The organism is Mesorhizobium sp. M1342 (assembly GCF_040317955.1).
GTDB lineage: Bacteria > Pseudomonadota > Alphaproteobacteria > Rhizobiales > Rhizobiaceae > Mesorhizobium.
Genome location: NZ_JAMYLI010000016.1, coordinates 57,672 through 114,614 on the forward strand (window position 1 = coordinate 57,672; position 56,943 = coordinate 114,614).

Sequence of the window (56,943 nt, forward strand, 5' to 3'; positions counted from 1 at the left end):
GATATCGAGCCGCTCGCGGTCGGAGCGTTCGCGTTCGTCGCGGTCGCGCACGTCCTTGTAGGCGCGCTCGACCATGTTGGTGCGGGCGGTCGCCGCGGCGATGAGGTTGGCTTCCTGCCTGGCGCTCGCCAGGTTCGCCTCCTGGCGCACCACCGCCTGGGCAATGCGGCGATGGTAGAGATCGGGAAACAGGGCGGAGAGCGAATCGGCCTGGTCGAAATGGCCGACCAGTTCCTTGGCCTCGGCCTCGGCGGTACTGGCCGCCGCAAGGAAGGTGGCGTGGCGGGTTTCGTGCAGCGCCTTCAGCTGTTCCTGCACCTTGACCAGCTTCTTGAGGCGGTCCTTGCGCGTGCTCATTTCTACCTCGCCAATGTCAGGTCGACGAAGCCGTCGACGAACAGCGACAGCATGGTGCCGACGGCGAAATAGAAGATGATCATGCCGCCGGCGATGATGAAGGGCTGGGAGATGAAATAGATGGGGATCTGCGGGGTCAGCTTGTTGACGAAGCCGATCGTCAGATTGACGAGAATGGCATAGGCGACGAACGGGCTGCCGAGGCGGATGACCAGGAAGAAGGTGTCCGACACCGTGTCGGTGACATCGACAAGGGCTGCCTGCGGGTTGAAGAAGATGTTGACCGGCGCGACCGTGTAGGAGGAAACCAGCGCGCGTATTATTTCGTGGTCGAAATCGAAGACGAACAGCATCAAAAGCGCCGAGAACGAGATGATGGCGGCAAGGGCTGCCTGGGGTTCGGGCTCCTCGATCGCCGGTCCGCCGCTGCCGCCATAGCCCACCAGCATGGCGATGGCCGAGCCCATGAAGCGCAGGGCTTCCATGTAGAGCCTGGTCATGGCGCCGATCAGGCCGCCGACCAGAAGTTCCGAGATGATCATCGGCACCAGGATCTGGGGGCGCGGGTCGACGAAAGGAAAGATCTTGTCCCACAGGAAGGCGAGCAGGCCGCCGGTGGCGGCGACCGCCACGAACAGCCTGACCTGGACCGGGACGCGGGCGCTGGAGAGGCCCGGCATCAGCATGAAACAGGCGCCGATGCGGCAGAAAGCCAGGAACGCCGCGATGACGACGCCTTGCGACAGCACGCTCACGATATGGTTCCGAGCACCTTGATCTCGACGCCCTTGGCGATTTCAACATGGCTGAGCACCGGCAGCGTGGTGAACAGGCGCTCGATGATCATGCGCACATAGGGGCGGGCGTCGGGCGCGGTGACGAGGACGAAACGCTCGCCGGCTTCCAGATATTTCTTGATCGCCTTGGTCGCGTCCTGGCCGAACTCCTCGAGCTGGCGCGGGTCGATGTCGAATTCGCGCACCTCGCCCTTGGCGTCGCGCTTGAGGCTCTGGTGGAAGGCGAGGTCCCAGCGGTTGCCGAGGCGCAGCACCTTCAGCACGCCGCCCTCGGACAGGTCGCCGCAGATCTGCTGGGCCATGCGGATGCGGACATGCTCGACGATCTGCTCGGTGCGGCGCACATGCGGCGCGATCTCGGCGATCGCCTCGATGATCAGGTGCAGATTGCGGATCGAGACGCGTTCGGCCAGCAGCAGCTTCAGCACCGCCTGCAGGCCGGGATAGGAGATGTGCGTGGTGCAGATCTCGTCGGCGAGCTTGCGGTACTCCTGGTCCTGGCGTTCGAGCAGCGCCTTCATGTCCTTGTAGGACAGAAGCTGCGGCAGGTTGTTGCGGATGACCTCGGAGAGATGGGTGAGCAGCACCGACATGTTGTCGGCGAAGGTGTAGTTCTCGCGCTTCAGATCCTCGGCGAAGGCTTCGACCACGGAATAGGCGCGCATGCCGAAGGCCGGCTCGCGGATTTCCTCGCCCGGTATCTCGGGTATGTCGCGGTTGCCGAGCAGCACCATGATCTCGCCGACGCGCATCTGATACTCGGCCACCACGGTGCCGTGCACCTTGATCTGGTAGCTCTTCGGCGGGATGGCGAAATCGTCGGCGACGCGCACCTCCGGCACCACGAAGCCATATTGGGTGGCGAATTTCTTGCGCATCTTGCCCATGCGGAAAACCAGTTCCTGATGCGACGTCAGCAGCCTTGTCGACAGCTGCTTGCCTATCAAAAGCTCGATCTCGGCGGTGGCGAGCGAGGCCTTGACCGAGTTCTTCTCCTCCTCGACCTTAGTCGCCTTTTCCTGGTCCTTGATCGCCTCGGCTTCGGCGACGGCGCGGTTGGCGCGCATCGGGATGACGTAGCCGAGGCCGGCCATGCCGGCGGCCAGCGCAAAGAACGGGAACAGCGGCAGGCCGGGCATCAGGCCGAGCAGCACCAGCAGCGATGCCGCGACATAGAGGGCGCGCGGGTGGGCGCCGAGCTGGCCGAACACCGCCTGGTTGGTCGAGCCGCGCGTGCCGCCCTTGGAGACGAGCAGGCCGGCGGCGAGCGACACGATCAGGGCCGGGATCTGGGTGACGAGGCCGTCGCCGACCGACAGCTTGATGAACACGTCGGCGGCTTCGCCCATGCCCATACCGTGCCTGATGTAGCCGATGGCGATGCCGCCGACGATGTTGATGGCGGTGATGATGAGGCCGGCGATGGCATCGCCGCGCACGAACTTCGAGGCGCCGTCCATCGAGCCGAAGAAAGAAGATTCTTCTTCCAGTTCACGGCGGCGCAGCTGCGCTGTCTTGTCGTCGATCATGCCGGCCGACAGGTCGGCGTCGATCGACATCTGCTTGCCTGGGATGGCGTCGAGGGTGAAGCGGGCGCCGACTTCGGCGATACGGGTGGCGCCCTTGGTGATGACTATGAAGTTCACCACGATCAGGATCATGAAGACGATCAGGCCGATGACGAAGTCGCTGGCCATCACCAGCTTGGAGAAGCCGGCGATGACATAGCCGGCGGCATGCGTGCCCTCATTGCCATGCGACAGGATCATGCGCGTGGTGGCGATGTTGAGCGACAGCCGCAGCATGGTGGCGATGAGCAGCACGGTCGGGAACGACGAGAAATCGAGCGGCCGCTGGATCCACAGCGCCACCATCAGGATCAGCACCGAAAGCGCGATCGAGAAGGCGAGGCCGATGTCGATGAGAAAGGCCGGAATCGGCAGAAACAGGACGGCCAGGATGATGACGATGCCGATGGCGAAGAAGACGTCGCGGCCGTTCTTGGCCACCGCGCCGGGCTGAATGCTTTCGCTGATCGCCATATCGTCCTCAAACCCCGTAGACTGCCGAGCGCACGACAGCCCTGTGAGGGTAGTCCGCCAAGCTTGCGCGAGGGTGGGAGACTGGCTACTGCGCCTTGGTCCGCGTCTTCGAAAGGAAATCGCATGCTGCTGATCATTGGCACAATCCGCCTGCCGCCCGATAAGCTTGAGGAGGCAAAGCCTGCCATGCAGCGCATGGTTTCCGGCAGCCGCGCGGAACCCGGCTGCCTCGAATATTGTTACGCGCAGGATGTTTTCGATGCCGGGCTCATCCGGGTCACGGAAGTCTGGAGCGACAGGGCGGCGCTCGACGCGCATTTCGCCTCGCCGCACATTGCGGACTGGCGTGCGAGCTGGCCGGCGCTTGGCATAGGCGAGCGCAACCTCGTGCTCTATGAAGCCGGCGAGCCCATGCCGACCTGAACGGTCCATCGGCCGATCGATATCGCGCCCGCTGTGTGATGTCTGTCGGCATTGTGGTTGCCATGCCGTGCCGCCGGGCGTATCAGGCTGGCTTTCCACTGCCTTTCGATATCGGCGAGCCGCCCGGGTGCTTTCCAGAAACCACAGCGAAGTCTACGCCCGCCGGTTGCGCGCGGTGCTGGTCAGGTCGTTGCCTCTGCTCGAGGCACGCGGCATCGTGGTGGTCATCCTCGCAGGTGTCGTAGGCGTGATGGCTGGCATATTGGTCACGGCGATGAGCCAGATCGTGCAGGACCTGCACGGGCTGCTGTTCGGCGTTCAGCCAGGCGGCCGGCTTTCCGGCATGTTCTCGCTCGCCAATCCGATGCAGGCGCTGATACCGGCGATCGGCGGCATGCTGCTGGGGCTGACGGTGGTCTGGCTCAGGATACGGAAATTCCGCACGCCGATCGACCCGATCGAAGCCAATGCGCTCTATGGCGGGCGCATGTCGCTGACCGACACCTTCATCATCGCCGGCCAGACGATGATCTCCAGCGGTTTTGGCGCCTCGGTCGGGCTGGAAGCCGGCTATACGCAGGTTGGCTCCGGGCTGGCATCGCGGCTGGCGGGCATCTTCAGGCTGCGCCGCAACGATGTCCGCATCCTGGTCGGCTGTGGTGCGGCCGGCGCCATCGCCGCCGCCTTCGATGCACCGCTGACCGGCGCCTTCTACGGCTTCGAATTGGTCATCGGCATCTACTCTGTCGCCAATGTCGCACCGGTCTTGACAGCCGCGATCTGCGCCTCGCTGACCGCCGAAATGTTCGGCGGCGTGCCGTTTCCGCTCGAGCTTTCGGGCCTGCCTGCGCTCACCGCCAGCCAGTATGTGCCGTTCCTGCTGCTCGGCCTGCTCGGCGGTGCCGCCTCGATCGCCATCATGCATCTGGTGACGTTGATCGAACGTGGTTTTGCCAGACTGTCGATCGATGCGGCGCTGCGCCCCGTCATCGGTGGCGTCATCGTCGGGCTGCTGGGTCTTATCACCCCGCAAGTGCTGTCAAGCGGCCATGGCGCGCTGCATCGCGAATTCTCGATGAATTACGGGCTGGCCGTGGTGGCCAGCGTCTTCGTGCTCAAGCTGACGGCGTCGGCGGTGTCGCTGGGGTCGGGTTTTCGCGGCGGATTGTTCTTCGCCTCGCTGTTCCTCGGCGCGCTGCTCGGCAAGGCATTCGCGGATGTGATGATTGTCGTCTCGCCGGCAACCGGCATCGACCCTGCCGTTGCCGCCGTCGTCGGCATGACGTCGCTCGCAGTCGGTGTCGTCGGCGGTCCGCTGACGATGACCTTCCTGGCGCTGGAATCGACCCGCGACCTGACGCTGACCGGCGTTGTGCTGGCCGCCTCGATCATGTCGGCGATCCTGGTGCGCGAAACCTTCGGTTACTCGTTCTCGACATGGCGCTTCCATCTGCGCGGCGAGACCATCCGCAGCGCCCACGATGTCGGCTGGATGCGCAGCCTCACAGTCGGTTCGATGATGCGCAAGGACATCAAGACCATCTATGCCTCGACGACGCTGGCAGCCTTCCGCAAGCAAGTGCCGCTCGGCTCTGCCCAGCGCGTCATCGCCGTCGACGCGGGCGACCACTATGTCGGCGTGCTTATCGTAGCCGAACTGCACAGCGATCCTTCCGGCGGCGAGGTCCCGGTGCGCGATCTTGCCAAATACAAGGACGCGGTGCTGGTGCCGAGCATGAACGTGCAGGCCGCCGCGGAAACATTCCAGCGGGCGGGCGCCGAAGAACTCGCTGTCGTCGAGGATTTCACCGACCACATCGTGCTGGGGCTGTTGACCGAAGGCCATTTGATGCGGCGCTATGCCGAGGAGCTCGACAAGGCGCGCCGGGACCTGTCGGGCGAGGGGTGACGGGAGGGCCAAGCGGGGTGCCTGCGACAGGGGGCGCGGTTGCGGAGCCCTAATGCTCGATCGGTCCCTTGGCCATCACCAGGGCCGTGCCGGCGGTGGTCGGGCGCTCGATCATGCGTCGCACCCGCGGCGGTTCGTCGCCGCTGTGCAGGGCCCGCACGCGTTCGCCGATGACAGCGTCGGCATGGGTGATGCGTCCATTGTGCCTGATATATTCGATCCAGGTCGGCGTGTGATAATGCTCGATCCATACGGTGGGATTCTCGAGATCGCGCGCCAGCGTCCAGTTGCGGGCGCCGTCACGACGGCGGATGCGGCCGCGTTCGGCCATGATGGCGAGGAACTCCGGTTCGTCCTCGTGCCGGATCACATACTCGATCATGATGGCGATGGGACCACTGCGCGGCTTCAGGTCAAGCGCAAGGTGCGGTTCCTTGAAGCGATTGAGCGGGTCGAGGTTGAGCACCTGCTGTTGCGGCAGCGGGAGCAAAAGACCGATGGCGCCGCCGGCCAGCATGGCGACGCTGGCTGCGATCAGCGCGGTTTCGGCGCCGTGCGCATCGGCGACGACACCCCAGATCCAGCTGCCGAGCGCGATGCCGCCGAAAGTCGCGGTCTGGTAGACCGACAGCACCCGGCCGACCACCCAGCGCGGCGTCGCCATCTGCACCGTGACGTTGAAATGCGAAAGCGCGATCACCCAGCAGGCGCCGCCGACAAGCAGGCCGAGCGACGTCTGCCAGGCATGCTGGCTGACGGCGGCATTGAATGCGCAGACAGCGAAGCCGGCAAAAGCACAGCGCACCATCGTCTCGCTGGACAGCAACTGCCGCAGCCTGACGCTGATCAAGGCGCCGCCGACCGCGCCGATGCCGAAGGCGCCGAGCATGATGCCATAGGTCAGCGCATCGCCCTTGACGACATCGCGCGCCACCAGGGGCAGCAACGCAAGCACAGCGCCTGCACTGAAGCCGAACGCAGCACCTCTGACCAGCACCTTGCCGATGTTAGGCGACATGGCGACATAGCGCAGGCCGGCGCCCATGGCGGCCCCCAGCGACTCGCGCGGCAAGGTCGACATGGGCACGTCCGGCTTCCAGCGCGCCAGCACGACGATCAGGCCGATATAGCTCACCGCGTTCGCCGCGAAGGCGGCCGCCGCACCGGCCGCGGCGACAATGATGCCGCCGATCGCCGGACCGACGCTGCGCGTCAGGTTAAAGCCCATCGAATTGAGGGCGACGGCCGCCGGCACCTTGTTGCGGGGTACGATATCGCCGACGGAGGCTTGCCATGACGGGCTGTTGAGCGCGGTGCCGCTGTCGATCAGGAAGGTGAAGGCAAGCAGCGTCCATGGAGTGATCAGGCCGGAATAAGTGAACACGGTCAGGAGCACCGACACCACCAGCATGAAGGTCTGGGCGACCAGCATCACCTTGCGCCGGTCGAAACTGTCGGCGATGGCGCCGGCTACGAGTGCAAACAGCATGATCGGCAAGGTGGTCGAAGCCTGGACCAGGGCCACCTGATAGGGCGACGTGGCGATCGTGGTCATCATCCAGGCGGCGCCGACACCCTGGATCAAGCCACCGAAATTCGAGACGAGACTTGCGCCCCATACGGCGCGGAAAATGCCGTGACGGAAGGGCGCCAGCGCCGAGACGCTCTCGCTGTCCGGCTTTTCGTCAATCATTTGGGGTTCCTGCCATGTCGTGCCTGCTCGTCAGACAATCCGTTTGCGCAGACCGTTTGCCGAAAGTAGGGCAGGGCGCCGAAAAGGGCAAAAAAGCTCATGGTCCAACAATGGGATAGAGGCGGTCCAGGCCTTGTCTGCAGTGGGTCCGGAGGTGCCGCTGGGATCAGTGGCGTCTGTCTTCAGACAAGGGCGAACGGCATGGCGCGCGGGCACACCTTCCTGGAACAGGTTCAGAACCCGTTCTGGATGCGCTCGAAGATGACGTTGGTGAAGGCCGATATCTGGCTGCCGATGAAGGGGCCGGTCAGCGCCACCACCAGCATGATGGCGACGATTTTCGGCACGAAGGTCAAGGTGATCTCCTGCACCTGCGTCAGCGCCTGGATGAGGGCGATGCCGATGCCGACCACCATGGCGACCAGCACCACCGGAGCCGACGCGACGAGCACCGTCCACACCGCATACTGGACGATGTCGAGAGCGTCGGCCTCATTCATGGGACTGGCTCTCTGCCGAAAGCGTCAGCTTGCTGCCTTGACCGAAACTCCCGGACCGACCGCGACTTCGGTGCCGTTCTGCAGCACGGCGATGAGACCGTTGCTGGCGAGGCGCACCGAAGCCACGGTGCCCGTCGTCAGGCCGTCGGCGGAGGTTATCGAGCGCCCGATCAGTGCGTCGGCCTGCGACAGCGCCGAGGACTGCATGATCTGATTGAGCTTGGTGTTGGTCTGCACCGATTGCTCGACCTGAGAGAAGGTGGCGAGCTGGGCGACATATTGCGTCGAATCCATCGGCTTGGTTGGATCCTGGTTCTTCATCTCGGCGATCAGAAGCTTCAGGAACGACTGGTAGTCGACCGCTGTCTTCGAGGTCGACGCCGTGGCCTGATTGGCGCCGGTCGGAATCGTCGTCGTCATGTCCACGTTCATCAGTATCGTGCTCCCACAGCCAACGGGCGCTCGGCACCCGAAACATCGTCATTACCACCCAGCGCGCGGCGTTCGAGCGGATAAAGCGCGCGGATCGCCTTCAGCGCCTCGTAGATATGATCCTCGCCGACCATGCGGTCGATCTGTTTCAGCGCGCTGCAGATCTGGGTGTCCTCGAAGCTTGCCAGAAGCAGCGGCAGCGAACGGCGGAACATGTCGCGTGCGGCGGCGGCGCCGGCCGGGTTCATCAGCATGACCTGCAGGATGAAATAAAGCTGCTTGAGCGGCGTCGAGGCATCGTCGGCCTGAATCACGTGGCTTTCGAGCAGGAACTGGACGTCGTTCATCAATTCGACGGTGACCTTGCGGTCGACCCGGATGACGGCGCCGTTGATGTAGATCTTTTCGTTCGGCTTCAGCGATATCTTCAGCGTGTTGGTCATTGAATGCCGTCCCTGATGATCTGGGACACCTCGATCAACCCTTCGAAATTGTTGGTGCGGCCCTGACGGATGTCCTCCGCCTCGCGCAGCAGCCACAAGCCGATGGAAATGAGGTTGGCGCGCAGTTCCTTGGGCAGGGCGTTGTCGCTGGAGCCAAGATCCTCGACGAAGGCGGTCCAGACGCGGTTGGTGAAGTGAAGCGCCTCGATCGCCTCCATCGAATCGTGGCCGGCCGCTGCTGCCGCCGCCAGCATGTCGATCGAGCGGGTCAGAAGCTCCCGCTCGCGGTCCTTCGCGTCGGCAACGGAGTTGCTCTGGATGTCGGCGTAGGAGAATTGGTACATCGTTGGGGCTCTACCGTTCCGTTAAGCGTTGTCAGGTCAGGTAATTCAACAGGCTGAGCTGCTGCAGGCGTGCGGTCAACGCGAAAGACGTTTCGATGTGCTGTGTCAGGTCCGCGACCCGTGTCGCGGCTGCCGCCGGATCGACGGCTTCCAGATCGAGAATGTGCCGTTCGAAAAGGTCGACCTGCGTTTTCATCCGATCGTTGGCATCGGAAACCCGCTTCTGGACGATGCCGGTCTCGGATTGAAGCTGGCCAATGCCGCTCAGCGCTTCGCCAACCAATGTGGTCGAGCGGCTGACAACCGTATTCTTCGCCGCCTGGCTGATGTTGCTGGACATCAGGCTGCTGACCATGGCTGCCGCCATGGCGAGTTTCTGAATGCCATCGCTGTTGGCGCTGGTCGAAGTCGGTGTGGTTTCGTTGAGTGCGATGCGGCTGACGATCTGCTGGTCGGTGGCGTTCGACCAGTTGCCTTGCCAACCCGCGCCCGTGAACTGCGGCACGACATCATTGGTGATGAAATCGTCCATCTGGGCAGCCGTGATGTTGGCCGCTGCCGGGTCGTCCTGGGTGAAACCGAAATTGGTGAGGAAAGCGGTATCGAATGCAGCCTTGGCAGGAGAGCCGGCAGCGGTGAAATCGTTGATCGGCTTGACGTCTGTGTTGGTGCCGGCAAACAGATATTCACCATTGACGCTGGTGTTGAGGATCGAGGTCAGCTGCTGGATGGTCGCCTTGCCGGAGTCCCGGGTGAGGCTGTTGGACGAGTCGCTCGAGGAAGCGGTGGTCAGGGCGGACAGAAAGGTCTGCGCGGCGGTGGAGAGCTGTCCAAGCGAGGTCTGCGTCGAGGAAAGCCGGGCGCCGACAAGGCCGTTGGAATCGATGATGACGTTGAGCCGGTCAAGATCGCGCTGGAAGGTGACGGCCTGGGTGGTGCGCCCACCGAGAGCCAGGCCGACGTCGGCGACCCGGCCCGTCGAGGATTCTTTGGTGGCTTTGACGAGTTCGGCCTGCATGCGCATCTGCTGGGAGCGCATGGCATTGGAGATTGCGGCCGAGGAGACTGAAGTCATGGAATTATCCCACCGCGTTGAGCAAGGCCGTCAACATGTCGTCGACGGTTTTCATCATCCGGGCTGATGCCTGGTAGGTGTGTTCGAGGTCGAGCAGCAGCGACATTTCCTGGTCGACATTGACCCCGGTCGCGTTGGACAGCGCCTCGGCGCTGCGCGATGCCAGTGCTTCCTTGGCGTCGGAGGCGGTCGAAGCCTGCTGGCGCACGCTCTCGAACCAACCGATCGAACTGGCGGCGTAGTCGGATACGCTGGAGGTTGCCGAAACGCCGGCGGCGGGGTCGAAAGTCATCGGCTGGTCGAGCCGGTCGCCATAGGCAACCAGAAGGTTGGAATAGGACGCGCCGCCGCCCGTGTTGGCGACATAGGCCGCACCGTTGGCACCGCCGTCGCGCAGCAGCGTCGGGTTGCCGCCGGTGCTCGGGTCCATCGCTGCATTGACGCTGATGGACGCGGCAAGGCCGGTGACCAGCGTGCCGGCGGCCGGCACGGCCGGCGCTCCCGACCAGGTGAACAGGCCGGCGGCATTGGCCATCGAGGGTGCGGTCTCGGCAAAAGCGGTGATCAGGCCACGCGCGGTCTCATCGAGCTGGCTCTGCATGGTCGAGGCGACGCCGTCGCGCAATTGCAGCAGGCCGGCAAGCGTGCCGCTGGCGCTGGTGTTGCCGCCGGCTCCCGCCGAGATCGGCACGTTGTCGATGTAAACGGCATTGCCGGCGGCACCCGCGGTATAGCCTGCCGACGCCGCGAAGGTGACCGTGCGCGGTATCGTCTCGAACAAAGTCGTGCCGTCACCGGTGGTGATGACCATGTCATTGTCGCCTCGCGTGAAGGTCGACACCGGGACATAGTTCGAAATCTTCTTCAAAAGCGCGTCGCGCTGGTCGAGCGCATCGGAAACGTCGGTGCCGGAACGGGTTCCGGACATGACGGCCGTGTTGGCATCCTGGAATTGGCCGAGCAGCGAGTTCAGGTCATCGACGGCCGTGGCGATCTGGCCGTCGGTCTGGGTGCGGAAATCCTGGACTGCCTTGGAGCCCTCATTGAGCGAGCGCACGACCTGCTTGGCGGCGTCGATGACCGAGGCGCCGAGGTTCTGGTTCGACGGCGAGGTGGCGTAGAGCTGCAGCGCCTGCTGCAGGTTGGCGATCGCGGTCGAGGGCGAGGACGCATTGTCGACGCCATTGACCGCAACGCCCAGCTGATCCATGCCGCTGTAGAGCGCGTTCTGCCCGCTCCAGGCCGACAGCGCGCCGAGATTCTGGCGAAACAAAAGCTCGTTGGCTGCGCGCTGGATATCGACCGAACGCGCGCCCGGCGCCGTGCTGGTGACGACGGCCTGACGCCGTGAATAGTCCGGGTTGGAGGCGTCGGCCACGTTGCGCGAGACAACGCTGGTCTGTCGCGCGGTGTTCATAAGCGCCGACTGGGCGATACTCAATGCGGTAGACAGTGACATGCGGGTCTTTCGCGGGCGACGCCCGTCTTATCTCTTCAGGTTGACAAGGACGTCCATCAGATCGGAACCGGTCTGGAAGACTTTCGAATTGGCGGTGTAGCTGCGCTGCGCCGCGATCATGTTGGTCAGCTCTTCGGCGATGTCGACGTTGGAATTCTCGAGCGCGCCGGAGATGATGGAGCCGAGCTTGCCTTCATTGGCAAAGCCGACACGAACCGCGCCGGACTCGGTGCCCTGCGAATAGACGTTGCCAGGCAGCGCGGTGAGCTGATCCGGGCTCTGTACGTCAGCCAGCGGGATCTTGTAGAGCGGCTTGGTGGAGCCGTCCTTGTACTGCGCGTAGATGGTGCCGTCCTTGCTGATCTGAACCTTGTCGATGGTGCTCGGCGCGTTGCCGTTGACCTGGGCGTCGGAAACCGTGAAGCCGGCGCCAAGCTGGGTCAGCGCAGACAGATCGAGCGAAAAGGCGGCGCCGTTGGGCACGGTGAGGGAGACGCTGTCGACGGCGCCGGTGAGCTTGCCAGTGGTGGCGTCGAACGTCAGGTTGGCCGAGCCCAGCGCGCCACCGGTATAGGGGAATGCTGTCCCGGCCGTGGCCTGAGACTGATCGAAGACCGAGACCTGCCAGGTGCCGGCGCCGGTGTTGGTGAAATAGACGTCGAGCAGCTTCTTGTTGCCGAGATTGTCGTAGGCAACCATGGAGGATTTTGAGGTGTACTGCGCGCCGACAGCATTGGTGGTGGGCAGATTGCCGGCGGCGATCGGGGTCGCGCCGGCCGGCAGGTTGCCGGCATAGCTGCCCTCAGTGCTCGGTGTTGCAGTCATTCCCTGGTCTGAGATGACAACCGGGACCAACCCCTCGAAGCCATTGACCGTCGCTGCCGGTACGCCGTTGTCGTAGCTGTACGCCATCAACTGGAAGCCGGCCGAGTTGACCAGTCTGCCTTGACCGTCGGGAACGAAAGCGCCGGCCCGGGTCAGGTAAGGGGTGCCGCTCGGATCCTGAACGACAAAGAAGCCATCGCCGCTGACGGCAAGGTCGGAAACCGAGGTCGTGTATTGAAGCACACCCGGATCGCTGACCGCCTGGCGGATCGTCGTGGTGACGCCGCCGGAATTGTAGGCACCGCCGGTCGACGGCATGACCAGCGTCGAGAATTCGGCGGAGGAGCGCTTGTAGCCGGTGGTGTCGGAATTGGCGATGTTGTCGGCCACCGTCGATAGGCGGTTTGCCTGGGCGTTCATGCCGGAAACGCCGGTCCGCATCATTCCGTAGAGGCTCATCGAAACGTCTCCGCTGTGTCCATGCTGCTGGCTACGAGGCTACGCATGTTTTCTTGCGCGAGGCTGGCGCGGCGCTGCATCAGAAGACGAGCCGGTAGCCGAGGAAACGCTTGGAATCGATCGGGTCGGTGCCCAGCTTCTCGCGCAGCTTCTTGCGCAGTTTGCTGATGTGGCTTTCCACCACGTTCTCTTCGACCTCTTCGTCGAAGATGCCGTAGATGGCGTTGAAAACCTGGGTCTTGGTGACGCGGCGCCCGCGATTGCTCGCCAGATATTCGAGGATGCGGCGCTCGCGGCGCGGCAGGGGGAGGGGCTGACCGTCGATCTCGGGGTCGCGGCCGTCCATGAAGATGCGCATGGCGCCGATCTCAGTATAGGCGACGTCTTCCTGGGCGCGGCGGCGGATGGCGGTGATGCGGGCCAGGATCTCGCGGATATGGACGGGCTTGCGAATGACGTCGTCGACGCCGCTCTCGAACAACCGCAGCGTGTTCTCCAGGGAATGCTGTTCGCTGAGCGCAATGACCGGAGCGCCGGTGCGGTCGCGGATCTGGCGGGGAGAGATGGAACCTTCGCGGCAGTCGCCGATGAGGAAGGCCCGGACCGAGCGCAGATCGGTGTCCGCGGCCGAGTTCACCCACTCACCGAATTCGCCGGACGCAAAGCCTGCACAGGCGATGCCCTCACGATCGAAAAGTGAATTGTATCCCTCTGTTACGAGCTCGCGCTCGTCAACGATCACAATCATCGGCCCCGCCTTCCGAATCAAATCATTTGCCCCGTGAAGAGAGGCGTATCCGCTGGCGGGAATCCTGAACAACCGTCATTTCTTGTAGCTAGTTTCTTGGGAGTCTGGAATCGTACCGGTTGCATTAGCGGGCGGCCAGATGTGCTTTCGGCGGCAAGGTATGATCAAGTCAAACCAACAATTCGGGTTGTACGGTTGGTCTATTAGTAACGGGAAATGCGCTTACGGGTTGCAGAAGCCGCGGGCGTTCGCGGTCCATTTTCCAAAGCCGGTGGCGACCATGTTGGCAATGACGCGGCAGACATAGATCTTCTGCGCCGGGTCGTTGTCGGGACCGGCATGATAGCGGGCAACGGCCATCGACCAGGTCTCGTGACGGGCATGAAGGCTGGCCAGGAAGCGCGCCGCATAGTCGACGTTCTGGCGTGGGTCGAGCATGTCCTCGACGCTGCGAAAATGCGATGCGTGATAGTGGTGATTGATCTGCATGCAGCCCAGATCGATCAGGGTCTTGCCCTCGCGCCGGGCATTGGCGAAGGCGGCAAGGGCCTCGGTCCGGCTCCTCGGAAAGACTGCTTTTCCTTCTATATTCAAGGCATTGGGTTGAAGGCTGCCCTTGTTTCCGGTCTCCGTCAGGCCAACCGCATAGAGGATGCCGGCGGGCACGCCATAACGATCGGCAGCGCGCAGGATTTCCGGCTCGCAAGGGTTGGCCGTAGCTGCGGCAGCGCTTGCCGCGCTAGATAAAGATATCGCCGCCAGCGCGCTCGCGAGCAGGCGAAGTGCCGCGGCCGTAGTCCTGCGCGTCATCGTTGCGTTTCCCTGAGGATTGCTGGCCCGGTTGCTGGCCGCCGGCTCCACCGTTACCGCTGCCCGAATTCCCCGGTTGAAAGGATGCTGGATCGCGGCCTGTCGCCGCCGCCATAGGAGCGGTTGCATCCGTCCGGGTTGTAGCGGGAGCTGCTACCGAAGGTTGCAGTATCGTGACCTTGTCAACCTCGAAGCCGAGCCCCCGCAGTGACTTGACGATGGCCTCGCTGTCGGCCGACAGCCGACGATAAGCGTCATGCGTTTCAGGCTTCAGCTCAATCGAAAGTTGTTCCCCGGAGAGGCGAAGATTGGCCGTCACCATGCCGAGTTCGGCGGGGTGGAGTTCGATCTTCAACACATGTGTCGGAACGGCAACAGAGCTGGCCAGATGGGTAGTCGTGGGTGAGGCTGAAAGCGCCTTTTGCGGCCCGGCGTCGGCGGCTATGGCGTTGATCACATTGAGGGCTGCCTGGCTGATGGGACTTTGCGGCGGTGCGGGGAAACTCCGTTCCGACACCACGTCGATGCGCGCAGTGGACAGGGACTGTTTTCCCGCTTCTGGACGCATCGAGGACTGGACATCCTCGATGCTCTTCATCGCATTCGCGGTGTGCTTCGACCGCACGCCGGGCACATCGGCGGCCGGTGCGTCCGACAGCTTCTGGGCCGCCGCTGCGGCGTCGCGTTTTGGCGCGCTGGAGGCAGCGCTCGGCGACTGACCGTCAAACGCCGTCAAAGGTCCGTCGACGATCGACGCCTGCTCCGGCTTCGACATGGTTTCGAGTGCTTCGCGTCCGCCCGCGGCTTTTGGCCGGTAGGTCTTTGGCAGTGAAGCCTGCCCATCGAGCGCCGGGTCCGACGGATTCTCGCCGGTGGCCGTATTGCCCCCGGCTGCCTTGGCCGTTGTCGCGAAATGCCGCAGGTCATGAAACGCGATCAGCAGCGGCAGGTCGTCCTGAAGCGGCCCGGCATCCGGCGCCGTATCTTCAGCGTCGGCCTTCGCGTTTTCTTCCAAATCGTCCTTGCCGGTTTTCACGTTTGCCACTTTGGCCGAGATGGTCCTTCCGGGCTCGGCCGATGCTGGTTCGGCCCTGGCGTCATGCCCGGCAAGGCCGGCAGCGAGCTTGCTCCAGCGCTGGTCGCGCGATCCCGCCTCTGTCGAAGGCTGCCGTTCCGGGCGGGCAGCACCGGCATCGTCGCGCAGCATCTCGCCGAAGCCGGCGTCATCGTTCCTGCCGTTCGCGGCCGGCTGCTCCGACGTCGCGCGCGTGGAGGCAAATCCTGGCAAGGCCGAGCCGAGGCTGGTGGTCATTTTGGGGCGGCTCCAAGCATCTGGTCGATCAGGTCGAGCTGTCGACGTGTTCTGGTCATGGCGGCGTCGGTCGGATCGGCGGGCTCTGGACCGGCTGCGGGTGACGGTGCCGACGCTGGCATGACAGTCGCAGGGTCGGCGGATGCCGCTGCTGCCATGTCCGGCGCATTGGCGGCTGGTCCGCCGGAGGCCGCGGTGACGGCGGGTTGCTCCGAGATGGCGCCTTCGACCGGCGGCAGGCCACTGTCATCGGCGCCTTGCGCCGTGGCGATCTCGGGCACCGGCTGCGCCGCGGCGGCAGGAACTGGGGCAGGCTTTTCCGCCGGAAGGGCGGTGGGCGGCGCGACGACCTCGCCGGCAATGGCCTGCGCGGCGTCGAGCAAAGCGCGGTCGCCCTCCGACAGCCGGCTGCGGTCGATCTTGCCGAACTTGGCGCGAACGTCCTCGATTGTACCCGAGGTGACGGTGGAAAGGCTGGCATAGAGCAGGGCGCGTGGATCGTCCTGATTGGTGTTGCCGTCGCGGCCCTGTTCCGCCCGCGCCGAAGCGAAGGCCGACAAGTCGTTCAGGCCGTCTATCGCGGCCCGGCGGGCGATGCGCAGATAGATCACCTTCTCGCGCTCGGGATCCATCATCGAGGTGATGTCGCCCAGCTTGTCCTGGCTGATCGACATGTGCAGCGCGATGACGCCGGAGACGAAGGAGTCGGCGAACTGGCTGGCATAGGGCGAATAGAGATAGCGCTCGACATATTGGGTGGAAGCAAGGGCGAAGCGTGCCGCGTCGCCTTGCGCGACTGCAAGGCCAACCGAACGGCGAAGTGCCGCTTCCTCGACCAGCGTGCCGGGGCTGAGCAATCTTGCCTCGTCGAGCAGACGGAGTGCGGTCGCCGGTTGATCGCCGGCAAGCAGTGAGCCTTTGACCAGGGCGAGGAAGGCGCCGAGATCCGGGGGCAGCGCCATGGGATCGATCGGCCTCAAGGCTTCGATAGCCTCGCCGGGCCGGCCGTTGAGGTAATCAATCACGCCTTTGGCGATGGCAAGGCTTTGCGGGTCCGTCGTAGCGCGCGACGTGGCCGCTTCGACGGTCACCGGGTTGCCGCCGCTCATGCCATAGACAAGCAGAGCTCGAAAGTTCTTGGGATCCTTGTAGTCCTCGGCATTCGCCGCCCGCAGGCGCGCATCTGCCATCTCCAGCAGCTTGGCTTGCATCGGCAGGGCGGCATGATCGCCGGCGGCTATGCGGTCCTGGATGAGTTGCAGCGAGCGCACCAACTGATACGGCTGCAGCGTATCCTGGGCGAAACCGGTCGACGGGTGTCCGCCGGCCAGCAGCAACAGGCCAATCAACCGGCGGGTGACGGCCGCTCTTTTCATCCGCCGGTCGCCATCAGGATCTCGATGCGGCGGTTCGCGGCCGCCAATGGATCGGCTGCTATTTTCGGCTGGCGGTCGGCGAAGCCGGCGACTTCGGTGATGCGGCGTTCGTCGACGCCGCCGCGCACGAGCATGTAGTAGGCGGAATGCGCGCGCGCCGTCGACAGGCGCCAATTGTCGTAGCTGTCGCCGCGGAACGGCCGGGCGTCGGTGTGGCCGTTGATGCTGATGGTGCCCTTCTGGCTGTTGACGATGCGGCCGATCTTCTCCATCGCCAGCACCAGTTCGCGTCTCGGCAATGCCGAGCCGACCTCGAACATGCCGAAGTCGAGCTGGTCGGTGATCGAGATGACGACCCCCTTGTCGGTGGCTTCGACCGAGACGCCGTCGTGCAGCTTGTCGCCGGGCTTGAAGGCATCGGCCAGTTGCCGCTTGACGTCGGCCGCTGCCTTGACGGCAGCCGCGGTTGGCGCCTTCTCGCCGACGTCGGGCTTGGCGGCCTTTTGCGCCTCAGGCTCTGCCTTGGCTGCGTCGGCGACCGTGGTGCCGTCCGGTTTGGTCTCGCCGGCCATTGCCGTGGCAGGGTTCGCGGCCTGCTTGCCGGTCACGTCCTTTGCCTGCGGCTCAAGCGGGGCGGCCGCGACAGGCGGCACGGCTTTGACTTTGAGCACTTGCGTTTCGGCGGTCTTGTCGCCGGGCTTGGCCGGATCGCCCTCGATTTTGGTGCGCTCGGCGCTGGCTTCGGCGCCGGGCGCCGCGACCTGCTGCGACCAGAAATCCGGCTCGAAGGGATCGCGGTAGGAGGCGCCACCGGAGGCGCCGGTAGCCGGTCCGGCAGCCTGCACGCCGCCGTCGCCTTTCTGGCTGACATTCTGCATGACGCCGGTATCCGCGGCGATTTCCGAAAGCACCGCGTAGGGGTCGGCGAAGAGATGATCGTCGGTGCGTTCCGCCTGCTGCGGCTCCTGCTTGTCCTGCTTGCGGTCCGACGCGCCCGCGCCGGCATTGCCGTTCTGTCCGGCTTTGCTGGTCGCCTCTTGCGGATCGTCGGCCGTCAGCCCCATGGCGCGCGGGCCGTCGCCGAGATCCTCCAGGCCCTTGCGGCTCGAATTGCGGTCGACCAGCTTGACCGGGTTGAAGTAGCTGGCGACGGCTGCCTTGGTCTGCTCGTTGGCGGCGTTGATCAGCCACATGACCAGGAAGAAGCACATCATGGCCGTCATGAAGTCGGCGAAGGCGATCTTCCAGACGCCGCCATGGTGGGCTTCGTCATGGTCGTCATGACTGCGCCGCACGATGATGATCTCGTGGCGGCCGTGATCGGCGTCGGCGACGCTCATGCCAGGACCTCCGAGAGGGTCGTCGACCATTCGGCCATGCGCGTCTCGAACACCGCCTCGTCGATGGCGACGGTCAGGTCGAAGCCTGGCGCCTCGACAAAATCGAGATTGGCGGCGCGGGGTCCGAGCGACGCCTTCAGTGTTTCGAACATCGAGAGCGGGCCGCGCACGACGATGCGCACCGCTTCGGCATCGCCAACCGCTTCGCGAACGGCGCCGGCCAACGCATCGATCGAACGTTTCTGCAGATCGTCGCTGACGATGCCGCCGATGATGCGGGCGACCGTGGCGGCGACAAGTCCGGTCACGCGCGCCTCCATCGCATCGATGCGCAACGAGACAGCCTTGCCGACATCGTCGCCGAGGCTTTCGAGAAATATCCTTGCTTCCTCGGCACTAGCCTGGCGTTCGGCTTCGAGCGCGGCGTCATGCGCAGCCGACAGGCGGACCTCCAGCGCTGCCTCCGCCTGGGCAACCGCCTCGGCGATCAGCGTGCCGATATCGGCTTGTGGCGCCGGCGTCTCGGGCTTGTGGTCGGGATCGACTGCTGCCCGGGGCTGGCCGGCGCGTTGCGCGCGCGTCCCGAAATCGGGCAGAAGGTCGAAGAGGGCTACGGAGGGCATGGTTTACACCGCCACTTCCTGGGCAGCCCATTTGCGCAGGATCTGCGCGGTGCGCTCCTCGTTGAGATCGACCATCCTGGCAAGCCTGTCCTGCGGCGCCGGCCGGATCTTCTGGCGAAGATCGTCGAGCGGCGTGGGGCCTGGGCGTGTGCCTGGCAAGGTCCCGATCGCGGCACTGTCGGTGGCCGCCATTGCCTCCGGCGTCGGCAGCGAGCGCTGGACGTCGTCGAAGCTGGGACCTGCCAGGGCCGGAGTAGCCTTTGCCGTCAGCGCCGCGGCCATCGGCCTCAGGCCGAAGAAGGCGACCAGGAACACCACGACGATGAAGGCACCGGCATTGATCATCGTGCCGGCATGCTGGCCGATAGAATCGAGCATTCCCGCCTGCGGGATCGCCTCGCCATCCAGGCCATCGATGAACTCGACCGCCGAGACGTCGATGATGTCGCCGCGCTTTTCGTCCAGGCCGGTGGCGGACGTGACCATCTTCTGGATCTCGGCGACGCGCTTGGCGATCTGCTCCGGCGTGGCGTCCTTGCCGAGGATGGCCGTCAGCCGCTGCTGATTGACGACCACGGCGATCGACATCTTGGTGACGGTGTAACCGTTGGAGACCGTGGCGATCTTCTTGGAATTGATCTCGTAGTTGGTGATCTCTTCCCTGCGGTCGTTTTGCGAGGAGGATTGCGGACCATCGGTGGCGGTTGCCTGGGTCTCGGGCAGGTTCTGCTCGACGCTGGCCGGAGTGGAAGCCTGCTTCTGGTTGTTGTTCTCGTTGGCCCGCACCGACTGCACCGAGCGTTCGACGCGGGAATTCGGATCGAAGATGGTCTCTTCCGTCTGGCGGGTGTCGGTGTTGACCTCGGCCTTGACGCTGGCGCGGAAATTGTCGGGGCCGAGATAGGCCGTCAGCGCACGGCGGATGTTGTCTCCGATCTGCGCCTCGACGGTCTGCTCGACGCCGAGCGTGCGGGCGGCGCTGGTGTTGGAAGGGTCGTCGCCCGCAGCCAGCAGATTGCCGCTGGAATCGAGAACAGTCACCTTGTCTGCCGACAGGCCGGGAACGGCGGCGGCGACGAGATGGCGGATCGACATGGCGCTCTTCTCGGCGTCGATGCCGGCGTAGCGGATGACCACGGAAGCGGAGGGCTGCTGCTCGTCGCGGCGAAAATTGGCGCGTTCGGACATGACGATGTGGACCCGCGCAGCCTTGATGCCCGATATCGACTGGATGGTGCGGGCGATCTCGCCTTCCAGCGCGCGCACGCGGGTGATCTGCTGCATGAAGGAGGTGAGGCCGAGCGAGCCGACATTGTCGAACAGTTCGTAGCCGGCATTGGCGCTGGTCGGCAGGCCCTTTTCGGCGAGCAGCATGCGGGCCTGAGCGGTGGTGCCGGCCGGCACCAGAACCGAGGTTCCATCGGCGCCGACATCGAAGCCGATACCGGCTTCGCCCAGCACCAGGCCGATCTGGTTCACGTCGGCACGGTCTAGTCCCACATAGAGCGTGTCGTAGGCGGGGCGGTTGAGATAGACCGAGGCGATGCCGATGACGCCCATCACCAGAACGGCGATGCCCGCCAGCATGGCGAGGCGCTTCACGCCAAACCCGCGGAGATTCGAGATGATGCTCTGGATCTGTTCCGGCACGGTTCAACGACTCCCAGCATGATTGTCCGCTGGAACTCTAGTCTTCGAAGCTTGTGCGAAAATGAAATCGGGCCGCGCTTGCGGCGCGGCCCGATTATCTGATGGGAAGGTGGGCGCCGGTGGCGCCCGTGATCAGCTCTTGAACAGAGACAGGATCGACTGCGAGGCGGCGTTGGCGATCGACAACGCCTGGATGCCGAGCTGCTGCTGCACCTGCAGGGCCTGGAGACGGGTCGATTCCTTGTTCATGTCGGCATCGACGAGCTGGCCGACGCCGCGGTCGATGGAGTCCATCAAGCTCTGGGTGAAGGTCTTCTGCAGGTCGATGCTGCTCTTGGCCGAGCCGAGGATGGTGGCGGAGTCGGTCAGCTGGGCCATGACCTTGTCCATCCTGGTTACCATCTGCGTGATGATGTCGTCGGTTACCCCTGGGGCCGTGATGTCGAGGTTGTAGGCGGAAATATTGTCGACCTTGGCGACCGCTCCCGCCGCCGTCTGGCCGGCTGTGTTCGCGGCGATATCCGTTCCTCCGCCCGCGATCACGCCCGCATAGGCGTTGTCGTACAGGGTCTGGGCGGCGCCCGTGGAATAGATGGAGGTTTTGCGATCGAGGGTTCCGGAATTCTTCACCTCGGCGGCGAGGCCGTAGTCGAAAAGCTTGGTGCCCTCAACATCGATGTTGATCGTTCCGATCGACACTGCGCCGGATGAGGAGCGATTGAATGAGGACACGATCTGCGAGTCGGGCTGGACGCCATCATTGGGGGCGGCAGTCTGCTTGGAGGTCACCGCCAGGAAATTCGAGCCGGAGAAGGTCGCCGCATCGGCGAACGACTTCATCTGCGTCTGAAGCGCCTTGATCTCGGTCTGGGTTTTTGCCTTGGCGGCATCCGTCTGGCCGACCATGGACAGCACCTTGGTCTTGATCTGCCCGATCGTTGTCAGCACATTGTTCATGCCGGTGTAAGCGGCGTCGACCTTCGAGGCGCCGAGGCCGAGTGCATCCTGCACGGTCGACAGGGCCGCGTTGTCGGAGCGCATCGTGGTGGCGATCGACCAGTAGGCGGCGTTGTCCGAGGCCTGCGAGACCCGGTAACCGGTCGATATGCGGGCCTGCGTCTGTTCGAGCGACTTGTTGGTGGCGCTGAGGCTTTGAAGTGCGGTTAACGCCGAAGCGTTGGTCATGATGCTCGCCAAGAAAGTCGCTCCTTCTCAAAAGCCGACATGCTCAGACATGCCGGATGGGCCAGTTCAACGGGTGGCATCGTGCCGGTCGGACCGATTCGCCAACTGTCGTAAGCTATTGGTTAACCATAACTAGCGCGGCATGGTTAACAGCCTGTTAAAAGCTGGCTTTTGAGAGTTAAGGATCGAGGGTTGCGTGGGGCTGGAGCAAAACGCAATTCGGGCCGCGCTGTTGGCGCGGCCCGAATTTTTAGTGCGAACTGTGGTTGGGCGAAGGCGATTAGCCGCGGAAGAGCGACAGGATCGACTGCGATGAACCGTTGGCGATCGACAGCGCCTGGATGCCGAGCTGCTGCTGGACCTGCAGGGCCTGCAGACGGGTCGATTCCTTGTTCATGTCCGCATCGACGAGCTGGCCGACACCGCGATCGATGGAGTCCATCAGGTTCGAGGTGAAGGTCTTCTGCAGGTCGATACTGCTCTTGGCGGCGCCGAGCGTGGTGGCGGCGTTGGTCATGGCCTTGAGCGCGGCGTCGACGACGTTCATCTGCTGCGCGATCTGGCTATCGCTGGCAGCCGTGCCACCCGAAAAGATAGTGAGCGAGGCAACCGAATAGGTGTCGGTTGCCGCTGCTGCAGCACCCAGGGTGGGGTTCGAGGCCGTGGCAACAGCAGCGCCCGTGGTGCCGAGGCGAGCCGTGTCGAGAATACCCTTGGCGGTTGGTGCCGCGCCGGCATCGTACAGCTTGATGCTTTCCACATTGACATCGATCGTCGAGATCGAAGCCGCGCCGGTCGCGTCGCGGTTGAAGGCCGAAACAATCTTCACGTCGGCCGCGGTGCCTGTCGCAGTGGACACCGAAAGCATGTTGGTGCCGGAGAAGGTGGCGCCATCGGCGTAGGCCTTCAACTGGTTCTGAAGGGCGGCGATTTCGACCTGGGTCTTTTCCTTGGAGGCGTCCGTCTGGCCGTAGGACGCGACCAGCTTGGTCTTGATCTGGTTGATGGTATCGATCGCGCTACTCATGCCGGTATAGGCTGTGTCGACCTTGGAGGCGCCGAGGCCGAGAGCGTCCGAAACGGTGGACATTGCCTGGTTGTCGGAGCGCATCGTGGTGGCGATCGACCAGTAGGCGGCGTTGTCCGAAGCCTGCGAGACCTTGTAGCCGGTCGAGATGCGGGCCTGGGTGTCGGTGAGGGATTTGCTGGTGGCGTTGAGGCTCTGCAGGGCCGTCAATGCGGCGCTGTTCGTCATGATGCTGGACATGGTACTCGTACCTTGATTTTACAGGTATTTTTTACATACCGGCTCTACCGGTATGACGGTGCGGCATCATGCCCATGATCTCTCAAAATCGATCACCCGCCATCTGCGAGCGAATATGCGGGCAAGTCCCTACCAAAGGGCTAAACCGGACGGTTAATCGAAAATATATTGCTGGGATTTCGAGCCGGCGCGGCAGGATCAGTTGAAGGAGCGCACCAGGCTGCCGACAAGCAGGTTCCAGCCGTCGATCAGGACGAAGAACAGGATCTTGAACGGCAGCGACACCACTGTCGGCGGCAGCATCATCATGCCCATCGCCATGGTGATCGTGGCGACGATCAGGTCGATGACCAGGAATGGCAGCACGATCAGGAAGCCGATCTCGAAACCGCGCCGGATCTCCGAGATCATGAAGGCCGGCACCAGGATGCGCAGGTCGACGGTGTTACGCGAAACGGTCTGGCCGCGCTCGCGGGCGAGGTCGGCGAAGAGGTCGAAATCTTTGTCACGCACATTGTGCAGCATGAAGGTGCGGAACGGGTCCGAAATCTTGTCGAAGGCTTCGGTCTGGGTGATCTGGTTGTCCATCAGCGGCTTGACGCCGGTGTTCCAGGCCTGATCGAAGGTCGGCGCCATGACATAGAAGGTCATGAACAGCGACAGCGAAATCAGGATGAGGTTTGCCGGTGTCGACTGCAGGCCGATGCCGGCGCGCAGGATCGAGAAGGCGATGACGAAACGGGTGAAGCTGGTCACCATGATCAGCAGGCCTGGCGCCACCGACAGAACGGTCAGCAGGCCGAACATCTGGATGATGTAGCCGACGGTGGTGCCGTCAGCCTTGCCGATGCCGCCGAGATCGAGTTGCTGGGCCGCCGCGATGGAGGTGGCGGCGGCGATCATGGCCGTGGCGAGAAGGAGTTTTCTCATTCGAGCAGCAATGTCCTGATGAGTACCTGTTTGGCGTGACCCTGGCTGCGGATCGCGGCGCGGTCTTCGAGGTCGGCCTTCAGGTGCTGGTAGCCGCTGGCGCCCTCGATCTGATGCATCTTCAACGTGCGCACCAGGGCCAGAAGGTCCTGGTGGATGTCATCCGACATTGCCTGTGGCTGCGGCGCGTCATAGACGATGGACACCTCCATCCTGATCCAGGTGCCGGCAGGCGAGGCGATGTTGGTGGTGATCGGCGCCAGCACGACAAGCATCGGGCCCAGGCCTGGCTGCTCGGCCGCGGCGGGCTGCATGATCTTGCCTTCGTTCTCAGGCGCGACCGGTACCGAAGCCGGTGCGCCAACGCCTTTGAGATAACCGCCGGACATCCAGCCCATGCCAATGGCGGCCGCCGTCACAAGCAGCAGCAGGCCGGCCTGGATGGCAGGGGAGGGACCCTTGCGTGGCTGAACCTGTTCGATATTTGCCACGGCGCCCTGCTCCGATCCTAGAACGGAAGAACCTGGTCGAGAATCTGCTGGCCGTAGGCAGGCTGCTGGACCTCGGTGATGCGACCGCGTCCGCCGTAGGAGATGCGGGCCTCGGCGATGCGTTCGTAGGGGATGGTGTTTTCGGCGCCGATATCGGCCGGCCGCACGATGCCGGCGAGCGTCAGCACCCTGAGCTCGGCGTTGACGCGCACTTCCTGCGATCCGGTGATCATCAGATTGCCGTTGGGCAGCACATCGGTGACGATCGCCGCGACATTGAGCTCAAGCGTCTCCGAGCGCTTGATCTCGCCGTCGGCGGTCGTGTCCGTGGTGGAGCTGAGAGCCCCAGCGCCCTTGCCGGCGGTGCTCCACTTGTCCCACTGCGCGCTGAGGTCGTAACCGAGCTTGCGATTGGCGGTGCGGCTCCTGTCGTTCTGGTTCTTGAAGTTGGCTCGATCGTTGATCTTGATCTTGACCGTCAGGATGTCGCCCTGGGACAGCGCCCGCGGGTCGGTGAACAGCCGGCTCTGGCGGTCGTCCCACAACGAGAATTTCTTGACCGGCGCGGGCGGCGTTTGCGGATAGCGATAGAGGGAGCCAGTGCTGCCGCCATCGATGCCGGAGCCGACCGGGGACAGGGCCGGCTCCCTGCCGACCTCCTTGAGGTTGGTTCCGCAACCCGACAGCACGGTGACCGCGCACAGGACAAGCATTTTCCGGATCATGACGGATCTACCCTTCGGGCTGCGCTGGCCATAATGCCGGTGAGCGTCGCCGCCGCCTTCTGGTCCATTTCGTTGAGGATGACGCTCGCCTTGCGTGAATCGAGCTTCATCAATATGGCCGCAGCCAGATCGGCGTTGACGATGGCCAGCCGCTCGGCGGCGGCGTCGGGTTTCATGCCGGCGTAGATCTGGACGACGCCGTCCTCGGCCCGGGCCAGGAAAACCTCGCGCCGCTTCAGCCAGGTCTCGTATTCAGCTTTCTTTGCATCGAGAGCTTTCATGCGCTCGTCAATGCCGGCCTTGAGCTGCTTCAGCTCCTCCGCCTGCAGGACATAGCGGCGGTCGCGGGCGGCGTCGGCGATGTTTGAGCAGAAGCGCTCGATCTCGCTTTGGTCCGGCGCCTTTTCCCGTGTCAATTGCTGCGGCGCCGCTGCCACCGGTGCTCCCGGCAGAACCTGGCGGACCGTCTCCTCGCCGCGTGCGGTGTCGCCGGCAAAGGGCAGCGCCGCGAGAATAGCGGTCGCAAGCAGGATCGCGGCTTTGCGGTGTCTGCCGTCATGGCGTGGGAAGGAGCGCGTCATCGGCATCGCCTATTGCAGAACCAGGTCGGCCTGCAGGGCCCCGGCCGACTTGATGCCCTGCAAAATGGCGATGATGCCGTCCGGCTTGACCCCGAGGCGGTTGAGGCCGGAAACGAGGGTTTGGAGATCGGGTCCGTCAAGCACGGCAACGCGGGCGTCGGGCCGGCTGGCGTCGATGGCGGTGAACGGTTCGATGGCGGTCTCGCCCTTGGAGAAGGGCTCGGGCTGGACCACGCGCGGCGCTTCGGTGATGCGCACGGTGAGCGTGCCGTGGCTGATGGCGACCCGCGAGATCTTGACGTCATTGCCGATGACGATGGTGCCGGTGCGCTCGTCGATGACGACACGGGCCGGCGTGTCGGATTCGACCACCAAATTCTCGATTTCGGCATAGAAGCGCGCCGCCGAGACACCTTTCGGCCTTCTGATCTGCACGGTGCGCGAATCGCGCTCCGCCGCCACCCGCATGCCGAAGCGCTGGCCGGTGTAATCGTTGATGGCGTCCGCGATGCGGATAGCGGTCGAGAAATCGGGATTGCGCAGTTGCAGCGTCAGGATCGCCTGATCGTCGAACTCGGCCTGGACAGCGCGCTCCACGATGGCGCCGTTCGGCACGCGGCCGGAGGTCGGCACGCCTTGCGTCAGTTGCTCGGCCTGTCCCTGGGCGGTAAAGCCGGACACGATGACCGAGCCCTGGCCGACGGCATAGATCTCGCCGTCCGCTGCCTTCAGCGGCGTCATGATCAGCGTGCCGCCGGAAAGCGAGGTCGCGTCGCCCATCGAGGAGACGTCGATGTCGATGCGGGCGCCCGACTGCACGTAGGGCGGCATGTTGGCGGTGACGATGACGGCGGCGACATTCTTGGCGCGTGCACTGCCGCCTTCGGTGGCGATGCCGAGGTTTTCGAGCATCGCGCGGATAGACTGTTCGGTGAATGGCGAGTTGCGCAGGCTGTCGCCCGATCCGGCAAGGCCGATCACCAGGCCGTAGCCGACGAGCTGATTGTCGCGCGAGCTCTGCAGCTGGGCGATGTCCTTGATGCGCGAGGCGACCTGGCCCGGCGGCAGCGAACTCGGCCCGGTCGACACCCGGAACATGCGGCTGGTGGTGGCCGGATCATATTCGGGATCGTTGTAGACGCCGCCATTCTTGGCGGCGAGCTCGCGCTTGGCCTTCGGCGTCAGGCCGTCGGCCAGCGCCGGCTGCAGGCCAAGCACGGCTGCCAGTATCAGGGTAAGCCCGCGCATCATGAAGCGCTGACCTGGATGGTTCCATCCGCCATCACCGTGCCGGACAGGACTTTGCCGCTGTCGATGTTGCGAACCTTGACGAGGTCGCCCGCGGCTCCCGGCTGCAGCGTCACGGCGGTGGCCGAGATCGTCAGCCCGCCGGCGATGAAGAAGATCTGCACGGAAGCACCCTGTTCGACCAGCCAGGCCTCGCGGATGGCGGTGGAGGGAATGTAGCGGCCGGGCAGCAACGTGCGCTTGGCGACCTTGCCATCCAGTTCCTCGACCCGTGTGGCGACCGCCTCTGGCTTGTGCTTGCCGACGATAAGGGTGACCTGTTTCAGGGCAGCCAGGTTGATGGTCTCGCCGGGATAGATAACCCGGCTCGGAATAAGCACCACCTCGCCGACAGCTTGATTGCTGGCGATCCGGGTGGCCGACTGGTTGGCCGATTCCTGGGCAAAAGCCGGCATCGTGCCGGTCACCAGCGCAAGGACGAGCGCGCTGCGGCGGAATGCGGACAGGAGGCCGGGCGTCGACATCATGCGTTACCTGATGTTCTTGGAGACCACGGAGGCCATGTCGTCGGCGGCCTGGATGACCTTGGAGTTCATCTCATAGGCGCGCTGCGCCGAGATCAGCTCGGTGATTTCCTTGACCGGGTCGACGTTGGAGGCTTCGAGATAGCCCTGCTGGATGGTGGCGAAGCCTGGATCGCCAGGCACGCCGACATTGGCTGGCCCCGAAGCCGTGGTTTCCTGGAACAGATTGTCGCCGAGCGGCGCCAGGCCGGCCTCGTTGGCGAAATTGGCGATCTGAAGCTGACCGAGGTTCTGCAGGTCGGTCTGGCCGTCGATGCGGGCGAAGACCTGGCCGGTCTTGTTGACGATGACCTCGACGGCATCCACGGGGACGTTGATTGCCGGAATGACGGCAGCGCCGTCGACCGTCACCAGCTGGCCGGTGGCGTTGGTGTTGAGAGCGCCGGCGCGGCTGTAGAGCGTGCCGCCGTCGGCACCCTCGATCTGAAACCAGCCCCTGCCGGTCAGCGCCAGGTCGAAACTGTTGCCGGTGCTGGTCAGTTCGCCCTGTGTGTGCACGTTGCGCACGGCCGTCGTCTTGACGCCGAGGCCGATCGAGACGCCCTCCGGCACCAGCGAGGCGTTGGAGCGGTTGGGCACGCCTTGCGTGCGGTCGACCTGATAGAGCAGGTCGGAGAATTCGGCACGGGCGCGCTTGTAGCCGGTGGTGTTGATGTTGGCGATGTTGTTGGCGATGACTTCCAGATTTGTCTGCTGGGCATTCATGCCGGTGGCGGCGATGGCAAGTGCTTTCATGGCGGAATTCCTCAGATGCCCATTCGACTGACTTCGAGATACGCGGAAACCACCTTGTCGCGGATGGCGACGGCGGTCTGAAGCGCCTGCTGCGCGCTCATCACGGCGTCGACCACCTGACGGGTGTCGGCGTCGCCCTTGAGCGCCTGCATCGATACCTGCTCGGCATTCTGCATCGTGTCGACGGTCTTGGAGGCTGCCTGGCTCAGCGCCTCGGCAAAGGAGGTGCCGACATTGCCGCCGGCCGAGGGTGTTGCGCCGCCCTGGAGCAGGCTTGTCGCCGTGTCATCGCCGCCGATCGACGGCTTGAACTGAAGGGCTCCGATACCGCTGATCATTACTGGTTCCTCATCAGGTCGATGGTCATGGAAATCAGGTCACGGGCCTGCTTGACGACCTGAAGGTTGGCCTCGTAGGAGCGGTTGGCCTCGGTCATGTCGGCCATTTCGATCAGCACGTTGACGTTGGGCATCTTGACGTAGCCCTTCTCGTCGGCTGCCTCGTTGCCGGGCTGGAACTCGACTGGAAAGTCACTGGGATCTCGATCGATCGAGTTCACTGCAACCGTTGAACTGCCGGAGGCCCGGTCAAGCTCGGAGACGAAGCTGATGGTCTTGCGGCGATAAGGATCGGAGCCGGGCGCGGTGCCGGTCGACTGGGCGTTGGCGAGGTTTTCGGAAACCACGCGCAGGCGCTCCGACTGGGCGCCGAGGCCGGATGCTGCGACTTTGAGGGCTGCGGTCAGTGCGTCCATGGTCAGCTCTTCACCGCCATCATCATCATCGTATGAAACGCCTTGACGATCGCCGTGTTGAGTTCGAAGGAGCGGCGCACCTCGCCGGCTTTCAGCAACTGGTCTTCCAGAACGACGGAGTTCTTGGACGGCATGACGACGCCGTCATCCTCCTGCGGCTTGATGGTGAAGCCGGCATTGCTCGCTGCATTGCCGAGATGGCCGGCCTGGGTGGCCTGCAGCGATACGGCGGCGCGGTCGAGCACCTTTTCGAATGGCTCGACGTCGTTTGCCGTATAACCCGGCGTGTTGGCATTGGCGATGTTGCCGGCGACTGCCGACTGGCGCACGGCCAGCCATTGCGCTTGCTTGGCGGCGAGATCGAAAAGGGAAACGGGCTCCATGGGAATCTCCGAGCAGGTACCCAGAGACTAGGCCGCCAGTCTTGCGCGGGCCTTGCGGATGGCCGGAAGCCGGAGATCGTTTATCTGGAGAGTTCGATTACCCGGTCGGCACTGGTGACCATGACCCATTTGCCGTTGCGCTGCTCGATGGAGGACACCTGACTGGAGTCAGGCAGTATCGAGCCGCGCTGGACGATCCAGAGGCCAGCGTCGTCCTGGATCATGGCACGGCCGTTGGCGACATGAACCATGCGGAATTTCGCCGCGTCGGCCGGAAACGGTTGCTCGTCGGGTGCGGCTGCGGGATTGGCATCATCCCGCACCGTTCCGGTGGCAAGAAGATCGAGATTGGCCGCGGGAATATCCTTTGCCGTCAGCGGCGCGCTGCGTTCGGCGACCACGCCGCCGCCCGCTCGCCCGGAATTGGAGCCGGTGCCGCCGAACTTCATCGCCTGGACGCCAAACTGGTCCTGGTTAAAGAAGATGTACCAGGGAAACAGGGCGCAGATCAGGCCGAGCGTGATGCCGAGCGCGGCTATGACGAAATCGCTGCGTCGGTCGGACTTCTTCCTCAGTCGGGGAAACGGTGCCTTTGGCGGCTGCGGCCATTCGGTGCGCGGGAACAGCCCGTTGATCAGCGAGTCGCGGCTCGCCTGCGTCATCTCGGCAGCCACCGCCTGGACAGCCCGGGGCAGAGCGGGTTCGACGGGCCTGGCCAGAAGATCAGGATCGGCTCTGCCAGCCCGTGGCAGGATTGGCTTGACGGCTCTGGCCAGAACGGCCTCGGCTTTGGCTGCGATGATACGGGCAGCCTTTGCCTTGGCGGTTCTCGCTTCGTCAGCCTCGGCTTGCTCCACGGCATTGGCCTCGGCGATCATGTCGCGCAGGATGCGCTCGGTATATTCGCGTTCAGTCTCCGGCATCGGCGTTCAGCTTGCTCTTGAGGTGGCGGGCGAGATCGGAGAAAGGGTCGGCCGACGGGCGATCCTTCGGCGCTTGCGTCAGCGCCTCATAGATCAGCGGCACCTGGCGCACGGCGATGTCGAGTTCGGCATCGACGCCCCCCTGATAGGCCCCAAGCAATCGGATATCGCGCGTGTCCTCGAAGCGCGAGATCATCGACTTCAGCCTTGTCACCAGCGCGCGCTGTTCGACGCTCCAGGCCTTTCCGGCCAACCGCGATATGGACGACAGCGGGTTGACGGGGGGATAGCGACCCTGTTCGGCGATCGTGCGATCGAGCACGACATGGCCGTCGAGGATGCCGCGCACGGAATCGGCTACCGGGTCGTTGTGGTCGTCACCGTCGACCAGCACGGAAATGATGGCGGTGATGGATCCTTTGCCTTCCCCGCCCGGCCCGGCGCGTTCGAGCAGCTTGGGCAGTTCGGTGAACACCGAGGCCGGGTAGCCGCGCGCGACCGGCGGCTCGCCGGTCCCCGTCGCCACCTCACGCAGGGCGTGAGCGAAGCGGGTGATCGAATCCAGCACCAGCAAAACGCGATGCCCCTGGTCGCGAAAATGCTCGGCGACGCGCATGGCGGTGTCCGGCGCACGCCGGCGCATCATGGCGCTTTCGTCGCTGGTGGCGACGACGGCGACGGTCTTGGCCATGCTGTCGCCGATCGTGTCCTCGAGGAATTCACGGACTTCGCGGCCGCGTTCGCCGATGAGCGCCACCACGACGGTATCGAATGCGTCGGCGCCGGCGAGCATGGCGAGCAGCGTCGACTTGCCGACGCCGGAGCCGGCAAAGATGCCGAGGCGCTGGCCGAAGCAGAGCGGCGTGAAGATGTCGATGACCTTGACGCCGGTCATGAAGGCAGTGCCGACGCGTTGCCGCGCCATGGCCCCCGGCGTCGTCTGGGCGCCGCGCGTCGTGTCGTCTCCCCGGGCGAGTGGCGGGCCGCCATCGATCGCCCTGGTGAGTGCGTCGATGGTGCGGCCGCGCCACGAGGCATGCGGCGCCACCACGAGCGGACCGCGGCGGAACACGGCATCACCGATGCCGGAATCGGCGCTGCGTTCGAAGGGCGCCACGACGGCCTCGTCGCGGCCGATCTTGACGATCTCGCCGCGGCGCGCACCGGCATGGCCGCGCTGCTCGACGATGTCGCCCAGTCTGGCGAAGCCGGAAAGGCCGTGCACCTTGTAGTGCGTGGGCGTGACTTCGATGACGCGGCCGCCGCGCTTGAGCAGCGCCTCGGCGTCGGCGAAACGCCGCCAGACCCTTTCCAGCGCGGCAAGCCGGTCTTCCGGCGCCGGCTGGAGTTGTCTTTCGGGTGCGCGCAGGGATGGCTGGTCGAGCGACATGGATTATTTCGAGCCGAGCGTCTTGATCGCCTCGTCGGTGGACGAGTCGGTCTGCCGCATCAGGGCGGCGGTGTTCTCGAAGGCGCGCTGGACCATGATCAGCCTGGTGATCTCCAGGACCGGATTGACATTGGACTCTTCGAGAAAGCCCTGGGCAACGCCGATATCCGAGCGATCGGTGACAGGCTCCGGGGTGCGTGCCGGAACGATGCCGGAATTGCCGTAGCGGACGAAGTTCGCGCCTGGATCGAAATTGTAGAGACCGATCGAGCCGACAAGCTGATCGTTCTGGCGCAACGAACCATCGGCCCCGGCCTTGGGCGGGCCGTTGCGGGGGTCAAGCTGGATCGGCGAGCCGCCGGCATCGAGCACCGGGTGGCCCTCGATCGACATCAGCTCGCCGTTCTCGTTCATTGAAAAGCGGCCGTCGCGGGTCATGACGGTGCCGACCGGCGTCTCTATGGCGAACCAGGCATCGCCCTGGATGGCGAAATCGAAGGGATTTCCGGTCTCGCTCAAGGCACCGTGGGCGCCGGAAAGGTAGGTCTTGCCCGGGGAGGCGAAGGATACCGATTTCTGCCCGGTGCCGGAGACGACGTCCTCGAACTTCACGCCGGTGGCGCGAAAGCCGATCGTCGAGGCGTTGGCGACGTTGTCGGCGATGGTGTCGAGGCGCCGCTCGAGCGCGATCTGCGACGAAAGGGCGACGTACAGGCTGTCCCGCATGATGGTCTCAGAACCTCAGTTTCTGCATGGCCATCATCAGGTCGGTGGAGATGCCGACGGTGAGTGGCTGGGCAAACAGCACGCTGACCGAGGCGACGGCCGATGAAGTCGGGTGGTTGATCTCGTACATGCTGGTGAAGCGCGTCAGGAACTTGCCGAGTTTTTCGGGGTCGGAGAAATCCGAGATGTCGAGTTTTTGCTCGAACAGCTGCGCCTGCTTGTCGACGTCGGCGGTGGCGAAGGAATCGGGCAGGCCGAGCACGGTGCGCACGACACTGGCAAGCGCGGTGTCGGCCAGCACGTCATACCAGCTGGTGATGGTTGGGGCCTTGCGATCGAAGTAAAGCGCCAGCCGCACGCCCTGGTTGGTCTGACCGGCATCCTCCTCGAGGGTCTGGCGCATGTATTTGTCGACGGTCGGCTGCTGCGCCGGATTGATGGTGGTGGTGTTTTCGCCATAGGCTTCGAAGTTGAAGGCGGAGGCAAGCGCGGCATAGGTCTTGTCCGTCATCTTGTTGGCGACACTGTCGGGGTCGCGGACGCCGCCCTGCAGAACCCGCTTGATGAGATCCTTGTCCTCCGTCGCCGAATCGAGACCGAATGACGCCAGCGCGTATGTGTAGAGCCGGTTGTTCGACATCAGATCGTCGATCGACTTCACCTTGGTGATGTTGGCAAGATAGTATGTCGTCTCGCCCTTCACATAGGCCGAATTGGGATCGAGGCCGGCGATCTGCGCCTGGGTGGCATAGTTCTTGGTCACCAACTGCTGTGTCTTGTTGTAGATGGTCGCATCGGCGCCGTTGGCGGCGAAGTTGAAGGCGCTGACGAATTCGGCGTAGCGCTTGTCGGTCAGCTTGTTGGCGAAGCTGTCGGGATCGGAGACGCCTTCCTTGAGTGCCTTGACCATGAAGGCCTTGGCGTAGTCCATGTCCTCCAGCCCGTAGGCCTTCATGGCATACTTGAACAAACGGTCGTTTTTGACGAAATCGTCGATCGATTTCACCTTGGTGATATTCGCGAGATAATATTTGGTGTCGCGATCAACCACGGGCTGCTGCTCGATCCTGTCGATCGATTTTGAAATGTCCTTGGTGATGAGCTGGTAGCTGGTAAAGGTATTGAGCAAAGACGTGCCTCCGGCCGAAGCTATGCCGGCACAATACCCCTACTTCCTTGCGCGAAACTGAATCGCTTCCAAGCCCTCGATTCAAGCCTCACACAAGGCACGGGGACTATCCCTAGCTCCTGATGTGAAATGCGGAAGGACCTATCGTGGGCATTCTGATTGGACTGGTGGTAACGCTCGGCTGCGTCCTTGGCGGCTTCATGGCCATGGGCGGCCATCTTCATGTGCTGATTCAGCCATGGGAAGCCGTGATCATCTGTGGTGCGGCTTTTGGCACCTTCCTCGTCGCCAATCCGATGAAGACGGTCAAGGACACCGGCAAGGGCATCCTCGAAGCCTTCAAGCAGGCGGTGCCGAAGGAACAGGATTATCTCGAGACGCTCGGCGTGCTGCACTCGCTGATGCGCGAGCTGCGCTCGAAATCCCGCAGCGAAGTCGAGGCGCATATCGACAATCCGGAAGAGTCGGCGATTTTCCAGGCGTTCCCAACCGTGCTGCATAACCACGACCTGACGCATTTCATCTGCGACTACTGCCGTATCATCATCATCGGCAATGCCCGCTCGCACGAGATCGAGGCGCTGATGGACGAAGAAATCCAGACCATTAAGTCCGACAAGATGAAGGCCTATCACGCGCTGGTGGCGGTGGGCGACGGCTTGCCGGCGCTCGGCATCGTCGCCGCCGTGCTCGGCGTGGTCAAGGCGATGGGCGCGCTCGACCAGTCGCCTGAAATCCTCGGCGGTTTGATTGGTGCCGCACTTGTCGGAACGTTCCTCGGCATCTTCCTGTCCTATTCGGTGGTCGGGCCGGTCGCCACCAAGATCAAGACAGTGCGCGAGAAGAAGAACCGCCTCTATATCATCGTCAAGCAGACGCTGCTGGCCTACATGAACGGTGCGCTGCCGCAGGTGGCGATCGAGTTCGGCCGCAAGACCATCTCGTCCTATGAACGGCCGACGATCGACGCCGTCGAGCAGAGCACGATGAATACCGGCACCGTCGAAAAGAAGGCCGCCTGAACGATGCGCGACAGATCGGTCCCGGCACTGTCATGACCAGCCTGGGCAGTCCAGCGGAAGCGCGCTCGCTGATCATCGAGCGTCTGGTCGGCGACAGCGGCGAGGCCACGCAGGTCATCGACGCAGGCCGCGCCATGGCCGAACGCGCCGTACCGCTGTTGCAGAAAAGCCTGACCAGCGAGCTTGGCGTTCCGGTCGTCGTCGAACTCAAAGCGATCGAGGTCAGCCGCGTTCCCGAGGCGCGTTCGCGTGCCGGCGACACGTTTGCCATGACCGTGATCGGCTCGTCGGCGTCCTCCGATGCGATGACCTTGGTGATCGATGCTCCGGCGATCGCGATCATGGTCTGCACGCTGTTCGGCGGCGATCCGGATCTGCCGGCATCGCCGATCGAACGCGATCTGTCGCAGATCGAAATCGATGTTTCGACCATGGTGTTCCAGCAGGTCGCGCAGGCCCTCAACGGATCGGGAAAGCGCTCGCTCGACCTGCGCCTGCCCGCGCCGCGAGCAATGTCCGGCACCGAGGCGAAGCGGTATGTGCTGCGCGATGGCGCGGCAATCCGTATCGTGCTTGGCGTATCGACGCCGGCCGATAGTGGCACCGTCACGGTGACGATGCCGCAGCGCGTCGTGCTGGCCAGCCGCGACGGAGCCGTTTCTGTCAGCGACGACGATCACGGCCCCAGCTGGCGCGCCCGCTTTTCGGAAGAGGTGATGCGCTCCACCGTGGCGCTCGAGGCCACGATGCCGCTGACGCGGCTGACGCTCGGCGAGCTCGCCGGTTTCCAAATCGGCGACGTCATCGAATTCGAGGAAACGGCCCAGTCCCAGGCGCGTCTCAGCGCACGGGGCAAGACGCTGTTCGTATGCGAGTTCGGCAAACTGGGACAGAGCTACACCGTCCGGATCAGGCATCCTTACGACGCCGGACAGGACTTTATCGACGGGCTGATGCCGGCAGCCGCCGGACGCGCCTGAGAATTTGGAGACGATCATGGCCAAAACCAAGGCGGAAGCCGACCTCGACCAGCCGGACGAGCAACTCGACCGTGCCATCGAAGAGTTGCGCGGTGTCCTGCATGAAGAGGAGCAGCGCCCCGATGCGGCGTTCAGGGCGGCCTCATCAGCCAATTCGAGCGTGATCATGAACATCCCCGTCGATGTCCAGATCATCCTCGGCAGCACGGAGATGCCGGTCTCCGATCTGATGGCGCTGCAAAAAGGGTCGACCGTGGCGCTCAATCGCCGCATCGGGGAACCCGTCGACGTCGTGGTCAACGGCCGCAAGATCGCGCGCGGCGAGATCACCGTGCTGGAAAGCGATCCGTCGCGTTTCGGCATCAGGCTGACCGAAATCATCGCCGGCACGAAGGGCGCCTAGACATGGTTTGCGGGGCTTGCCGGTGGCGGCGGAGGCGAGTGGCATGACGACGCCGGTGACCTTGACCCGCGCGCAGAAGGCGGCCGCCATACTTGTGGCGATGGGCAAGCCGTCGGCCAGCCGCCTGCTGAAATTCTTCAAGCAGGAAGAACTGAAGGCCCTGATCGAGGGCGCCCGCCTGCTGCGGACGATTCCGCAAAGCGATCTTGAGCGCATCGTCGCCGAGTTCGAAGCCGAGTTCACGGAAGGGGCGGGGTTGCTCGATTCCGCCGACAGGATGGACACCATCCTCAACGAATCGCTCTCGCCCGAAGAGATGAGCGCGATCATGGGCGACAAGAAATTCGAGGTCGCACCGGAAGGCCCGCCGCCGATCTGGCCCGAGCTCGAAAAGCTCGAGCCGGCGCGGCTTGGTGCCTTCCTGGCCGGTGAGCATCCGCAGACGGCGGCCATGGTGTTGTCGAAGCTGGCACCGCAGGTGGCGGCCAACGTGCTGCTGACACTGACCAAGCCGATGCGTGGAGAAATCATCAAGCGCATGGTGACGATGGCCAATGTTCCCGACGCTGCCGCCAGGATCGTCGAAAACCGGCTGCGTACCAGCGTGCTGGCGGAAACCTCGACCAAGGACACCTCGGCCGGGCAGGCGCGTGTCGCCAGCGTTCTCAACGAACTCGACAAGCCGCTGCTCGAGGAGGTCATGCAGGATCTGGAAGCCGCCGGCACGCCTGATCTCGACGGTGTGAGGGCCCGCCTGTTTGCTTTCGACGATTTGCCGCTGCTCACCCAGAAAGCGCGGGTGCTGCTGTTCGACGGGCTGTCGACGGAGTTGGTCACGCTGGCCCTGCGCGGCACTTCGGCCGCACTCGCAGAATCGGTGCTGTCAGCCATCGGCGCCCGCTCGCGGCGCATGATCGAAGCCGAACTCGGACAGGGCTCGGACGGGGTCCCTCTCGCCGACATCACGGCGGCGCGCAAGACGATCGTTACGACGACGATCCGGCTGTCGCGCGAAGGTGCCTTCGAACTACCCTCGACCCAAGACGCCGCCTAAGACCGCGCATGGCTGACGCGGTCGACAAGGATTCGAAAACCGAAGAGGCGACGGAAAAGAAGATCCGCGACACCATCGAACAGGGCAAACTGCCCCATTCGCGGGAGACAGCGCTCTTTGCCTCGTTCGTTGCCATACTGGTGTTCACCGTCTTCTACGCCAAGGATGCGATCATTGATCTCGGCATGTTCCTGTCGATGTTCCTGGAGAAGCCGGAAGCCTGGCCGATGGACACGGAGACCGACGTCATCGCGCTCTACAAAATCGTCCTCCTCGAGGTTGGCCGCGCCGTCCTGAGCCTGATGGTGCTGCTGACCGTCGCCGGCGTCGGCGCCTCGGTGTTCCAGAACATGCCGCAATTCGTAGGCGAGCGGGTCCGGCCGCAACTCTCGCGCATTTCGATCGCCAAGGGGTGGAACAGGCTGTTCGGCATCCAGGGTTGGGTCGAGTTCCTGAAGTCACTCGGCAAGGTCGGGTTTGCCATCGTCGTGCTGAGCTTCACGCTGTCGGAAGACCACCGAAAGCTGCTCGCCGGGATGATCACCAATCCGGTCGCCTTCGGTCTCGTCATCCGCGGCATCGCCGTCGACATCCTGGTGGCGATCGTCTTCGTCATGGGGCTGATCGCGGCAATCGACATCGTCTGGTCGCGCTTCCACTGGAAGCAGGATCTGCGCATGAGCAAGCAGGAGGTCAAGGACGAGTTCAAACAGTCCGAGGGCGACCCGATCGTGAAGTCGCGGCTGCGCTCGCTGGCGCGCGACCGGGCGCGCAAGCGGATGATGACGGCGGTGCCGCGCGCGACGCTGATCATCGCCAACCCAACGCACTTCTCGATCGCGCTGAAATATGTGCGCGACGAGGACTCGGCACCCATGGTGCTGGCCAAGGGCCAGGATCTGGTGGCGCTGAAAATCCGAGAGATCGCGCGGGAACACAACATCCCGGTCTTCGAGGACGTGGCGCTCGCCCGCTCCATGTACAAGCAAGTTTCGGTCGATAGTGTAATCCCATCACAATTCTACCAGGCCGTCGCCGAACTGGTGCGGATCGTCTACTCGAAAAAGGCTGAGCGCAGACAGATTTCATGAACCGGCAACCGCACGCAAAATCCCGCGAGATCATCGTCGCCAGCGCCATCGAGCAGGTGGTGGGGGAACTCAGGCTGATCGATGTCGCCGACTACATCGCCTTTATCCGGCTGGAGCATTTCGCGTGCCTGTCGGACCTGGTCGATTCAGCGGTTGAGTTGTTCTTCATGCCGGGCACTCTACGGCTCGGCCATGGTGGTGAGGCGCATGTCGACTGGAGCGGCAGCCCGCGCATCGTACTCGATCTGGAACTGAGGCCGCCCGGCGTCACCGTCTATTTCCAGCTGACGCTGAGCGAGCTCGGCGCATCGGTGGCGGTCAACTACGTGTCGTTCGAGAAGCCGGGCGAAGACCCGGAGCACAATACGGCGCTGCTCGAGGCGGTGATCGAAGAGGCGCGTATCCGCAAGGTCGAGCCGCTCGCCTATCGCTGACCGTCGGTCGCCTTTCGAAGCGCTGTCGAATTCCCCTATTCGATCAAGCCCAGCCGCAGCGCCTTGGCAACGGCCTGGTTGCGATTGACGGCGTTGAGCTTCTGGGTCGACTGGGTCAGATACTGGTTGGCGGTGTGCACCGACAGTTTCAGGAGCCGCGCGATCTCCTCGCTGGTGTTGCCGTTGGCGGTCAGCTTCAGGCATTCGAGTTCGCGCTTGGAGATTGCGCGCATGCGGCCGGTATCGCCCGGACGGATGCGGGCGACGGCGGCGAACAGCGAAAAGCAGCGGGCGTGTATTTCGTAGAGCGCATCCTGCTGCATGGTCATCTCCGAGCCGAGGAACACGACAAGGCCGCATTGGCCGCGGTCGGCGTGAACGGGAAAAGCGATGCCGCTGGTTCCGGGCACCAGCGCCGCCATCTGCTCGGTCCAGGTGAGATCGCCAAACAGCTCCGCCATGGCAGGGACGCCGTCATCCGTCCACCAGCGCGGTTCGGTCGAGATGCGGGTGTGGCGCACGATCTCCTCGCCGTTGGCGCCTGAGATGAACTTGGTCGCCACGGCAATGCCGGGATAGTCGGAATCAAAGCATGGGACTAGCCGCGCCCGCTCGGGCGAGGGGCTTACGAAGAAGAGGCCGAAAGCCGAGGCATTCATGTCAACGGCGATCCAGCGGCAGCGGCGCACGGCATCGGGAATGGTGACCGCGTGATGGGTTTCGGAGCCAAGGGTGAAGGCTCCGAACGGGTTGCGCTGCTCGTTGAAAAGGGCTTCGGCCGTTTCCTTGATATCGGCGTGTTTCAAATGATGCCGCTCCTGATCGCCGTGGCGATGGCCATCGCGCGGTTGCTGGCCGCGAATTTCTGGATGGCGTGGGTGATGTAGCTGTTGACGGTGTTGGAGGAGACGCCAAGGATGACGGCGACCTCGTCGGTGGTCTTGCCTTCGGAAACCCAGAACAGGCATTCGCGCTCGCGATCCGACAACGGATCCTGCATGGCGGCAGCGGCAATGAGTTGCGGGATGTGCGAGAGCGCGTAGCAGCATTTCAGCTGCGCCCGCATCAGCGCCGGCTGGTCGATGCTGCCGGCGGTCGCCGCAGAGAACAGGGCGAACAGGCGCTGGCGACCGACATTGAGGCGCAGCGAATAGATTTCGGCATGGCCGAGCACGTCGAGAAGGCGGGCTTCCTCGCCGGTGATCAATCCGTCTGTTTCTGGTGCCCGGGATGCCACCAGCGGCTGTGGGCGGATGCCCGGCGCGACGGTGAGCGCGCCTTGCGCAAGCCCGGCGATCAGCCGCTTGCCGATCAGTTCGATGGCATCGAAAATCCAGTTGGAGGAGACGATGCGCGCATCGTTGCGGTCCTGGTCGTGGACAATGGCGACCAGCATGTAGCTGTCGGCGCCGATCTCGGCGGTCAGTTGCATGAAAAAGCTGGTGAGATCGCCGCGCGACGTCAGGCGCGAGCCCAATGTGTCGGATTGAAGAAGTGCGGCGGGACTGCTCATTCTTGTTGCTTTTGGCCGGAATCGTTTCTGCTGTCCGGATGCTGGAAGCCAGCCGCCGAACCCGAATACGCATTACTTTGACGAAGACACACGCGTGGCGCAGGGCTGCGCCGAACCAAATCCCGAATCCATTCAGGGAACGCGAAGCCGTCCGCGTCTGGTGCCGGAAAAGCTCCGGAACAAGAGACTTTGGGTGGTCGCCGCGCCCCCCGAGGACCGGCTGATTCGGGTCTAATCTACCCGCAGTTGAATCTGACATCAAACGCGATTTGACAAAATCGAATCCGATGGACTCAGGTGCGACTCAGAGGTCGGTTTTCGCGCCTTGGACAGAAGACCGGGACGCGAAAGTCTTCGCCGGCCCTCTCGGCGGCTGGTCGATTTCGCCAGGCTCGGGAGCATTGAACAGATGGGCGCGCCGGTTGCTGTGCCGAAGGCTGGTGCCTTGGCCCGATAGTGGGAACCGGGCGATGTTGCCGCCCGGTCCCGGTGGTCCTTTGCTATGCCTGTCGTTGTCCCAAAATCGCTAGATGCTCCTGGACGATAGGCATTTACCGATCCTCGAACCCGGTCAGCACGCCGACCGCGTTGATGCCGATCTCCTCGACGGCATAGCCGCCTTCCATGACGAACAGCGTCGGCAGGCCGAGCCTGGCGATGCGGCGGCCGATCTTGGGATAATCAGATGTCTTCAGCTTGAACTGGCTGATCGGGTCCTTCTCGAACGTATCGACACCCAGCGAGACGATGACGACATCCGGTGCATAAGCGGTGAGCCTGGCGCAGGCATCCTCGAGCGAGGCGTTCCATGCATCCCAGTCGGTGCCGAAGGGCATCGGATAGTTGATGTTGAAGCCTTCGCCTTCGCCGGCGCCGCGTTCGTCGGCATGGCCGAGGAAGAACGGGTACTCGACCATCGGATCGCCATGCAGATTGAGCACCTGCACGTCGGCACGGTCGTAGAATATCTCCTGCGTGCCGTTGCCGTGGTGATAGTCGACATCGAGGATCGAGATGCGTTTGGCGCCCTGGTCGCGGAACCATTGCGCGGCGACGGCGGCGTTGTTGATGTAGCAATAGCCGCCCATGAAGCCAGCCCCGGCATGGTGGCCGGGCGGACGGCAGAGCGCGAAGGCGGAAGCCTCGCCATCCTTGACCAGGCCGGCGGCGGTCAGCGCCACATCGTACGAAGACTTGATCGCCGCCCAGGTACCTTCGACGAAGGTGGCGCCGGCATCGAAGGAATAATAGCCCAGTAGCGCGTCGATGCGTTTTGGCGGCACGTCGCCGCGCAGGCCGCGCGTCGGCCAGGTGAAGGGCATCGCCGTGCCCGTGAGGCCTGCTTCCAGCCATTGCGGCCAGACCGTCGGGAGAAAGTCGATATAGTCTGATTTGTGGATGCGCTTGGCGGCGGCGAGGTCATGTTCGTGCGGCGCGATGATGGGACCCAGTTTCTCGCTTTCGACCCGTGCCTTGATGAATTCGGCCCTCGATGGCTTTTCGAAACCCGGCACAATGGCTGATGTGACCAGTTCCATTTGGCCGGCATGGCCGGCGTGCAGGGGGGAGAAAACAGTCTTCATAAATTCCTCTCGAAGTGTGAAATCAGTCAAGATTCAAGATTGAGATAAGGGCTCACCAGGGCGAGCCACATTCTTTCCACATCGTCCTCGATGAGGTCGTATGTCTTGCGGTCCCTTTTCAGCCCCACAAGCCGGCAGGCGTGCCCGACGTCCATCATCAGCACGCCGAGCCGGCTGGCGATCTTGTCTTCAAGCGCCGGGTTCACATGCTGCAGCCATGCGGCGTAGAGGGCGATGATCTGCTCGTCATATTCGTCCTGGATCGGCCTGAGGTCGGCATTGCCTGAAATAGCCTCGATCACCGGCATCAGGGTGGCGTTTTCGAGATAAATCCTGGAGGTATCGATGAAGAGCTTGCGCACTTCGCGCCGAAACTCTTCACGGTTGGTGGGCGGGGCGACCTTGATACGCCTGGCGATCACCTCGGGAAAGGATGACAGCCAGCGCCGGGCGAGGTCCAGAAGAATGGCTTCCTTGTTGGGAAAGTATTGGTAGATCGAACCAACCGACAAGCCTGCGCGCTGCGCAATGGCGAGCGTCGTCGGCGTCTTGGTTCCTTGCTCGCGCGTCAAGACCAGCGCTGCGTCGAGAATCCGGTCGACCACCTTGCTGGAGCGTTGTTGCCGCGGCTGTTTGCGCGGTTCGAGCGCTATCCTGGTTTTGCGGTCGAGACTGCGCTTCACTGTCCGATGTCCTCGTTCCCCGCCTGGTCTCAACATGGTGGGAGCTTGCTGTCCACAATACATTCCAGATTCGGTATGTTGACAAACGCGAATAATCAGTCGCATTCTTTATCCACGCTGCCTCCTGGGATGACAAGGGGAATTTCCAAGACAGCGCGCTGGCATTCTTTTTCGTCCCATGGCGCCGCTCCGGTGGAGTGGCAGGTCGTTGGACCTGAGGGGTTGTCGGTCCCAGTCAGTCGTCAAAAGCGCGGAGTCGCGATGTCTGTCACAGGTGCGGGTCACAATGCGGATCTGATCGTCATCAACGGTCGTGTACGGACCATGAACGACGACAATCCCGCCGCCGAGGCCGTCGCCGTCAAGGACGGCTCCATCATCGCCATCGGCAGCCGCGCCTCCATCGAAGAGTTCAAGGGACCGGCCACCAAGGTGATCGACGCCAAGGGCGGTTCGGTGGTCCCGGGGTTCATCGAAGCCCACATGCATCTGTTTTCGGGCGGGGCTGAACTTGCCCACCTTCAACTCACCGGTATTCATGGCTTCGAGGCGCTGCAGAAGGCGATCCGCGACTATGCGCCGACCCGGCCCGACGCGAAGATGCTGGTCGGCCAAGGCGTCGACTACACCGTGCTCGGCAGCGAGCGCGTGACGCGCCATCACCTCGACGCCATTTTGCCCGATCGCCCGTTCTGCATGGCGGCGCCCGACCATCACACCATGTGGGCCAACACCAAGGCGCTGGAAATGGCCGGCATCCTGCAGGGGCGCACGCTCGGCCCTGGCAATGAGATCGTCATGGGCGACGACGGACTGGCCGCGGGTGAATTGCGCGAAGGCGAGGCCTTTGGCCCGGTGCTCGACCTTGCCGGCGAAGGCCGGGTGCGGCTGGGGCTGTCGACCGGCGGCGAGCCGGACCCGATGCCGACGACGGCCGAGCGGGACGCCGACCGCGACATCATGCGGCGCGGGCTCGCCTGGTGCGCCCGCCACGGCATCACCTCGATCCAGAACATGGACGGCAATCTCTATCAACTTGAGCTGCTGGCCGAGATCGACGCCGAGGAAGGTTTGCCCTGCCGCGTCAAGATCCCGTTCCACTACAAGAATTTCATGACGCTCGACATGCTCGACAAGGCGTCCGATATGGCCGAACGCTACAACAGCGAATGGCTGTCGTCGGGCATGGTCAAGGTGTTCTACGACGGCGTTCTCGATTCCTGGACAGCTGTAATGGTCGAGCCCTATGCCGACCGCCCGGACTGGGTTGGCGAGCCGCTGTTCACGCCGCAACAATTCATCGATCTGGCCGTCGCGGTCGACAGACGCGGGTTGCAGATCGCCGTGCACTCGATCGGCGACGGCGCGGTGCGCGCGGTGCTCGACGGTTATGAGGCGGCGCAGAAGGCGAACGGCAAGCGCGACAGCCGTCACCGCGTCGAGCACATCGAGGTCACCACCACCGCTGATGTGCCGCGTTTCGCCGAACTCGGCGTCATTGCCTCCATGCAACCGCCGCATCCGCCCGGCGCAATGGATTTTCCGCTGGAGCCGACGGTATCGCGCATCGGGCCGGCGCGCTGGCCGCTGAGCTATGCCTGGCGGACCTTGAAGGATGCCGGCGCGCATGTCGTCTTCGCATCCGATTGGCCGGTGTCGCCGATCGATCCGATCCTGGGCATTCAGGCGGCAGTGTTGCGCAAACCGTGGGCAGAAAGCGACCCGGACCAGAGTTTCTCACTGCATGAAGCGATCGCCGGTTACACGATCGAGGGCGCCTACGCCGAATTCGCCGAGCACCGCAAGGGCACGCTGAAATCAGGCTACATGGCCGATCTGGTGGTTTTGTCGATGGATATCGAGAACACCGCCCCGGCCGACCTGCACAAGGTGCGGCCGGTGACGACGATTTGCGGCGGCAAGGTCACCTATCAGGCCTGACTATGGCATGGGGCTTGCAGGCCTCAATGACTGATTGAACTGTGACCCAATGCCGGGCTTGCCAACCCACCGGCCATGTGGTCACATCGAACAGGGGAAGAGCTCCGCCAGCAAGAGCGGGGTCAACAGTGAGGCGTAATCGTGCCGGACAAACCGGATCGGAATGCGATTGAAGTAGTAAACGTCAGCAAAATTTTCGGATCAGGTGAGGGGCAGGTAGCTGCCCTCGACACGGTCTCGGTATCTATCCGGGAGAACGAATTCTTCACGTTGCTGGGGCCATCCGGCTGCGGCAAGACGACGTTGCTCAGGCTGATCGCCGGCTTCGACTTTCCAACCGCCGGTGAAATCCTGCTCTACGGCCAGGACATCGCGCCGCTGCCGCCCTTCAAGCGGCCGGTCAACACCGTTTTCCAGTCCTATGCGCTGTTCCCGCACATGACGGTCGCCGACAATATCGGCTTTGGCCTGGAAATGCTGGGCAAGCCGAAGGCGGAGATCAAGGCGCGCGTCGCCGAGATGCTGAAGCTGGTCAAGATGGAGGCACTCGCTGGTCGTCGCACCAGCCAGATCTCCGGCGGCCAGCAGCAGCGCGTGGCTTTGGCCCGCGCTTTGGCGCCGCAGCCGAAGGTGCTTTTGCTCGATGAGCCGCTGTCGGCGCTTGACTACAAGCTGCGCAAGGAGATGCAGATCGAGTTGAAACGGCTGCAGCACGAGACCGGTATCACCTTCATCTTCGTCACCCACGACCAGGAAGAAGCGCTGACCATGTCAGACCGCATCGCGGTGATGTCATCGGGCAAGATCCTGCAGGTCGGTTCGCCCTGGGATATCTACGACAAGCCGGCGGAGCGCTTCGTCGCCGACTTCATCGGTGAAACCAACTTCCTCACCGCCGCCATCAGCGAGATGGCCAACGGCAAGGCGCGCGCCACGCTCAAATCCGGTGCGACCATCGAGGCGACCGTGGCCCAGGGTTTCCAGCCCAAATCCAACGCCACGGTGGTGGTTCGGCCCGAACACGCCAAGCTGACCAAGGCCAAGGGCGAACTGTCGGGGACGGTCGAAAACATCGTCTATTTCGGCACCGACACCCACATCCATGTTCATCTCGACAGTGGCGAACTCTTCACCGTACGCCAGCAGAACACGCGCAGCGCGGGCTGCGGTTTCGAGAAGGGCGACGCAGTCGGCATCCTCATCGGCAGCGATGCCGCTCAGGTCCTGAAGGACTGACGATGGCGACCGCGGAAGAAGTCGCCAAGGCAGCGGAGCGGCGCGATGTCCGTGACCGCTGGCTTTTGTCAGCGCCAGCGCTGCTGGTCATTTTCCTCGCCGCGACCGGCCCCTTGCTGATCGTGCTCGTCTACTCGTTCCTGACGCCAGGCTCCTATGGCGACGTGAAGTGGCAGTTCTCGCCGGAAGCCTGGACATCGGTGTTTCTGGAACGCGATATCTTCGACGACACGCTTTCGATCGCCGCCGCCCACGTCACCATCTTCCTGCGCTCGATCAAGCTCTCGGTGGTGACGACGATCGCCACTTTGGTGCTTGGTTTCCCGACCGCCTATTTCATGGCGACGCGCAGCGAAAAGACCCGCGATCTCTGGCTGTTCCTGATTACCATTCCGTTCTGGACCAACCTTTTGATCCGCACCTTCGCGGTGCTGCAGATCATCCGCAACGAAGGCATCGTCAACACGATCCTGCTCAAGCTCGGCATCATCTCGGCGCCCATCCAGATACTCTACACCGACACGGCGATCCTGATCGGCATGGCCTATGTCTACCTGCCACTGATGGTGCTGCCGATCTATGCCAGCATGGAAAAGCTCGATTTCCGGTTGGTCGAGGCGGGGTACGACCTTTACGCGTCGCGCTTCCAGGTGCTGCGGCGGATCATCTTTCCGCTGGTCAAGCCGGGCGTCATCGCCGGCTCCATACTGGTCTTCATTCCAGCGCTTGGCGCCTATGTGACACCGAGCGTTCTTGGCGGCGGCAAGAACATGATGCTGTCCAACCTGATCGAATTGCAGTTCGGGCAGGGCCGCAACTGGCCACTCGGCTCGGCGCTGTCGATCGCCGTCATGATCATCGTCATGGTGGCGCTGCTTGCCTATGTGCGCAATGCCGGCAAGTCGGGGGTACGTCATGGCTAAGAACTTTTCCATCAAGCACCAGCCAGGATTCACCGCGATCGCCGCGACCTGCTTTATCGTGCTGTATCTGCCGATCATCGTGCTGGTCATCTATGCCTTCAACGCGGCGAGCTCGACCTCCGAATGGGGCGGCTTTTCGCTGAAATGGTTCCAGTCGGCATGGCAGAACACGCAGGTCGTCGATGCCACGCTGCGTTCCTTCCAGATTGGCTCCATCGCGGCGGTGCTCTCCACGATCTTTGCCACCATGGCGGCGCTCGCCACCACCCGCACCGCGCCCTATCCCGGCCTCACCTTCAAATATGCGGCGATCAACCAGCCGCTGATGGTGCCCGAGATCGTCACCGGCGTGGCGCTGCTGATCTTCTTCTCGCGCATCAAGATCTTCACCGGCTATTCCGGCATCGGCTATCTGGTCGCCGCGCACACGGCGTTCTGCATTCCCTTTGCCTATTTGCCGATCCGGGCGCGGCTTGAGAATATGGACCTGACGCTGGAGCGTGCCGCAGCCGACCTCTACGCGACGCCCTGGAAGGCTTTCCGGCGCATCACGCTGCCGCTTCTGTGGCCCGGCATCCTGGCCGGGCTGATGCTGGCCTTCGTCATCTCGCTCGACGACGTCGTCATCACCGAGTTCGTCAAATCAGGCGGCCAGGACACGCTGCCCACCTACATGCTCGGCCAGATCCGCCGCGGCATCACACCCGAGATCAACGCGATATCGACCGCCTTCCTGCTGCTTTCGGTCGCGATCGTCACGTTGTTTTTCTTCGTCAGCAGGAAACGAGACTGAACCGAAAAATGGGAGTTAAAACCATGAACTGGAAGACAACAGCAACCGCCATGGGGTTGGCGTTGCTCGCCTCGACGGGCCTGGCCCGCGCCGACGGCGTGCTCAACATCTACAATTGGGGCAACTACACCAGCCCCGACGTGATCAAGAAGTTCGAGGCCAAATACAACGTCAAAGTGACCATCACCGACTACGATTCCAACGACACCGCGCTGGCCAAGGTTCGCCAGGGAGGCACCGGCTTCGACATTGCGGTGCCGTCGCAGACCTACGTGCCGATCTGGATCAAGGAAGGCCTCATCCAGGAGACCGATCCTGGCAAGATGGAAAACTTCAAGAACGTGGCGCCGGAATGGGCCAATCCCGATTTCGATCCGGGTCGCAAATACAGTGTTCCATGGGCGTGGGGCACGATCGGCGTGGTCGTCAACACCGATGCCTACAAGGGGCCGGCCGATAGCTGGGGTATCATCTTCAACACGCCTGACGAGCTCAAGGGGAAGGTCAATGTCGTTCCGGAGATGGGCGATGTGATGTTCGCCGCGATCAAGTATGTCGGCGGCCAGCAATGCACCGACGACAAGGCGGTGCTGAAGAAGGTGCGCGACCTGCTGGTGGCGGCCAAGCCGAACTGGATCGCGATGGAATACAACACCATCGAGAAGATGGGCGCCGGCGACTTCAAGGCGACCAGCGACTGGAACGGCTCGGCGCTGCGCCAGCGGCTGGCCAACCCGGCCATCCACTACAACTATCCGAAAGAAGGCTTCGGCCTGTGGAGCGACAACGTCGTCGTTCTGAAGGAAGCCAAGAACGTCGAGAACGCCAAGCTTTTCCAGAACTTCATCATGGATCCGGAAAACGCGGCAGGTCTCTCGGCCTTCCATCGCTACGCCAATGCCATCACCGGCTCGGACAAGTACATGCCGGCCGACATGAAGGACGCGCCCGAAGTCATCATTCCGGCCGCGGACAAGCCACGCGGCGAGCTGCAGCAGATGTGCTCGCCGGAGACCCAGGAAATTTACACCAAGATCTGGACCGAGTTGCAGAAATAAACTGGGTTCGACGGACCCGGCGGCACACGCCGCCGGGTCCGTTTTCATGTTCAAAGGACTCGGCCGTCATGGACTCCTATCGCAATTCCGATCCGCGGCCGCCGATCATGCAGGGCTCGCCGCCCGCCATGGTACCGCCGAAGCTCGACTGGGACCGGCCGCCGTGGAACCGCTGGGCGTTCCAGAACATCCGTGAAATTCTGCCGACCGCCGAAGTCTGGCGCGGCAATGGCCATCGCCACCGCTTCGAACGCGCCGAGGCCGATCTCGACGGGCTGACGGTCGAGGACAGCACAGGCGCGCCGACGACGCTCGCCGGGCTGCTCGACGAGACCTATACGGACGGCTTCCTGGTGCTCAAGGACGGCAAGGTCGCCTATGAGCGCTACTTCAACGGCATGGATGAGCGCACGCTGCACCTGTCGCAGTCAATGGCGAAGTCCCTTACCGGTTCGGTGTTCGGCATACTGGTTGGGCGCGGCCTGATCGATCCGGCCAGACCGGTAACGGACTACCTGCCGGAGCTCGGTGTTACCGGCTGGGCCGGCGCCAGTGTGCAGCATGTGCTGGACATGACCAGCGGCGTCCGCTTCTCCGAGGAATACACCGACCGCTATTCGGACATTGGGCAGGTCGATGTCGCCACCGGCTGGAAGCCGGTGCCGCCGGGCAGCGATCCGGCCTTTCGCTGGCCATCGCACATGTTCGAGCTGATCCTGGGCTTGAAGGAAGCGATCCGGCCGCATGGTGCCCAATTCGAATACCGCTCGATCGAGACCGACGTGCTTGCCTTCATCATGGAACGGGTGACGGGCAAACGGCTTCCGCAGCTGGTTTCGGAAGAACTCTGGCAAAAGCTCGGCGCTGATGAAAGCGCCTGCTTCACGGTCGATAACGCCGGCTATGCGGTGGCCGACGGCGGCTTCAACGCGACGCTGCGCGACTATGGCCGCTTCGGCCAGCTGATCCTCGACAATGGTGGCGGCGTCGTGCCGGCCGGCTGGGTCGAGGCGACGCGCAACGGCAGGCATGGGCCGGACTTCAGCCCCAGCCTGCCGGAGGGCAGCTATCGCAACCAGTTCTGGATCGAGGACCCGCGCTCGCGCGCACTGATGTGCCGCGGCGTGTTCGGTCAGATGATCCATATTGACTGGAACACCGGAATGGTCGTGGTGAAGCTTTCGACCTGGCCGGATTTCGCCAATGGTGCCTATTCCATAGCAACGCTGAAGGCCGTGCACGCTATCGCCACGGCACTTCGCTGAGCCCCACAAAGAAGAAACGACCCGGAAGGAAACGCCATGACCGGCAAGACCGTGTTCGAGACCCGCTATGGCTTCCGGCGCAACCAGGTGGTGCTCGCCAACTGGCGCGAGAACCCGTTCAACCGGTGGTCGTTCCAGAATCTCGGCGAACTGGTGCCGACCGCCCGCGTGGCGGCGACGTCGGGGGTTGTCGAAACCCCCGTGCGCGATATGGGCGGCCTACTCGGCGAGAAGGTCGTGATCGCCGGCACACCGGAGACGGTGGCTGAATTTCTCGCACGTTCGAGCACCGACGCACTGACGGTGATGAAAGGCGGCAAGATCGTCGGCGACTGGTTCGCCCCGCATATGGATTTCGGCGCCCGCCACATCGTCTTCTCGATCAGCAAGTCGGTGACAGCCATCATCGCCGGCATATTGCAAGGCGAGGGGGTGTTCGACCCGGAAGCGCCGGTGACGGCCTACATCCCTGAAGCTGCCGGCTCTGCATATGGCGATGCGAGCGTGCGGCATGTGCTCGACATGAGCGTCAGCCTCGATTTCGAGGAGGCCTATCTCGATCCGGAGAGCGCTTTCGCCCGCTATCGTCGCGCCACGCTGTGGAATCCGGGCGGCGGCACGGAGAGCCTGCGCGAATTCATTTTGACCTTGCAACGCCTTGCAGAGCCGCATGGCCAGACCTTCCGCTACCGCTCGCCGAATTCCGACCTGCTCGGCCTGTTGCTCGAGCGCGCGTCGGGCCAGCGGTTCACCGACCTGATGCGCGAGAAGCTGTGGCTGCCGCTCGGCGCTGTCAGCGAAGCCTCGATCGGCGTCGACATGGAGGGCACGGCGCGCACTGCCGGCGGCATTTCGGTGACGCCGCGCGACTTGGCGCGTGTTGGCGAGATGATGCGGCAAGGCGGGGTGGCCAATGGCCGCCGCATCGTGCCCGAGGTGTGGGTACGCGACACGACAAGCACTGGCGGCAGTGCAGACGCCTGGCAGCGCGGCGCGATGCTGCCGCTGTTTCCCAAAGGCCGTTACCGCAACAAATGGTACCAGACCGGTTTGCCGAGCGGCGCCTATTGCGGCATCGGCATCCATGGTCAGTGGCTGTATGTCGATCCCAGGACCGAAGTGGTGATCGCCAAGATGTCGTCGCAGCCCGAGCCGGTCGACGATCCGCTCGATGTCGAGATCGTCGCCTTCTTCGAGGCGCTGAGCCGCATGGTCTAGACTGGGCCCGAGCCGCCACATTAGCGCACGCTTTCCTGTGGACCCGCCGGGCTGATCAAAGCGCGGCGGTTGGCGGGCCGGACGTCTGCGCCTATGGTCGCCGCTCTTTTCGATGAGAGCAGGAACGACATGGCATCCGACATCAAGCGCATCGCAGCCATCATCGCGGCCGAGATCAACGCGCGGCCAGAACAGGCGGCCGCGGCGATCGGGCTGCTGGACGAGGGCGCGACAGTGCCGTTCGTGGCGCGCTACCGCAAGGAAGTCACCGGCGGGCTCGACGACACGCAATTGCGTGACCTTGCCGAACGGCTTGCCTATCTGCGCGAGCTCGACGCGCGCCGCGACACCATCCTTGGCTCGATCCGCGAACAGGGCAAGCTGACCGAGGAGCTTGAAGGCAAGATCGCCGCCGCCAGCACCAAGGCGGAATTGGAAGATATCTATCTGCCCTACAAGCCCAAGCGCCGCACGAAGGCTGAAATCGCCAGGGAGCGCGGGCTGGGCCCGCTGGCTGAAGCTATCCTGGCGAATCGCGCGCTGGCGCCGGCCGAACTGGCGCTGGCCTATCTGACCGAAGAGGTGGTCGACGCCAAGGCGGCGCTCGACGGCGCGCGCGACATCCTGTCGGAACAGTTCGCCGAGAATGCCGATCTGGTCGGCAAATTGCGGACCTACATGAAGGAACGCGCCTTCATGCGGGCCAGGGTGGTCGACGGCAAACAGGAGGCCGGCGCGAAGTTCTCCGATTATTTCGACCATGTCGAGCGCTGGACAAATGTGCCGAGCCATCGCGCGCTGGCGATGCTGCGCGGCCGCAACGAGGAAGTGCTGTCGCTCGACATCGAGGTCGATGCCGATGATACGTCGCCGGTGAAGCCGGTCGAGCGGATGATCGCCAACGCCTATGCTATAGGCGGCAATTTGCCGGGTGACAGATGGCTGATGGAGGTGGCGGGCTGGACCTGGCGCATAAAACTGTCGCTGCACCTGACGCTCGATTTGATGCGCGATCTGCGCGAGCGAGCCGAGGAAGAGGCGATCCATGTCTTTGCCCGCAATCTGAAGGATTTGCTGCTGGCGGCTCCTGCCGGTTCGCGCGCGACGATGGGGCTCGACCCCGGCATCCGCACAGGCGTCAAGGTGGCGGTGGTCGACGGCACCGGCAAGGTGCTGACAACGACGACGGTCTATCCGTTTCCGCCGAGGAACGATGTGCGCGGCACCCAGGCCGAACTCGCCAAGCTCATCCGCCTGCACAAGGTCGAGCTGATCTCGATCGGCAACGGCACTGGCAGCCGCGAGACGGAAAAGCTGGTGGCGGACATGCTGTCCGACATGCCGGCGGATGGTGGGCCGAAGCCCTTGAAAGTGATCGTCAGCGAGGCCGGCGCCTCGGTCTATTCGGCATCGGCGACGGCGGCGGCGGAATTCCCTGGTCTCGACGTGTCGTTGCGCGGCGCTGTGTCGATTGCCCGGCGGCTGCAGGATCCGCTGGCCGAACTGGTCAAGATCGAGCCCAAATCGATCGGCGTCGGCCAGTACCAGCATGATGTCGACCAGTACCGTCTCGGCCGCTCGCTGGAAGCGGTGGTGGAAGACGCGGTCAACGCCGTCGGCGTCGATCTCAACACCGCCTCGGCGCCGCTGCTGGCGCGCGTTTCAGGTCTCGGCGCGTCTCTGGCCGACGCGATCGTCGCGCATCGCGATGCGACCGGCCCCTTCGCCAGCCGCAAAGACCTGCTCAAGGTGCCGCGGCTCGGACCTCGCGCATTCGAACAATCCGCCGGCTTCCTGCGCATTGCCAATGGCAGCGAGCCGCTCGATGCCTCGTCGGTGCATCCGGAGGCCTATGGCGTGGCCAAGAAGATCGTCGCCGCCTGCGGGCGCGATGTGCGGTCGTTGATGGGCGACAGTACAGCACTCAAGGCGCTCGATCCGCGCGTTTTCGTCGATGAGCGTTTCGGCCTGCCAACGGTACGCGATATCCTGGCAGAGCTGGAAAAGCCGGGCCGCGACCCACGTCCGGGCTTCAAGACGGCGACGTTTGCCGACGGCATCGACGATATCAAGGATCTGAAGCCCGGCATGCTGCTGGAAGGCACCGTCACCAATGTCGCCGCCTTCGGCGCCTTCGTCGACATCGGTGTCCATCAGGACGGGCTGGTGCATGTCTCTCAGCTGGCCGACCGGTTCATCAAGGACGCGCACGAGGTGGTCAAGGCCGGCGATGTGGTGAAGGTGCGCGTCGTTGATGTCGACATCAAGCGCAAGCGCATCGCGCTATCCATGCGCAAGGATGGTGGCGAAGGCGGCGCGTCGAAAGGTGGGCCGCGCGATACCGGAGGCGGCAGGCCGGCACCGCGTTCGCCGACGCCGCAGCGCCAGCCGGAAAGGCCGGCGCAGCAAGGTGCGTTCGGCGCGGCGCTGGCCGATGCGCTGAAGCGAAAGTAGTTACCACGCCAGAACGGCCGGCTCCTTCTCGACATGTCTCAGCAGCCAGTCGCGAAAACTGGCGACCGGCGGATGGCCGCGCTTGTCGTGTGGGACGACGAGATAGTAGGCGCTGCGGCTTTGCATGGGCTGGCCTGGCGCCGGCACCAATTGGCCGCGCTGCAATTCGCCTGCAATGAGGATCAGCGGTAGCAGCGCCACACCGAGCCCCGCCATGCAGGCCTGGGCGGCGGTGCCGAACTGCTCGAACTGCATGCCGGGCCCCGTCGGTGCGCTCAGGCCCTGATGCTCGAACCATTCCGTCCACGCGCCAGGGCGCGTCGCCATATGCAGCAGCGGCAACCGGCCGATATCGGCCGGTGTGGCGATGGCGCGGCCGGCGAGGAATTCGGGCGATACCACCGGCGCCACCGTTTCGCGCACCAGCAGTGTCGAGTCGGCCTCCGGCCAGTCCGGCAGGCCATAGTGGATGGCGGCATCCAGCCTCTCCCTGGCGAAGTCGAAGCGGCCGACGCGGGTGACGAAGTTGATGGTGATGTCAGGGTTGTTTTCGACGAAATCGGGGATCATCGGCATCAGCCAGCGCGTGCCGAAGGTCGGCAATATGGCAAGGTTCAGGATGCCGCTATGCCGATTGCTCATCAATCCAAGGGCTGCGTCACGCAACTGGCCAAGTGCTGAACGCACCGCCTCGGCGTAGATTTCGCCCGATGTCGACAGCCTGACATTGCGGCTGTCGCGCTCGAATAGCCGGCGGCCGAACTGATCTTCCAGCAACCTGATCTGCCGGCTGACCGCGCCCTGGGTCAGATCGAGCTCCTGGGCGGCAGCGGTGAAACTGCCTAGCCGGGCCACAGCCTCGAAGGCGGCAAGGGCGCTTATGTTGGGCAAAAGGCGGCGCTGGACACTCATGATCCATTCCTAACGCTCATTGATCGGTGAATCAATTTCGTTTGATTTTTTCGAGGCGCAAGCCGATAGAACGGGCCAAGATTTTGCTTCATGCATGCCGTCATTTTGAGCGACATGCATTGTTTGGGAGAAACGCGATGGCCGCCGACAAGAACGCATTCGTCTGGGAAGATCCGTTCCTGATCGAGGGCCAGCTTTCGGAAGACGAGCGCATGGTGCGCGACGGTGCGGCCGCCTTCGCCGCCGACAGACTGGCGCCGCGAATCGAGGATGCCTACCTCAACGAGACATTCGACACCGCGATCTTCCGTGAAATGGGCGAGGCCGGCCTGCTCGGCATCAACATCCCCGAGGAATTCGGCGGGCTTGGCGCGAACTATGTGACCTACGGGCTGGTCGCGCGGGAAGTCGAACGTGTTGACTCGGGTTATCGCTCCATGATGTCAGTGCAGTCGTCGCTGGTGATGTATCCGATCTACGCCTATGGCTCGGACGAGCAGCGCAAGAAGTACCTGCCCAAGCTTGCCAGCGGCGAGTGGATCGGCTGTTTCGGCCTGACCGAGCCGGATGCCGGCTCCGACCCGGGCGGCATGAAGACACGCGCCGAGAAGACCGCCAACGGCTATAAGCTGTCCGGCTCGAAGATGTGGATTTCCAACGCGCCGGTCGCCGATGTGTTCGTCGTCTGGGCGAAGCTGAAGGGCGAGAACGGCAAGGACGAGATCCGCGGCTTCGTGCTGGAAAAGGGCATGAAGGGGCTTTCGGCGCCGAAGATCGGGGGCAAGCTGTCGCTGCGGGCGTCGATCACCGGCGAAGTGGTGATGGAAGGCGTCGAGGTCGGCGAGGACGCGCTGCTGCCCAACGCAAAAGGCCTCGGCGGACCGTTCGGATGCCTCAACCGGGCTCGCTTCGGCATTTCCTGGGGCTCGATGGGCGCCGCCGAGGATTGCTGGCACCGCGCCCGCCAATACGGTCTCGACCGCAAGCAGTTCGGCAAGCCGTTGGCCGGCACGCAGCTTTACCAGAAGAAGCTCGCCGACATGCAGACCGAGATCGCGCTGGGATTGCAGGCATCCTTGCGTGTCGGGCGGTTGCTGGATGAAGGCAAGATGGCGCCGGAAATGATCTCGATCGTCAAGCGCAACAATTGCGGCAAGGCGCTCGATATTGCGCGCCAGGCCCGCGACATGCATGGCGGCAACGGCATCCAGATCGGCTACCACGTCATGCGCCACGCGCAGAACTTGGAGACGGTCAACACCTATGAAGGCACGCATGACGTGCATGCGCTGATCCTGGGAAGGGCGCAGACGGGGATACAGGCGTTTTTCTGAGCCGGCAACCGTTGCTTAAATTAGGTGCACCGCAACATCTCTGCTTGGAGAATGGCGGCCTGATGTGTCAGGGTTCGGCGAAATCGTTGAAACGCTGAATTCCGGGGCTTCATGGCAATTCTGGCAGCCGTCTATCACCTGACCCATTACAAATATGACCGGCCGGCGGTTCTCGGGCCCCAGATCATCAGGCTGCAGCCGGCGCCGCATTCCCGCACCAAGGTACTCAGTCATTCGCTCAAGGTCGAGCCGGCGAACCATTTCGTCAATCTGCAGCAGGATCCTTACGGCAATTTCCTCGCCCGCTTCGTCTTTCCGGAGCCGGTGACGGAGTTGAAGATCGAGGTCGACCTCGTCGCCGACATGACGGTCTACAACCCGTTTGATTTCTTCGTCGAGCCGTCGGCCGAGGCGTTTCCGTTCGAGTATCCGGAAGAAATCCGCGACGATCTCGCCATCTATCGCACCCCGGAACCGGCGGGACCGCTGCTGTCGGCGCTGCTGAAGACCATCGATCGCAGCGCAGCCAACACCGTCAATTTCCTGGTCGACCTCAATGCGCGGCTGCAGCGCGAGATCGCCTATATCGTGCGCATGGAAACCGGGGTGTTCTCGCCGGAAGAGACCTTGGCAGCGAAAAAGGGGTCTTGCCGGGATTCGAGCTGGCTGCTGGTGCAGATCCTACGCAATCTCGGTATCGCGGCACGCTTCGTTTCCGGCTATCTGGTCCAGTTGAAGCCCGATCTGGTGGCGCTGGACGGTCCGCCGGGAACGGCGACAGACTTCACCGATCTGCATGCGTGGTGCGAGGTCTATCTTCCCGGCGCCGGCTGGATCGGCTTCGATCCGACCTCGGGCCTGCTCACCGGCGAAAGCCATGTGCCGCTGGCCGCCACACCGCATTTCCGCAACGCGGCTCCCATTTCCGGCATGGCGAGCTTCGCCAATGTCGAATTCGGCTTCGAGATGCGGGTCGACCGCATCGCCGAGCATCCGCGCATCACCAAGCCGTTTTCGGACGAAAGCTGGCAGGCGCTCGACGCGTTGGGCAACAAGGTCGATGCAGCGCTTGCTGCCGGCGACGTGCGGCTGACGATGGGCGGCGAGCCGACTTTCGTGTCGATCGACGATTTCGAGTCGGCCGAGTGGAACACCGCCGCCGTCGGTCCCACCAAGCGTGAAAAGGCGGACGAACTGATCCGTAAACTGCGCGAGCGCTTCGCGCCCGGCGGCTTTCTCCATTACGGCCAGGGCAAATGGTATCCGGGCGAAAGCCTGCCGCGCTGGACCTTTTCGCTCTACTGGCGTGCCGACGGCCAGCCGGTGTGGAGCGATCCGTCGCTGATCGCACGCGAAAAGAGCGAGGCCGATATCGGCC

At 63.6% G+C, this 56,943-nt stretch carries 57 protein-coding genes (2 of these 57 running past the window's edge); 18 read left to right on the plus strand and 39 right to left on the minus strand.

Going from position 1 to position 56,943, the window contains the following annotated elements; genetic code table 11:
• The 3 genes in view from NKH06_RS18015 to flhA are tightly spaced (at most 2 nt apart) and all read right to left on the minus strand, a layout consistent with a single transcriptional unit that may run on beyond the window.
• Window positions 1-357, minus strand: partial view of a hypothetical protein gene (locus tag NKH06_RS18015; protein ID WP_352677085.1) — the 5' portion only. Its footprint begins 27 nt before the window's first position; only the first 357 of its 384 coding nucleotides appear in the window; its start codon is at window positions 355-357; its stop codon lies off the left edge, out of view.
• Window positions 358-359: 2 nt separating this feature from the next.
• A complete protein-coding gene (gene fliR / locus NKH06_RS18020) occupies window positions 360-1,112 on the minus strand; it encodes a flagellar biosynthetic protein FliR (protein WP_127290444.1) in 753 nt (250 codons plus the stop codon).
• Complete coding sequence (gene flhA, locus NKH06_RS18025) at window positions 1,109-3,196, minus strand: flagellar biosynthesis protein FlhA (RefSeq protein ID WP_127326668.1); 2,088 nt, start codon at window positions 3,194-3,196, stop codon at window positions 1,109-1,111. Before flhA ends, fliR begins: the two co-directional genes overlap by 4 nt.
• Before the next feature lie 123 nt (window positions 3,197-3,319).
• Here flhA and NKH06_RS18030 point away from each other — a divergent pair, with 123 nt between their 5' ends.
• Window positions 3,320-3,619 (plus strand): putative quinol monooxygenase, encoded by a 300-nt coding sequence (locus tag NKH06_RS18030; protein WP_352794855.1) that lies wholly within the window; start codon window positions 3,320-3,322, stop codon window positions 3,617-3,619.
• A gap of 127 nt (window positions 3,620-3,746) precedes the next feature.
• On the plus strand, window positions 3,747-5,528 hold the full coding sequence (locus NKH06_RS18035; RefSeq protein WP_352441893.1) for a chloride channel protein: 1,782 nt from the start codon (window positions 3,747-3,749) through the stop codon (window positions 5,526-5,528).
• 49 nt (window positions 5,529-5,577) lie between these two features.
• On the opposite strand, the gene NKH06_RS18040 is transcribed toward NKH06_RS18035, so the two are convergent.
• The 31 genes from NKH06_RS18040 to NKH06_RS18190 form a co-directional block, all read right to left on the minus strand.
• A complete protein-coding gene (locus NKH06_RS18040; protein WP_128303092.1) occupies window positions 5,578-7,221 on the minus strand; it encodes an MFS transporter in 1,644 nt (547 codons plus the stop codon).
• Window positions 7,222-7,454: 233 nt separating this feature from the next.
• Entirely contained in the window at window positions 7,455-7,721 is a 267-nt protein-coding gene (fliQ, locus tag NKH06_RS18045; protein ID WP_013529773.1) for a flagellar biosynthesis protein FliQ, read from the minus strand.
• Between the two features lie 24 nt (window positions 7,722-7,745).
• Entirely contained in the window at window positions 7,746-8,153 is a 408-nt protein-coding gene (flgD, locus tag NKH06_RS18050; protein ID WP_013529774.1) for a flagellar hook assembly protein FlgD, read from the minus strand.
• The gene (gene flbT / locus NKH06_RS18055) at window positions 8,153-8,596 is read right to left on the minus strand and encodes a flagellar biosynthesis repressor FlbT (RefSeq protein WP_023810019.1); all 444 of its coding nucleotides are present in this window, start codon (window positions 8,594-8,596) and stop codon (window positions 8,153-8,155) included. The genes flgD and flbT overlap by 1 nt, the downstream gene beginning before the upstream one ends.
• Window positions 8,593-8,940, minus strand: a complete 348-nt coding sequence (flaF, locus tag NKH06_RS18060; protein ID WP_023810018.1) for a flagellar biosynthesis regulator FlaF — start codon at window positions 8,938-8,940, stop codon at window positions 8,593-8,595. The genes flbT and flaF overlap by 4 nt, the downstream gene beginning before the upstream one ends.
• A gap of 31 nt (window positions 8,941-8,971) precedes the next feature.
• On the minus strand, window positions 8,972-10,015 hold the full coding sequence (locus NKH06_RS18065; RefSeq protein ID WP_023810017.1) for a flagellar hook-associated family protein: 1,044 nt from the start codon (window positions 10,013-10,015) through the stop codon (window positions 8,972-8,974).
• A gap of 4 nt (window positions 10,016-10,019) precedes the next feature.
• A complete protein-coding gene (gene flgK, locus NKH06_RS18070; protein WP_352893607.1) occupies window positions 10,020-11,474 on the minus strand; it encodes a flagellar hook-associated protein FlgK in 1,455 nt (484 codons plus the stop codon).
• Between the two features lie 27 nt (window positions 11,475-11,501).
• On the minus strand, window positions 11,502-12,758 hold the full coding sequence (locus NKH06_RS18075) for a flagellar hook protein FlgE (protein ID WP_256745508.1): 1,257 nt from the start codon (window positions 12,756-12,758) through the stop codon (window positions 11,502-11,504).
• 79 nt (window positions 12,759-12,837) lie between these two features.
• Entirely contained in the window at window positions 12,838-13,506 is a 669-nt protein-coding gene (locus tag NKH06_RS18080; RefSeq protein ID WP_013529780.1) for a response regulator transcription factor, read from the minus strand.
• A 222-nt stretch (window positions 13,507-13,728) separates the two neighbouring features.
• Entirely contained in the window at window positions 13,729-14,316 is a 588-nt protein-coding gene (locus tag NKH06_RS18085) for a transglycosylase SLT domain-containing protein (protein WP_352441895.1), read from the minus strand.
• Complete coding sequence (fliK, locus tag NKH06_RS18090) at window positions 14,246-15,352, minus strand: flagellar hook-length control protein FliK (RefSeq protein WP_245486093.1); 1,107 nt, start codon at window positions 15,350-15,352, stop codon at window positions 14,246-14,248. Before fliK ends, NKH06_RS18085 begins: the two co-directional genes overlap by 71 nt.
• 272 nt (window positions 15,353-15,624) lie before the next feature.
• On the minus strand, window positions 15,625-17,004 hold the full coding sequence (locus NKH06_RS18095; RefSeq protein WP_352893608.1) for a MotC family chemotaxis protein: 1,380 nt from the start codon (window positions 17,002-17,004) through the stop codon (window positions 15,625-15,627).
• Complete coding sequence (locus tag NKH06_RS18100; RefSeq protein ID WP_352441898.1) at window positions 17,001-18,344, minus strand: MotB family protein; 1,344 nt, start codon at window positions 18,342-18,344, stop codon at window positions 17,001-17,003. The genes NKH06_RS18095 and NKH06_RS18100 overlap by 4 nt, the downstream gene beginning before the upstream one ends.
• Entirely contained in the window at window positions 18,341-18,967 is a 627-nt protein-coding gene (locus NKH06_RS18105; RefSeq protein WP_023810011.1) for a hypothetical protein, read from the minus strand. Before NKH06_RS18105 ends, NKH06_RS18100 begins: the two co-directional genes overlap by 4 nt.
• Before the next feature lie 3 nt (window positions 18,968-18,970).
• Complete coding sequence (gene fliF / locus NKH06_RS18110; RefSeq protein ID WP_023810010.1) at window positions 18,971-20,617, minus strand: flagellar basal-body MS-ring/collar protein FliF; 1,647 nt, start codon at window positions 20,615-20,617, stop codon at window positions 18,971-18,973.
• Window positions 20,618-20,749: 132 nt separating this feature from the next.
• On the minus strand, window positions 20,750-21,814 hold the full coding sequence (locus NKH06_RS18115; RefSeq protein ID WP_127290416.1) for a flagellin N-terminal helical domain-containing protein: 1,065 nt from the start codon (window positions 21,812-21,814) through the stop codon (window positions 20,750-20,752).
• Between the two features lie 268 nt (window positions 21,815-22,082).
• Complete coding sequence (locus NKH06_RS18120) at window positions 22,083-23,069, minus strand: flagellin N-terminal helical domain-containing protein (RefSeq protein WP_023810008.1); 987 nt, start codon at window positions 23,067-23,069, stop codon at window positions 22,083-22,085.
• A 198-nt stretch (window positions 23,070-23,267) separates the two neighbouring features.
• A complete protein-coding gene (fliP, locus tag NKH06_RS18125) occupies window positions 23,268-23,999 on the minus strand; it encodes a flagellar type III secretion system pore protein FliP (RefSeq protein WP_352893611.1) in 732 nt (243 codons plus the stop codon).
• Window positions 23,996-24,490: a flagellar basal body-associated FliL family protein gene (locus tag NKH06_RS18130; RefSeq protein WP_352733656.1), complete on the minus strand. Its 495-nt coding sequence runs from the start codon at window positions 24,488-24,490 to the stop codon at window positions 23,996-23,998. Before NKH06_RS18130 ends, fliP begins: the two co-directional genes overlap by 4 nt.
• Before the next feature lie 17 nt (window positions 24,491-24,507).
• The gene (flgH, locus tag NKH06_RS18135) at window positions 24,508-25,215 is read right to left on the minus strand and encodes a flagellar basal body L-ring protein FlgH (RefSeq protein ID WP_127290408.1); all 708 of its coding nucleotides are present in this window, start codon (window positions 25,213-25,215) and stop codon (window positions 24,508-24,510) included.
• Window positions 25,212-25,796: a MotE family protein gene (locus NKH06_RS18140; RefSeq protein ID WP_502914499.1), complete on the minus strand. Its 585-nt coding sequence runs from the start codon at window positions 25,794-25,796 to the stop codon at window positions 25,212-25,214. Before NKH06_RS18140 ends, flgH begins: the two co-directional genes overlap by 4 nt.
• Before the next feature lie 9 nt (window positions 25,797-25,805).
• Window positions 25,806-27,047, minus strand: a complete 1,242-nt coding sequence (locus tag NKH06_RS18145) for a flagellar basal body P-ring protein FlgI (protein WP_023810004.1) — start codon at window positions 27,045-27,047, stop codon at window positions 25,806-25,808.
• Complete coding sequence (gene flgA, locus NKH06_RS18150) at window positions 27,044-27,571, minus strand: flagellar basal body P-ring formation chaperone FlgA (protein ID WP_031212802.1); 528 nt, start codon at window positions 27,569-27,571, stop codon at window positions 27,044-27,046. The genes NKH06_RS18145 and flgA overlap by 4 nt, the downstream gene beginning before the upstream one ends.
• 3 nt (window positions 27,572-27,574) lie before the next feature.
• A complete protein-coding gene (gene flgG, locus NKH06_RS18155; protein WP_013529795.1) occupies window positions 27,575-28,363 on the minus strand; it encodes a flagellar basal-body rod protein FlgG in 789 nt (262 codons plus the stop codon).
• An 11-nt stretch (window positions 28,364-28,374) separates the two neighbouring features.
• Window positions 28,375-28,701 carry a flagellar hook-basal body complex protein FliE gene (gene fliE / locus NKH06_RS18160; protein WP_023810002.1) on the minus strand — a complete coding sequence of 109 codons (327 nt, stop codon included), beginning with the start codon at window positions 28,699-28,701 and terminating at the stop codon, window positions 28,375-28,377.
• Complete coding sequence (gene flgC, locus NKH06_RS18165; RefSeq protein WP_013529797.1) at window positions 28,701-29,117, minus strand: flagellar basal body rod protein FlgC; 417 nt, start codon at window positions 29,115-29,117, stop codon at window positions 28,701-28,703. Before flgC ends, fliE begins: the two co-directional genes overlap by 1 nt.
• Before the next feature lie 2 nt (window positions 29,118-29,119).
• Complete coding sequence (gene flgB, locus NKH06_RS18170) at window positions 29,120-29,500, minus strand: flagellar basal body rod protein FlgB (protein WP_352775081.1); 381 nt, start codon at window positions 29,498-29,500, stop codon at window positions 29,120-29,122.
• Between the two features lie 80 nt (window positions 29,501-29,580).
• Window positions 29,581-30,423, minus strand: a complete 843-nt coding sequence (locus tag NKH06_RS18175) for a hypothetical protein (protein ID WP_023810000.1) — start codon at window positions 30,421-30,423, stop codon at window positions 29,581-29,583.
• Window positions 30,410-31,813: a flagellar protein export ATPase FliI gene (gene fliI / locus NKH06_RS18180; RefSeq protein ID WP_352775084.1), complete on the minus strand. Its 1,404-nt coding sequence runs from the start codon at window positions 31,811-31,813 to the stop codon at window positions 30,410-30,412. Before fliI ends, NKH06_RS18175 begins: the two co-directional genes overlap by 14 nt.
• Before the next feature lie 3 nt (window positions 31,814-31,816).
• The gene (gene flgF / locus NKH06_RS18185) at window positions 31,817-32,539 is read right to left on the minus strand and encodes a flagellar basal-body rod protein FlgF (protein WP_013529801.1); all 723 of its coding nucleotides are present in this window, start codon (window positions 32,537-32,539) and stop codon (window positions 31,817-31,819) included.
• Between the two features lie 7 nt (window positions 32,540-32,546).
• Window positions 32,547-33,668 (minus strand): DUF1217 domain-containing protein, encoded by a 1,122-nt coding sequence (locus tag NKH06_RS18190; protein WP_023809997.1) that lies wholly within the window; start codon window positions 33,666-33,668, stop codon window positions 32,547-32,549.
• Between the two features lie 146 nt (window positions 33,669-33,814).
• On the opposite strand from NKH06_RS18190, the gene motA reads away from it, so the two are divergent.
• From motA to NKH06_RS18220, 6 genes are read left to right on the plus strand one after another with little or no spacing between them, the layout of a single operon-like run.
• Entirely contained in the window at window positions 33,815-34,690 is an 876-nt protein-coding gene (gene motA, locus NKH06_RS18195) for a flagellar motor stator protein MotA (RefSeq protein WP_023809996.1), read from the plus strand.
• 32 nt (window positions 34,691-34,722) lie between these two features.
• Complete coding sequence (locus NKH06_RS18200; RefSeq protein WP_352893617.1) at window positions 34,723-35,670, plus strand: FliM/FliN family flagellar motor switch protein; 948 nt, start codon at window positions 34,723-34,725, stop codon at window positions 35,668-35,670.
• Between the two features lie 16 nt (window positions 35,671-35,686).
• Window positions 35,687-36,073 (plus strand): flagellar motor switch protein FliN, encoded by a 387-nt coding sequence (fliN, locus tag NKH06_RS18205; RefSeq protein WP_023809994.1) that lies wholly within the window; start codon window positions 35,687-35,689, stop codon window positions 36,071-36,073.
• A gap of 43 nt (window positions 36,074-36,116) precedes the next feature.
• Window positions 36,117-37,127 (plus strand): flagellar motor switch protein FliG, encoded by a 1,011-nt coding sequence (locus NKH06_RS18210; RefSeq protein ID WP_027038262.1) that lies wholly within the window; start codon window positions 36,117-36,119, stop codon window positions 37,125-37,127.
• Window positions 37,128-37,135: 8 nt separating this feature from the next.
• Window positions 37,136-38,218 (plus strand): flagellar biosynthesis protein FlhB, encoded by a 1,083-nt coding sequence (flhB, locus tag NKH06_RS18215; RefSeq protein ID WP_127290384.1) that lies wholly within the window; start codon window positions 37,136-37,138, stop codon window positions 38,216-38,218.
• Entirely contained in the window at window positions 38,215-38,652 is a 438-nt protein-coding gene (locus NKH06_RS18220; protein ID WP_023809991.1) for a BspJ family T4SS effector nucleomodulin, read from the plus strand. The genes flhB and NKH06_RS18220 overlap by 4 nt, the downstream gene beginning before the upstream one ends.
• Before the next feature lie 35 nt (window positions 38,653-38,687).
• On the opposite strand, the gene NKH06_RS18225 is transcribed toward NKH06_RS18220, so the two are convergent.
• From NKH06_RS18225 to NKH06_RS18240, 4 genes are all read right to left on the minus strand, one after another.
• A complete protein-coding gene (locus tag NKH06_RS18225; protein WP_128304927.1) occupies window positions 38,688-39,458 on the minus strand; it encodes a helix-turn-helix transcriptional regulator in 771 nt (256 codons plus the stop codon).
• Complete coding sequence (locus NKH06_RS18230) at window positions 39,455-40,165, minus strand: helix-turn-helix transcriptional regulator (protein ID WP_128304928.1); 711 nt, start codon at window positions 40,163-40,165, stop codon at window positions 39,455-39,457. The genes NKH06_RS18225 and NKH06_RS18230 overlap by 4 nt, the downstream gene beginning before the upstream one ends.
• Before the next feature lie 551 nt (window positions 40,166-40,716).
• Window positions 40,717-41,748, minus strand: coding sequence for a histone deacetylase family protein (locus tag NKH06_RS18235; protein WP_352893620.1), 1,032 nt, complete (start codon window positions 41,746-41,748; stop codon window positions 40,717-40,719).
• A 26-nt stretch (window positions 41,749-41,774) separates the two neighbouring features.
• A complete protein-coding gene (locus NKH06_RS18240) occupies window positions 41,775-42,536 on the minus strand; it encodes a TetR/AcrR family transcriptional regulator (protein ID WP_352893621.1) in 762 nt (253 codons plus the stop codon).
• A 156-nt stretch (window positions 42,537-42,692) separates the two neighbouring features.
• On the opposite strand from NKH06_RS18240, the gene NKH06_RS18245 reads away from it, so the two are divergent.
• The 8 genes from NKH06_RS18245 (at window position 42,693) to NKH06_RS18280 (ending at window position 53,319) form a co-directional block, all read left to right on the plus strand.
• The gene (locus NKH06_RS18245) at window positions 42,693-44,372 is read left to right on the plus strand and encodes an amidohydrolase (protein WP_352893622.1); all 1,680 of its coding nucleotides are present in this window, start codon (window positions 42,693-42,695) and stop codon (window positions 44,370-44,372) included.
• A gap of 141 nt (window positions 44,373-44,513) precedes the next feature.
• Complete coding sequence (locus NKH06_RS18250; protein WP_352441909.1) at window positions 44,514-45,608, plus strand: ABC transporter ATP-binding protein; 1,095 nt, start codon at window positions 44,514-44,516, stop codon at window positions 45,606-45,608.
• Between the two features lie 2 nt (window positions 45,609-45,610).
• On the plus strand, window positions 45,611-46,531 hold the full coding sequence (locus tag NKH06_RS18255; protein ID WP_352441910.1) for an ABC transporter permease: 921 nt from the start codon (window positions 45,611-45,613) through the stop codon (window positions 46,529-46,531).
• Entirely contained in the window at window positions 46,524-47,324 is an 801-nt protein-coding gene (locus NKH06_RS18260; RefSeq protein WP_023809983.1) for an ABC transporter permease, read from the plus strand. Before NKH06_RS18255 ends, NKH06_RS18260 begins: the two co-directional genes overlap by 8 nt.
• A gap of 23 nt (window positions 47,325-47,347) precedes the next feature.
• Window positions 47,348-48,382 carry an ABC transporter substrate-binding protein gene (locus NKH06_RS18265; RefSeq protein ID WP_023809982.1) on the plus strand — a complete coding sequence of 345 codons (1,035 nt, stop codon included), beginning with the start codon at window positions 47,348-47,350 and terminating at the stop codon, window positions 48,380-48,382.
• 68 nt (window positions 48,383-48,450) lie between these two features.
• Complete coding sequence (locus NKH06_RS18270; RefSeq protein WP_352893623.1) at window positions 48,451-49,647, plus strand: serine hydrolase domain-containing protein; 1,197 nt, start codon at window positions 48,451-48,453, stop codon at window positions 49,645-49,647.
• A gap of 36 nt (window positions 49,648-49,683) precedes the next feature.
• On the plus strand, window positions 49,684-50,865 hold the full coding sequence (locus tag NKH06_RS18275) for a serine hydrolase domain-containing protein (protein WP_352893624.1): 1,182 nt from the start codon (window positions 49,684-49,686) through the stop codon (window positions 50,863-50,865).
• Between the two features lie 129 nt (window positions 50,866-50,994).
• Entirely contained in the window at window positions 50,995-53,319 is a 2,325-nt protein-coding gene (locus NKH06_RS18280) for a Tex family protein (protein ID WP_352893626.1), read from the plus strand.
• Here the strand turns inward: NKH06_RS18280 and NKH06_RS18285 are convergent, their stop codons facing one another.
• Window positions 53,320-54,231 carry a LysR family transcriptional regulator gene (locus NKH06_RS18285; protein ID WP_352441915.1) on the minus strand — a complete coding sequence of 304 codons (912 nt, stop codon included), beginning with the start codon at window positions 54,229-54,231 and terminating at the stop codon, window positions 53,320-53,322.
• 137 nt (window positions 54,232-54,368) lie between these two features.
• On the opposite strand from NKH06_RS18285, the gene NKH06_RS18290 reads away from it, so the two are divergent.
• Window positions 54,369-55,565 (plus strand): acyl-CoA dehydrogenase, encoded by a 1,197-nt coding sequence (locus NKH06_RS18290; protein WP_352441916.1) that lies wholly within the window; start codon window positions 54,369-54,371, stop codon window positions 55,563-55,565.
• A 111-nt stretch (window positions 55,566-55,676) separates the two neighbouring features.
• Window positions 55,677-56,943: the start of a transglutaminase family protein gene (locus tag NKH06_RS18295; protein WP_352893628.1), read on the plus strand. The gene runs 2,093 nt beyond the window's last position; only the first 1,267 of its 3,360 coding nucleotides appear in the window; it begins with the start codon at window positions 55,677-55,679; its stop codon lies off the right edge, out of view.

Coding starts and splice junctions, on each gene's coding strand:
- flhA (WP_127326668.1), bottom strand. CDS start 3,196: ATGGCGATCAGCGAAAGCATTCAGCCCGGCGCGGTGGCCAAGAACGGC.
- NKH06_RS18030 (WP_352794855.1), top strand. CDS start 3,320: ATGCTGCTGATCATTGGCACAATCCGCCTGCCGCCCGATAAGCTTGAG.
- NKH06_RS18040 (WP_128303092.1), bottom strand. CDS start 7,221: ATGATTGACGAAAAGCCGGACAGCGAGAGCGTCTCGGCGCTGGCGCCC.
- fliQ (WP_013529773.1), bottom strand. CDS start 7,721: ATGAATGAGGCCGACGCTCTCGACATCGTCCAGTATGCGGTGTGGACG.
- flgD (WP_013529774.1), bottom strand. CDS start 8,153: ATGAACGTGGACATGACGACGACGATTCCGACCGGCGCCAATCAGGCC.
- flbT (WP_023810019.1), bottom strand. CDS start 8,596: ATGACCAACACGCTGAAGATATCGCTGAAGCCGAACGAAAAGATCTAC.
- flaF (WP_023810018.1), bottom strand. CDS start 8,940: ATGTACCAATTCTCCTACGCCGACATCCAGAGCAACTCCGTTGCCGAC.
- NKH06_RS18065 (WP_023810017.1), bottom strand. CDS start 10,015: ATGACTTCAGTCTCCTCGGCCGCAATCTCCAATGCCATGCGCTCCCAG.
- flgK (WP_352893607.1), bottom strand. CDS start 11,474: ATGTCACTGTCTACCGCATTGAGTATCGCCCAGTCGGCGCTTATGAAC.
- NKH06_RS18075 (WP_256745508.1), bottom strand. CDS start 12,758: ATGAGCCTCTACGGAATGATGCGGACCGGCGTTTCCGGCATGAACGCC.
- NKH06_RS18080 (WP_013529780.1), bottom strand. CDS start 13,506: ATGATTGTGATCGTTGACGAGCGCGAGCTCGTAACAGAGGGATACAAT.
- NKH06_RS18085 (WP_352441895.1), bottom strand. CDS start 14,316: ATGACGCGCAGGACTACGGCCGCGGCACTTCGCCTGCTCGCGAGCGCG.
- NKH06_RS18095 (WP_352893608.1), bottom strand. CDS start 17,004: ATGAAAAGAGCGGCCGTCACCCGCCGGTTGATTGGCCTGTTGCTGCTG.
- NKH06_RS18100 (WP_352441898.1), bottom strand. CDS start 18,344: ATGAGCGTCGCCGACGCCGATCACGGCCGCCACGAGATCATCATCGTG.
- NKH06_RS18105 (WP_023810011.1), bottom strand. CDS start 18,967: ATGCCCTCCGTAGCCCTCTTCGACCTTCTGCCCGATTTCGGGACGCGC.
- NKH06_RS18120 (WP_023810008.1), bottom strand. CDS start 23,069: ATGTCCAGCATCATGACGAACAGCGCCGCATTGACGGCCCTGCAGAGC.
- fliP (WP_352893611.1), bottom strand. CDS start 23,999: ATGAGAAAACTCCTTCTCGCCACGGCCATGATCGCCGCCGCCACCTCC.
- flgH (WP_127290408.1), bottom strand. CDS start 25,215: ATGATCCGGAAAATGCTTGTCCTGTGCGCGGTCACCGTGCTGTCGGGT.
- NKH06_RS18140 (WP_502914499.1), bottom strand. CDS start 25,796: ATGACGCGCTCCTTCCCACGCCATGACGGCAGACACCGCAAAGCCGCG.
- NKH06_RS18145 (WP_023810004.1), bottom strand. CDS start 27,047: ATGATGCGCGGGCTTACCCTGATACTGGCAGCCGTGCTTGGCCTGCAG.
- flgA (WP_031212802.1), bottom strand. CDS start 27,571: ATGATGTCGACGCCCGGCCTCCTGTCCGCATTCCGCCGCAGCGCGCTC.
- flgG (WP_013529795.1), bottom strand. CDS start 28,363: ATGAAAGCACTTGCCATCGCCGCCACCGGCATGAATGCCCAGCAGACA.
- fliE (WP_023810002.1), bottom strand. CDS start 28,701: ATGATCAGCGGTATCGGAGCCCTTCAGTTCAAGCCGTCGATCGGCGGC.
- flgC (WP_013529797.1), bottom strand. CDS start 29,117: ATGGACGCACTGACCGCAGCCCTCAAAGTCGCAGCATCCGGCCTCGGC.
- flgB (WP_352775081.1), bottom strand. CDS start 29,500: ATGGAGCCCGTTTCCCTTTTCGATCTCGCCGCCAAGCAAGCGCAATGG.
- NKH06_RS18175 (WP_023810000.1), bottom strand. CDS start 30,423: ATGCCGGAGACTGAACGCGAATATACCGAGCGCATCCTGCGCGACATG.
- fliI (WP_352775084.1), bottom strand. CDS start 31,813: ATGTCGCTCGACCAGCCATCCCTGCGCGCACCCGAAAGACAACTCCAG.
- flgF (WP_013529801.1), bottom strand. CDS start 32,539: ATGCGGGACAGCCTGTACGTCGCCCTTTCGTCGCAGATCGCGCTCGAG.
- NKH06_RS18200 (WP_352893617.1), top strand. CDS start 34,723: ATGACCAGCCTGGGCAGTCCAGCGGAAGCGCGCTCGCTGATCATCGAG.
- fliN (WP_023809994.1), top strand. CDS start 35,687: ATGGCCAAAACCAAGGCGGAAGCCGACCTCGACCAGCCGGACGAGCAA.
- NKH06_RS18210 (WP_027038262.1), top strand. CDS start 36,117: ATGACGACGCCGGTGACCTTGACCCGCGCGCAGAAGGCGGCCGCCATA.
- flhB (WP_127290384.1), top strand. CDS start 37,136: ATGGCTGACGCGGTCGACAAGGATTCGAAAACCGAAGAGGCGACGGAA.
- NKH06_RS18220 (WP_023809991.1), top strand. CDS start 38,215: ATGAACCGGCAACCGCACGCAAAATCCCGCGAGATCATCGTCGCCAGC.
- NKH06_RS18230 (WP_128304928.1), bottom strand. CDS start 40,165: ATGAGCAGTCCCGCCGCACTTCTTCAATCCGACACATTGGGCTCGCGC.
- NKH06_RS18235 (WP_352893620.1), bottom strand. CDS start 41,748: ATGAAGACTGTTTTCTCCCCCCTGCACGCCGGCCATGCCGGCCAAATG.
- NKH06_RS18240 (WP_352893621.1), bottom strand. CDS start 42,536: ATGCGACTGATTATTCGCGTTTGTCAACATACCGAATCTGGAATGTAT.
- NKH06_RS18245 (WP_352893622.1), top strand. CDS start 42,693: ATGTCTGTCACAGGTGCGGGTCACAATGCGGATCTGATCGTCATCAAC.
- NKH06_RS18255 (WP_352441910.1), top strand. CDS start 45,611: ATGGCGACCGCGGAAGAAGTCGCCAAGGCAGCGGAGCGGCGCGATGTC.
- NKH06_RS18260 (WP_023809983.1), top strand. CDS start 46,524: ATGGCTAAGAACTTTTCCATCAAGCACCAGCCAGGATTCACCGCGATC.
- NKH06_RS18265 (WP_023809982.1), top strand. CDS start 47,348: ATGAACTGGAAGACAACAGCAACCGCCATGGGGTTGGCGTTGCTCGCC.
- NKH06_RS18270 (WP_352893623.1), top strand. CDS start 48,451: ATGGACTCCTATCGCAATTCCGATCCGCGGCCGCCGATCATGCAGGGC.
- NKH06_RS18275 (WP_352893624.1), top strand. CDS start 49,684: ATGACCGGCAAGACCGTGTTCGAGACCCGCTATGGCTTCCGGCGCAAC.
- NKH06_RS18280 (WP_352893626.1), top strand. CDS start 50,995: ATGGCATCCGACATCAAGCGCATCGCAGCCATCATCGCGGCCGAGATC.
- NKH06_RS18285 (WP_352441915.1), bottom strand. CDS start 54,231: ATGAGTGTCCAGCGCCGCCTTTTGCCCAACATAAGCGCCCTTGCCGCC.
- NKH06_RS18290 (WP_352441916.1), top strand. CDS start 54,369: ATGGCCGCCGACAAGAACGCATTCGTCTGGGAAGATCCGTTCCTGATC.